Source organism: Burkholderia sp. Bp8991 (assembly GCF_003853795.1).
In the GTDB taxonomy this organism is placed as follows: domain Bacteria; phylum Pseudomonadota; class Gammaproteobacteria; order Burkholderiales; family Burkholderiaceae; genus Burkholderia.
In genome coordinates this window covers 112,804-159,588 of record NZ_QTQJ01000019.1, presented here as the reverse complement: position 1 = coordinate 159,588, position 46,785 = coordinate 112,804, and the positions used below count along the sequence as shown (strand labels likewise).

The 46,785-nt window shown below is 66.5% G+C and carries 47 protein-coding genes and 1 tRNA gene (1 of these 48 only partly in view); 30 read left to right on the top strand and 18 right to left on the bottom strand.

Annotated elements, in window-relative coordinates:
• Positions 1-360 precede the first annotated feature (360 nt).
• Together phaP and DIE02_RS22150 are read right to left on the bottom strand one after the other, a co-directional pair.
• Positions 361-942 carry a TIGR01841 family phasin gene (gene phaP, locus DIE02_RS22155; protein WP_124486497.1) on the bottom strand — a complete coding sequence of 194 codons (582 nt, stop codon included), beginning with the start codon at positions 940-942 and terminating at the stop codon, positions 361-363.
• 460 nt (positions 943-1,402) lie between these two features.
• The gene (locus DIE02_RS22150) at positions 1,403-2,167 is read right to left on the bottom strand and encodes a ParA family protein (RefSeq protein WP_044847448.1); all 765 of its coding nucleotides are present in this window, start codon (positions 2,165-2,167) and stop codon (positions 1,403-1,405) included.
• Between the two features lie 240 nt (positions 2,168-2,407).
• On the opposite strand from DIE02_RS22150, the gene DIE02_RS22145 reads away from it, so the two are divergent.
• Positions 2,408-2,632, top strand: coding sequence for a hypothetical protein (locus DIE02_RS22145; RefSeq protein WP_044847449.1), 225 nt, complete (start codon positions 2,408-2,410; stop codon positions 2,630-2,632).
• A 459-nt stretch (positions 2,633-3,091) separates the two neighbouring features.
• Here the strand turns inward: DIE02_RS22145 and DIE02_RS22140 are convergent, their stop codons facing one another.
• Positions 3,092-3,640, bottom strand: a complete 549-nt coding sequence (locus DIE02_RS22140; RefSeq protein ID WP_124486498.1) for a single-stranded DNA-binding protein — start codon at positions 3,638-3,640, stop codon at positions 3,092-3,094.
• 103 nt (positions 3,641-3,743) lie between these two features.
• A complete protein-coding gene (locus tag DIE02_RS22135; RefSeq protein ID WP_044847451.1) occupies positions 3,744-4,931 on the bottom strand; it encodes an MFS transporter in 1,188 nt (395 codons plus the stop codon).
• A 278-nt stretch (positions 4,932-5,209) separates the two neighbouring features.
• Between DIE02_RS22135 and uvrA the strand changes: the two genes are divergently transcribed.
• Entirely contained in the window at positions 5,210-8,095 is a 2,886-nt protein-coding gene (gene uvrA, locus DIE02_RS22125; protein WP_044847452.1) for an excinuclease ABC subunit UvrA, read from the top strand.
• Between the two features lie 255 nt (positions 8,096-8,350).
• On the top strand, positions 8,351-9,433 hold the full coding sequence (locus DIE02_RS22120; RefSeq protein WP_044847453.1) for an AI-2E family transporter: 1,083 nt from the start codon (positions 8,351-8,353) through the stop codon (positions 9,431-9,433).
• A 138-nt stretch (positions 9,434-9,571) separates the two neighbouring features.
• Here DIE02_RS22120 and purU read toward each other — a convergent pair whose 3' ends face one another.
• From purU to DIE02_RS22095, 5 genes are all read right to left on the bottom strand, one after another.
• Positions 9,572-10,456, bottom strand: a complete 885-nt coding sequence (gene purU / locus DIE02_RS22115) for a formyltetrahydrofolate deformylase (protein WP_124486499.1) — start codon at positions 10,454-10,456, stop codon at positions 9,572-9,574.
• 115 nt (positions 10,457-10,571) lie between these two features.
• Positions 10,572-11,429 carry an NUDIX hydrolase family protein gene (locus DIE02_RS22110; RefSeq protein WP_124486500.1) on the bottom strand — a complete coding sequence of 286 codons (858 nt, stop codon included), beginning with the start codon at positions 11,427-11,429 and terminating at the stop codon, positions 10,572-10,574.
• 5 nt (positions 11,430-11,434) lie between these two features.
• Positions 11,435-12,049 (bottom strand): LysE family translocator, encoded by a 615-nt coding sequence (locus tag DIE02_RS22105; protein WP_124486501.1) that lies wholly within the window; start codon positions 12,047-12,049, stop codon positions 11,435-11,437.
• A gap of 33 nt (positions 12,050-12,082) precedes the next feature.
• Positions 12,083-12,649 carry an adenine phosphoribosyltransferase gene (locus DIE02_RS22100; protein WP_124486502.1) on the bottom strand — a complete coding sequence of 189 codons (567 nt, stop codon included), beginning with the start codon at positions 12,647-12,649 and terminating at the stop codon, positions 12,083-12,085.
• A gap of 78 nt (positions 12,650-12,727) precedes the next feature.
• Positions 12,728-14,734 (bottom strand): monovalent cation:proton antiporter family protein, encoded by a 2,007-nt coding sequence (locus DIE02_RS22095; protein ID WP_044847457.1) that lies wholly within the window; start codon positions 14,732-14,734, stop codon positions 12,728-12,730.
• Between the two features lie 125 nt (positions 14,735-14,859).
• On the opposite strand from DIE02_RS22095, the gene kdsD reads away from it, so the two are divergent.
• From kdsD to DIE02_RS22040, 11 genes are all read left to right on the top strand, one after another.
• Positions 14,860-15,843, top strand: a complete 984-nt coding sequence (gene kdsD, locus DIE02_RS22090) for an arabinose 5-phosphate isomerase KdsD (protein ID WP_124486503.1) — start codon at positions 14,860-14,862, stop codon at positions 15,841-15,843.
• Positions 15,843-16,379 carry an HAD family hydrolase gene (locus tag DIE02_RS22085; RefSeq protein WP_124486504.1) on the top strand — a complete coding sequence of 179 codons (537 nt, stop codon included), beginning with the start codon at positions 15,843-15,845 and terminating at the stop codon, positions 16,377-16,379. The genes kdsD and DIE02_RS22085 overlap by 1 nt, the downstream gene beginning before the upstream one ends.
• Before the next feature lie 3 nt (positions 16,380-16,382).
• The gene (gene lptC, locus DIE02_RS22080) at positions 16,383-16,997 is read left to right on the top strand and encodes an LPS export ABC transporter periplasmic protein LptC (protein ID WP_044847460.1); all 615 of its coding nucleotides are present in this window, start codon (positions 16,383-16,385) and stop codon (positions 16,995-16,997) included.
• A 20-nt stretch (positions 16,998-17,017) separates the two neighbouring features.
• Positions 17,018-17,683 (top strand): lipopolysaccharide transport periplasmic protein LptA, encoded by a 666-nt coding sequence (gene lptA, locus DIE02_RS22075; RefSeq protein ID WP_044847461.1) that lies wholly within the window; start codon positions 17,018-17,020, stop codon positions 17,681-17,683.
• Entirely contained in the window at positions 17,680-18,456 is a 777-nt protein-coding gene (lptB, locus tag DIE02_RS22070; RefSeq protein ID WP_124486505.1) for an LPS export ABC transporter ATP-binding protein, read from the top strand. The genes lptA and lptB overlap by 4 nt, the downstream gene beginning before the upstream one ends.
• Before the next feature lie 157 nt (positions 18,457-18,613).
• Entirely contained in the window at positions 18,614-20,119 is a 1,506-nt protein-coding gene (locus tag DIE02_RS22065) for an RNA polymerase factor sigma-54 (protein WP_044847463.1), read from the top strand.
• A 159-nt stretch (positions 20,120-20,278) separates the two neighbouring features.
• Positions 20,279-20,638 carry a ribosome hibernation-promoting factor, HPF/YfiA family gene (gene hpf / locus DIE02_RS22060; RefSeq protein ID WP_006477786.1) on the top strand — a complete coding sequence of 120 codons (360 nt, stop codon included), beginning with the start codon at positions 20,279-20,281 and terminating at the stop codon, positions 20,636-20,638.
• A 169-nt stretch (positions 20,639-20,807) separates the two neighbouring features.
• Entirely contained in the window at positions 20,808-21,347 is a 540-nt protein-coding gene (locus DIE02_RS22055) for a PTS sugar transporter subunit IIA (protein WP_044847464.1), read from the top strand.
• A 129-nt stretch (positions 21,348-21,476) separates the two neighbouring features.
• Positions 21,477-22,445, top strand: coding sequence for an HPr(Ser) kinase/phosphatase (hprK, locus tag DIE02_RS22050; protein ID WP_006483133.1), 969 nt, complete (start codon positions 21,477-21,479; stop codon positions 22,443-22,445).
• 75 nt (positions 22,446-22,520) lie between these two features.
• Positions 22,521-23,429, top strand: a complete 909-nt coding sequence (gene rapZ / locus DIE02_RS22045) for an RNase adapter RapZ (RefSeq protein WP_044847465.1) — start codon at positions 22,521-22,523, stop codon at positions 23,427-23,429.
• A gap of 26 nt (positions 23,430-23,455) precedes the next feature.
• Positions 23,456-24,091 (top strand): LON peptidase substrate-binding domain-containing protein, encoded by a 636-nt coding sequence (locus DIE02_RS22040; protein ID WP_124486506.1) that lies wholly within the window; start codon positions 23,456-23,458, stop codon positions 24,089-24,091.
• A gap of 120 nt (positions 24,092-24,211) precedes the next feature.
• Here the strand turns inward: DIE02_RS22040 and mutY are convergent, their stop codons facing one another.
• Both mutY and mutM read right to left on the bottom strand, forming a co-directional pair.
• Positions 24,212-25,318 carry an A/G-specific adenine glycosylase gene (gene mutY / locus DIE02_RS22035; protein WP_124486507.1) on the bottom strand — a complete coding sequence of 369 codons (1,107 nt, stop codon included), beginning with the start codon at positions 25,316-25,318 and terminating at the stop codon, positions 24,212-24,214.
• 37 nt (positions 25,319-25,355) lie between these two features.
• On the bottom strand, positions 25,356-26,183 hold the full coding sequence (mutM, locus tag DIE02_RS22030; RefSeq protein ID WP_044847468.1) for a bifunctional DNA-formamidopyrimidine glycosylase/DNA-(apurinic or apyrimidinic site) lyase: 828 nt from the start codon (positions 26,181-26,183) through the stop codon (positions 25,356-25,358).
• An 86-nt stretch (positions 26,184-26,269) separates the two neighbouring features.
• Here mutM and DIE02_RS22025 point away from each other — a divergent pair, with 86 nt between their 5' ends.
• The 8 genes from DIE02_RS22025 to hisC all read left to right on the top strand — a co-directional run bounded on the left by DIE02_RS22025 (position 26,270) and on the right by hisC (position 33,447).
• Positions 26,270-28,093 carry a tetratricopeptide repeat protein gene (locus DIE02_RS22025; RefSeq protein ID WP_124486508.1) on the top strand — a complete coding sequence of 608 codons (1,824 nt, stop codon included), beginning with the start codon at positions 26,270-26,272 and terminating at the stop codon, positions 28,091-28,093.
• On the top strand, positions 28,093-28,713 hold the full coding sequence (gene lolB, locus DIE02_RS22020) for a lipoprotein insertase outer membrane protein LolB (RefSeq protein ID WP_124486509.1): 621 nt from the start codon (positions 28,093-28,095) through the stop codon (positions 28,711-28,713). Before DIE02_RS22025 ends, lolB begins: the two co-directional genes overlap by 1 nt.
• Positions 28,714-28,740: 27 nt before the next feature.
• On the top strand, positions 28,741-29,622 hold the full coding sequence (gene ispE / locus DIE02_RS22015; RefSeq protein ID WP_124486510.1) for a 4-(cytidine 5'-diphospho)-2-C-methyl-D-erythritol kinase: 882 nt from the start codon (positions 28,741-28,743) through the stop codon (positions 29,620-29,622).
• Positions 29,623-29,675: 53 nt separating this feature from the next.
• Positions 29,676-29,752: transfer RNA gene (locus DIE02_RS22010), tRNA-Gln, on the top strand.
• A gap of 44 nt (positions 29,753-29,796) precedes the next feature.
• Positions 29,797-30,759 carry a ribose-phosphate pyrophosphokinase gene (locus DIE02_RS22005; protein ID WP_044847472.1) on the top strand — a complete coding sequence of 321 codons (963 nt, stop codon included), beginning with the start codon at positions 29,797-29,799 and terminating at the stop codon, positions 30,757-30,759.
• Positions 30,760-30,921: 162 nt separating this feature from the next.
• Positions 30,922-31,530: a 50S ribosomal protein L25/general stress protein Ctc gene (locus DIE02_RS22000; protein ID WP_044847489.1), complete on the top strand. Its 609-nt coding sequence runs from the start codon at positions 30,922-30,924 to the stop codon at positions 31,528-31,530.
• 119 nt (positions 31,531-31,649) lie between these two features.
• Positions 31,650-32,249 carry an aminoacyl-tRNA hydrolase gene (gene pth / locus DIE02_RS21995; protein WP_124486511.1) on the top strand — a complete coding sequence of 200 codons (600 nt, stop codon included), beginning with the start codon at positions 31,650-31,652 and terminating at the stop codon, positions 32,247-32,249.
• Between the two features lie 130 nt (positions 32,250-32,379).
• The gene (hisC, locus tag DIE02_RS21990) at positions 32,380-33,447 is read left to right on the top strand and encodes a histidinol-phosphate transaminase (protein WP_124486512.1); all 1,068 of its coding nucleotides are present in this window, start codon (positions 32,380-32,382) and stop codon (positions 33,445-33,447) included.
• Positions 33,448-33,547: 100 nt separating this feature from the next.
• Here the strand turns inward: hisC and DIE02_RS21985 are convergent, their stop codons facing one another.
• The 3 genes from DIE02_RS21985 to rsmD all read right to left on the bottom strand — a co-directional run bounded on the left by DIE02_RS21985 (position 33,548) and on the right by rsmD (position 35,097).
• Positions 33,548-33,814 carry a YfhL family 4Fe-4S dicluster ferredoxin gene (locus DIE02_RS21985; RefSeq protein ID WP_124486513.1) on the bottom strand — a complete coding sequence of 89 codons (267 nt, stop codon included), beginning with the start codon at positions 33,812-33,814 and terminating at the stop codon, positions 33,548-33,550.
• Positions 33,815-33,873: 59 nt separating this feature from the next.
• Positions 33,874-34,371, bottom strand: coding sequence for a pantetheine-phosphate adenylyltransferase (coaD, locus tag DIE02_RS21980; RefSeq protein ID WP_044847476.1), 498 nt, complete (start codon positions 34,369-34,371; stop codon positions 33,874-33,876).
• A 111-nt stretch (positions 34,372-34,482) separates the two neighbouring features.
• On the bottom strand, positions 34,483-35,097 hold the full coding sequence (gene rsmD / locus DIE02_RS21975) for a 16S rRNA (guanine(966)-N(2))-methyltransferase RsmD (RefSeq protein ID WP_044847477.1): 615 nt from the start codon (positions 35,095-35,097) through the stop codon (positions 34,483-34,485).
• 202 nt (positions 35,098-35,299) lie between these two features.
• Between rsmD and ftsY the strand changes: the two genes are divergently transcribed.
• Entirely contained in the window at positions 35,300-36,466 is a 1,167-nt protein-coding gene (gene ftsY / locus DIE02_RS21970; protein ID WP_124486514.1) for a signal recognition particle-docking protein FtsY, read from the top strand.
• 104 nt (positions 36,467-36,570) lie between these two features.
• On the opposite strand, the gene maiA is transcribed toward ftsY, so the two are convergent.
• Entirely contained in the window at positions 36,571-37,215 is a 645-nt protein-coding gene (maiA, locus tag DIE02_RS21965; RefSeq protein ID WP_044847479.1) for a maleylacetoacetate isomerase, read from the bottom strand.
• A 197-nt stretch (positions 37,216-37,412) separates the two neighbouring features.
• Here maiA and ybiB point away from each other — a divergent pair, with 197 nt between their 5' ends.
• Both ybiB and leuA read left to right on the top strand, forming a co-directional pair.
• Positions 37,413-38,387: a DNA-binding protein YbiB gene (gene ybiB / locus DIE02_RS21960; protein WP_124486515.1), complete on the top strand. Its 975-nt coding sequence runs from the start codon at positions 37,413-37,415 to the stop codon at positions 38,385-38,387.
• Positions 38,388-38,782: 395 nt separating this feature from the next.
• Positions 38,783-40,429, top strand: a complete 1,647-nt coding sequence (gene leuA / locus DIE02_RS21955) for a 2-isopropylmalate synthase (protein ID WP_124486516.1) — start codon at positions 38,783-38,785, stop codon at positions 40,427-40,429.
• A 142-nt stretch (positions 40,430-40,571) separates the two neighbouring features.
• Here the strand turns inward: leuA and DIE02_RS21950 are convergent, their stop codons facing one another.
• Positions 40,572-40,955 (bottom strand): nuclear transport factor 2 family protein, encoded by a 384-nt coding sequence (locus tag DIE02_RS21950; RefSeq protein WP_057926513.1) that lies wholly within the window; start codon positions 40,953-40,955, stop codon positions 40,572-40,574.
• Positions 40,956-41,000: 45 nt separating this feature from the next.
• Positions 41,001-41,570 (bottom strand): acyloxyacyl hydrolase, encoded by a 570-nt coding sequence (locus DIE02_RS21945; protein ID WP_124486517.1) that lies wholly within the window; start codon positions 41,568-41,570, stop codon positions 41,001-41,003.
• Positions 41,571-41,931: 361 nt separating this feature from the next.
• Between DIE02_RS21945 and rpoH the strand changes: the two genes are divergently transcribed.
• The 5 genes from rpoH (at position 41,932) to cydX (ending at position 46,388) form a co-directional block, all read left to right on the top strand.
• On the top strand, positions 41,932-42,867 hold the full coding sequence (gene rpoH / locus DIE02_RS21940) for an RNA polymerase sigma factor RpoH (protein ID WP_044847484.1): 936 nt from the start codon (positions 41,932-41,934) through the stop codon (positions 42,865-42,867).
• A gap of 330 nt (positions 42,868-43,197) precedes the next feature.
• On the top strand, positions 43,198-43,473 hold the full coding sequence (cydP, locus tag DIE02_RS21935; protein WP_124486518.1) for a cytochrome oxidase putative small subunit CydP: 276 nt from the start codon (positions 43,198-43,200) through the stop codon (positions 43,471-43,473).
• Positions 43,463-45,043 (top strand): cytochrome ubiquinol oxidase subunit I, encoded by a 1,581-nt coding sequence (locus DIE02_RS21930; protein ID WP_124486519.1) that lies wholly within the window; start codon positions 43,463-43,465, stop codon positions 45,041-45,043. The genes cydP and DIE02_RS21930 overlap by 11 nt, the downstream gene beginning before the upstream one ends.
• 31 nt (positions 45,044-45,074) lie before the next feature.
• A complete protein-coding gene (gene cydB, locus DIE02_RS21925; protein ID WP_044847487.1) occupies positions 45,075-46,211 on the top strand; it encodes a cytochrome d ubiquinol oxidase subunit II in 1,137 nt (378 codons plus the stop codon).
• 54 nt (positions 46,212-46,265) lie between these two features.
• Positions 46,266-46,388 (top strand): cytochrome bd-I oxidase subunit CydX, encoded by a 123-nt coding sequence (cydX, locus tag DIE02_RS21920; protein ID WP_006483737.1) that lies wholly within the window; start codon positions 46,266-46,268, stop codon positions 46,386-46,388.
• A 259-nt stretch (positions 46,389-46,647) separates the two neighbouring features.
• On the opposite strand, the gene nagE is transcribed toward cydX, so the two are convergent.
• Positions 46,648-46,785, bottom strand: partial view of an N-acetylglucosamine-specific PTS transporter subunit IIBC gene (nagE, locus tag DIE02_RS21915; RefSeq protein WP_124486520.1) — the 3' portion only. It continues 1,626 nt past the right edge of the window; only the last 138 of its 1,764 coding nucleotides appear in the window; its start codon lies off the right edge, out of view; its stop codon occupies positions 46,648-46,650.

The window sequence follows — 46,785 nt, the reverse complement described above, 5'->3', positions numbered from 1 at the left end:
GCCGCGATCTTCGCGAGCGAGCCGCCGAATTTGCCGACCGCGGTCCGCGCGGCCGATACGATCACTACGTCCGTCATGTTTTGTTCCTGCATCGAAATCAGTGGGTCGATCCGTGTTGCATGCTGTATCGCGTGCCGGGGCCGGGCGGCACGGCGACCGACGTCGGCGCTTGAGCGCCATACGACCCGCGATGCGGCTCAGGGCTCGCGCTTTCATGCGCGCCGCCCATTCGCCCGCTCCAGCCGGGCCCGGACACGTTGCGGCGAGCCGGACGCCGCCGGCCACCACGCGGCACACGCGGCGGCCGGCGCCCGCCGGCGCCGTTCGATCAATGGTGTCGCGCCTGCGCGCGACACGCGCTCATGCAGCCGATTCGCGCGAAGCGGCTTCCTTGCGTGCGGCAGCCGCCGTCTGCTTGGCACCGCGCGTCGCCGTTTCGCTGACCGCGTCGAAACCGCTTTGTGCGGCTTCGATTGCCTGCCCCGTCGCTGCGCGCACGGAGTCTGCCGCGGCAGTCGCCGCGGACAGCGCCGAATTCAGCGCGGCGACCACCGCGCCCGAACCGGCCGGCGCATGCTTCGTCAGCTCGCCGACCACCTCCTTCACGCGCTTGTCGGTCTGCTCGTATTGCGCCTGCGCGACCTTCGCCCACTCGGCCTGCGTCGACACCGCGATGTCGAACAGATGGCGACCGTACGCGACGGCCTTGCCGGCAGCTTCCTGCGGTGCGGCGACTTGCTGCGCGAAGCCCGCAGCCGGGTTGCTCGCGTTGAACGCGTTCTTCAGCTTGTCCTCGTATTCGTCGAGCGCCGTCTTGGCCGCTTGCAGGTTGAGTTCGACGACGGCCTCGAAACCATTGATTGCCGGACGCGCAATCGCGAACCAGGCGGCAATTCCGGACTGATAATCGGCGGCGAATTTTTCGGGGGCAAATACGGACATCGGGCACGCTCCTGTTAGCAATGCGAGAGACGAACGAAAAAAATGGAAGCCAGATCGAGGTCCGCTTCCTTATTCACAACCCGCAGGCACGATTGACTGCGGGGAGTTGAAGATTGCCATTCTAGATGGATTAATTGTCAATTAAATGGCATTAATAGTAGGTAAAAACCCTTATCGATCGGGTTGATCTCCTCGCATCTGCGCCCGCACACAATGGGGCCACGTCGCAACGCCTTGTCCCGAAATGATTTTTACTTTTTTACGGCATGGCGCACCGCGACGTCCGTAACATTTACCCCGTCATTATTCCGGTTATTTGAAAAACAGGTGCGCATTGGAAAATAGGGCAGATTCCCCTGTAATCGTTTTTCCAGATTTATTTTGAAATCGTTACCGGGATTATTAATGACGAATTCAATGATCGTATATAAACCGCCGGGCCGGGCCAGCGCCGACACTCTCACCCGACCAGTTCGCGATGCAGCGCGCGAAACTCCTGCGCGAGCTTGTGTGCCGGCTCGAGATGGATCACCGGCGTCGACTGCTGATGCGATTCGCGGATCTTCACCGATGCCGAGAGCCGCGACGCCAGCACCGGCAGCCCTTCCTCGACGAGTTCGTCGACCAGCCGCTGCGGCAGGCTCGCGCGCGGCTGGAACTGGTTGATGACGATCCCTTCGACCTCGAGCGCCGCGTTGTGGTCCTGCTGGATTTCCTTCACGTTCTCGAGCAGCGTGTACAGCGCGCGGCGCGAGAAGTCGTCGCAATCGAACGGAATCAGGCAGCGCTCGACCGCGATCAGCGCCGAGCGCGTGTAGAAGTTCAGTGCGGGCGGCGTGTCGATGTAGACGGCATCGTAGGTGTCGAGCTCGTTGAGCGCGTCGCGCAGCTTGTAGATCTTGTAGCGCGACTCGAGCTTGCCGTGCAGCGTGTCGAGGTCCGGATGCGCGGGCATCACGTCGAGCCCGTCGAACGGCGTCGGATGGATGAACGATGCGACGTCGACCGGCCGGAAGTTGAAGGTCAGCGCGGTCTCGAAGAATTCGGCGACGCCGGGATGCGCGTCGGTGGCCCGGTCGCCGAGCAGGTAGTGCGTGGAATTCGCCTGCGCGTCGAGGTCGATGACGAGCGTGCGCAGCCCTTCGCTCGCGCTGATCGCCGCCAGGTTGCAGACGATCGTCGACTTGCCCACCCCGCCCTTCTGGTTGAATACGACCCGCCGCATTGTGTCTCCTTCGATCGAAACGTCGAAAAATCGAGCTTAGCCGGTCAATCGTGGCGGCCGCGTGACATCGATCAGATACACGAACCGCCCGGGAGATTTGCTGAGCGGCGCGACGAACGACTGGAAATCACCACGGAAGACGCGCGCACGAGGAACGGGCACAAGGGCTAATGTTGCGACGCAACATCCGAACTGTTAAACTAGGGAAAACCCGTAGTTCAAGCTTGCGAAGGAGCAGTCGTGTACCCTGTATTTTCGTTCCTGATGGATCTGCTGCCGGGCCGCAGCGCGGCTTCGTTTTCGCCGTCGGCAAAAGTAAACCGTGTCACGTTCACGGGTGCCGTGGACCGCAGCGATGGCGTGATCCTGTCGATCAACGGTAGCGACGCGCTGGTCCGCTGGCCGAAGGGTGGAAAATCCGTCGAGCGCGTCAGCAATCTGGTCGCGATCGTCACGGAAGCGTAAGCGGTTCTGTTCTGCGGCGGCCACGGCGCCGCTCTTGTCATGGTTCGCACCGTCCGAAGCAGGCGACTCGGGTGTGAATGCCACGGCCCCCATGTCGGGAATGGGCCGTTGCAGGGCTTCAGGAAACCTGCTCACCGGCGCGGTTGCGTCGGTTGAAGTTTGCGGTCGGCATGCTCGCCACGTAAGCACAACAGACGTCAGGGCCATCGCGCCCGCGACGACGAACGTCCGCTGACGGGGGAGTCCATTCTCAAGTCGCGCCCATCCGACGCGGCCGGCGCCTGCGGCTTCTCCCCGCCTTGCACGACGCCACCACGACGCTCCTCACGCCCGATCGGGCACGTTCCGCCCAAAGCCCAAAAAACGCGTAAACGAAAAAAGGACCCGAAGATCCAGGCTGAACCAGTGATTCAGCGTGGAGATTCGGGCCCCTCTTTACATCGGGAACCGGCGTTCCGCTTAGAACGGAATATCGTCGTCCATCTCGTCGAAGCCGCCGCCTGCCGGCGCGCTCGGACGGCTCTGGCCGCCGCCTGCACCGCCGCGCGGCGCGCCGCCGGCACGACCGCCGCCGCCGCGTTCCATCTGTTCGCCGCCGCGGCCGCCGCCACCACCACCGTAGCCGCCGCCGTAACCGCCTTCGTCACCGCCGCCACCGCCGCCGCCCGAACCGCCGCGGCCGCCGAGCATCTGCATCTGGTCGGCGACGATTTCGGTCGAGTAGCGATCCTGGCCGTCCTGGCCCTGCCACTTGCGCGTGCGGATGCGGCCTTCGATATAGACCGACGAACCCTTCTTCAGGTACTCGCTGACGATTTCGGCGAGACGGCCGAAGAACGCGACGCGGTGCCACTCGGTCATTTCCTTGAAATCGCCGCTTGCCTTGTCCTTGTAGCGATCGGTCGTCGCGAGACGGATGTTCGCAACCGCGTCGCCGCTCGGCAGGTAACGGACTTCAGGATCGGCGCCGAGATTGCCGACGAGGATGACCTTGTTGACGGATGCCATGTGTTTCTCCAGTAAATTCGATGCCGGGCCGCCCGCGAATGTCGTCGGAGCGGCCCGCCGGGCAAGCCGGCGAGCGCCGCCGGTGCCTGCCCGAAAAGAAGGTTCAGGCCTTGCGCGGCGGCGCTTTCATGCTGGCCGCGATTATAAGCCACGCCGCCACGAGCCCCGAGCACGCGTAGAAGACGGTGTTCGCGCCGCCGTGCTTCAGCAGCCAGCCGCCCACGATGCCGCCGAGCGCGAGCCCGATCGATTGCGTGGTGTTGTAGACGCCCGTGGCCGCGCCCTTGCGCGAACCGGGCGCGAGCTTCGACACGAGCGACGGCTGCGACGCTTCCAGGATGTTGAAACCCAGGAAGTACACGAACAGGATCGCCGCCACAATCAGGATGGTATGCGGAGCGCTGCCGAGCAACAATTGGCCGATCAGGATAGCCAGAATCCCACCGAGCAGCACCGGCTTCATCTTGCCCCGTTTTTCCGCGACGATGATCGCCGGGACCATCATCACGAACGCGAGCCCCATCACCGGCAGGTAGACCTTCCAGTGCGCGGCGACCGGCAGCCCGCCGTCGACCAAGAGGCGCGGCACGACGAGGAACAGCGCCGTCTGCGTCGCGTGCAGCACGAGCACGCCGAAGTTCAGGCGCAGCAGCTCGCCGTTGTGCAGCACCTCGCCGAACGGCGCCGGCACGTGCACGGGCTTCGCCGCGTCGGGCACGATCCACACCACGACCCCGATCGCGAGGATCGACAGCACGCCGACGATCGCGAACAGCCCGCTCATCCCGACCCAGTGGAACACGATCGGCGCGCCGACGATCGCGACCGCGAACGACACGCCGATCGAGCCGCCGACCATCGCCATCGCCTTCGTGCGGTTCTGCTCGGAGGTCAGGTCGGCGATGAACGCGAGCACCGCGGACGACACGGCGCCCATCCCCTGGATCACGCGGCCGACGATGATCCACGTGATGTCGTGCGCGAACGCGGCGACGAAGCTGCCGAGCGCGAAGATCAGCAGGCCGGTGGCGATCACGGGCTTGCGGCCGAACTTGTCCGACGCCCACCCGTAGAAGATGTACAGCAGCGACTGCGTGACGCCGTACGCCCCGAGCGCGATGCCGACGAGCAGCACGTTGTCGCCGCCCGGGATGGTTTTCGCGTAGACCGAGAACACCGGCATGATCATGAACAGGCCGAGCATGCGCAGCGCGAAGATCGCCGCGAGCGACGTGGTCGCGCGCAGTTCGGGCGCACTCATGCGGGAAGACGTGGCGGACGGATTGGACATCGGGAATGAATTTCGAATGATCGGAATGTCCGCCCGGCGGCGGGCGGCGGAAGATCAGGGCCACCGGCCCGGCAGGCCTGGCAGGCGCGCTTTCCGGGGCCGCTTTCCGGGACGTCGGGCAGGCAGCCTGCGGGCCGCCTCGCGCCGTGCGGCGCGGCCGCCTTCCCGGCGTGGACACCGCCTTGCTGCCAGCTGCTGCAAAGGCTGGGGGCCCCCAACGACGGCCTCGAAAAGCCGTTATAGTAGCAGGTTTGGTTCCCTCCATTTTCGCCAGGTTCATGGAACAGATCCGTATCCGTGGGGCACGCACCCACAACCTGAAAAACGTCAATCTCGACCTGCCGCGCCACAAGCTGATCGTGATTACCGGGTTGTCCGGGTCGGGCAAGTCGTCGCTCGCGTTCGACACCCTTTATGCCGAAGGCCAGCGCCGCTACGTCGAGAGCCTGTCCGCGTACGCCCGCCAGTTCCTGCAGCTGATGGAGAAACCCGACGTCGACCTGATCGAGGGCCTGTCGCCCGCGATCTCGATCGAGCAGAAGGCGACGTCCCACAACCCGCGTTCGACCGTCGGCACGGTCACCGAAATCCACGACTACCTGCGACTTTTGTTCGCACGGGTCGGCACGCCGTACTGCCCCGACCACGACATCCCGCTCGAGGCGCAGAGCGTGTCGCAGATGGTCGACGCGGCGCTCGCGCTGCCCGAGGAAACCAAGCTGATGATCCTCGCGCCGGTCGTCGCGAACCGCAAGGGCGAGCACGCCGAGCTGTTCGAGGACATGCAGGCGCAGGGCTTCGTGCGCTTTCGCGTGCGCTCGGGCGGCGGCACCGCGAACGAAGGCGTCGCGAAGATCTACGAGGTCGAGTCGCTGCCGAAGCTCAAGAAGAACGACAAGCACACGATCGACGTCGTCGTCGATCGTCTCAAGGTGCGGCCGGACATGAAGCAGCGCCTCGCGGAATCGTTCGAGACCGCGCTGCGCCTCGCCGACGGCCGCGCGATCGCGCTGGAGATGGATACCGACCACGAACACCTGTTCAGCTCGAAGTTCGCGTGCCCGATCTGCTCGTACTCGCTGCAGGAGCTCGAGCCGCGCCTGTTCTCGTTCAACAACCCGATGGGCGCGTGCCCGGAATGCGACGGCCTCGGCCAGATCACGTTCTTCGACCCGAAGCGGGTCGTCGCGCACCCGTCGCTGTCGCTCGCCGCGGGCGCCGTGAAGGGCTGGGATCGCCGCAACCAGTTCTACTTCCAGATGCTGCAGAGCCTCGCGGCGTTCTACGAATTCGACATCGACGCCGCGTTCGAGGACCTGCCGGAAAAGATCCGCAAGGTGCTGCTGTTCGGCTCGGGCAAGCAGACGATCCCGTTCTCGTACATCAACGAGCGTGGCCGCACGACGATCCGCGAGCACGTGTTCGAAGGGATCATCCCGAACCTCGAGCGCCGCTACCGCGAGACCGATTCGGTCGCGGTGCGCGAAGAGCTCGCGAAATACCAGAACAACCAGCCGTGCCCGTCGTGCGACGGCACGCGGCTGCGCCGCGAGGCGCGCCACGTGCGGGTCGGCACCGGCGACTACGCGCGCGGCATCTATGAAATCAGCGGCTGGCCGCTGCGCGACGCGCTCGGCTATTTCGACGGCCTGTCGCTCGACGGCGCGAAGCGCGAGATCGCCGACAAGGTGATCAAGGAAATCGTCGCGCGCCTGACCTTCCTGAACAACGTCGGCCTCGACTACCTGTCGCTCGAGCGCAGCGCTGAAACGCTGTCCGGCGGCGAGGCGCAGCGGATCCGGCTCGCATCGCAGATCGGCTCGGGCCTGACCGGCGTGATGTACGTGCTCGACGAGCCGTCGATCGGCCTGCACCAGCGCGACAACGACCGCCTGATCGCGACGCTCAAGCACCTGCGCGACCTCGGCAACTCGGTGATCGTCGTCGAGCACGACGAGGACATGATCCGCACGGCCGACTACGTCGTCGACATGGGCCCGGGCGCCGGCGAGCACGGCGGCGTGATCGTGGCTGAAGGCACGCCGAAGCAGGTGCAGTCGAACCCGCAGTCGCTGACGGGCCAGTATCTGGTCGGCAAGCGCACGATCGAATACCCGGACGAGCGGCTCGCGCCCGATCCCGAGCGGATGCTGCGCATCGTCGACGCGCACGGCAACAACCTGAAGCACGTCGATCTCGAACTGCCGGTTGGCCTGCTGACCTGCATCACCGGCGTGTCGGGCTCCGGCAAGTCGACGCTGATCAACGACACGCTGTATCACGCGGTCGCGCGCCACCTGTACGGCTCGTCGGCCGAGCCGGCGCCGCACGAGGCGATCGAGGGCCTCGAGCACTTCGACAAGGTGATCAACGTCGACCAGTCGCCGATCGGCCGCACGCCGCGCTCGAACCCGGCCACCTACACGGGCCTGTTCACGCCGATCCGCGAGTTGTTCTCGGGCGTGCCGACCGCGAAGGAGCGCGGCTACGATCCGGGCCGCTTCTCGTTCAACGTGAAGGGCGGCCGCTGCGAGTCGTGCCAGGGCGACGGCGTGCTGAAGGTCGAGATGCACTTCCTGCCGGACGTCTACGTGCCGTGCGACGTGTGCCACGGCAAGCGCTACAACCGCGAAACGCTCGAAGTGCAGTACAAGGGCAAGAACATCAGCGAAGTGCTCGACATGACGGTGGAGCACGCGTACGAGTTCTTCAGCGCGGTGCCGGTGATCGCCCGCAAGCTGAAGACGCTGCTCGACGTCGGCCTCGGCTACATCCGCCTCGGCCAGTCGGCCACGACGCTGTCGGGCGGCGAGGCGCAGCGCGTGAAGCTGTCGCTGGAACTGTCGAAGCGCGACACGGGCCGCACGCTGTACATCCTCGACGAGCCGACCACCGGCCTGCACTTCCACGACATCGCGCTGCTGCTCGAGGTGATCCACCGGCTGCGCGACCAGGGCAATACGGTCGTGATCATCGAGCACAACCTCGATGTGATCAAGACGGCCGACTGGGTGATCGACCTCGGCCCCGAAGGCGGGGCCGGCGGCGGCCAGATCATCGCGCAGGGCACGCCCGAGCAGGTCGCGAAGACCAAGGCGAGCTTCACCGGCAAGTACCTCGCGCCGCTGCTCAAGCGCCCGGCCCGCAAGGCGGCGGCCGGCTGACACTTTCCGTTCCCGCGCGCGGCTGCCCGGCCGCGCGCGCCCGGCAGCGGGGCGGCGCCGGCCTCCTCGTTTTCCCTTCTGCGGTTTTCCCCTCTGCGTTTACACCACGAGCCAAACAGCCCCGTGGCAGACCATAATGGAAGCTATACTTTACGGTCGTAAGGTTCGCCATCCGCACCAATCCGGTGCGGCGCCGGGCGATCGCCGCCGTGTCGCCCACCGCGCGGCACGGCACACGAACGACAGGAATCCATGATGGAGAAGCAACAAGAGTCGCGCGACGCGCAGAACCGCGAGCCGCACCTGCGCAGCGTGCGGCTGACGAGCGACTTCAGCCTGCCGAAGCTGTCGGCGATCGAGATCGGCAGCTACCTGTTCGCCCTCGTCGCGATGGTGCTCGTCATCGAACTCAAGCTGCTGGGCGGGCTGCTGGCCGGCATGCTGGTCTATCAGCTGATCCATACGATCGCCCCGGTGATCGAACGCCACACCACGAGCATGCGCGCGCGCTGGGTCGCCGTCGTGCTGCTGTCGATCGCGATCGTCGGCGGGCTCACGGGCCTGACGATCGGCATCATCGACCACTTCGAGCACACGGTGCCGAACCTGCAGAGTCTCCTTGGCCAGCTGATGCAGATCGTCGAGCAGACGCGCGCCCGCACGCCGGCCTGGATCGCGAACCTGCTGCCGGTCGACGTCGAACAGATGAAGACCAAGGCGGCGCTGCTGATGCACTCGCACATGGACCAGCTCCAGCAAGGCGGCAAGAGCGTCGCGCGCGGCTTCGGCCACGTGGTGTTCGGGATGATCATCGGCGCGATGATCGCGATCGGCGTCGAGCACGGCAAGGTGCGTCGGCCGCTGTCGACCGCGCTCGTCACGCGCGTGTCGCGCTTCGCCGAATCGTTCCGCCGGATCGTGTTCGCGCAGATCAAGATCTCGGCGATCAACGCGACCTTTACCGGCATCTACCTGCTCGTCGCGCTGCCGATCTTCCACCAGCGGCTGCCGCTGTCGAAAACACTGGTGCTCGTCACGTTCATCGTCGGCCTGCTGCCGGTGATCGGCAACCTGATCTCGAACACGCTGATCGTCGCGGTGTCGCTGTCGGTCAGCATGGGCACCGCGATCGCGTCGCTCGCGTTCCTCGTCGTGATCCACAAGCTCGAGTACTTCCTGAACGCGAAGATCATCGGCGGCCAGATCGAGTCGCGCGCGTGGGAGCTGCTGCTCGCGATGCTGATCATGGAAGCCGCGTTCGGGCTGCCGGGCGTGATCGCCGCGCCGATCTTCTATGCGTACATGAAGCGCGAGCTGTACATGCTGCGGCTGATCTGACGCGCCGTACCCGACGCAACCCGATCCCCGCGCATCACGCGATAAAAAAACGCCGCTCCCCGTCAAGGGCGCGGCGTTCTTGTTTGCGGCAACCGACGGCCTGCGCAGGCCGGCCGGCGCGCATCACCGATCAGCCGATCAGCGGAACACGACGGTCTTCGTCCCGTTCAGCACGATCCGGTGCTCGACGTGCCACTTCACCGCACGCGCGAGCGTCACGCACTCGACGTCGCGGCCGATCGCGGTGAGCTGGTCGGGCGTCATGCTGTGGTCGACGCGCTCGACTTCCTGCTCGATGATCGGGCCTTCGTCGAGGTCGGTCGTCACGTAGTGCGCGGTCGCGCCGATCAGCTTCACGCCGCGGTCGAACGCCTGGTAGTACGGCTTCGCGCCCTTGAAGCTCGGCAGGAACGAATGGTGGATGTTGATCGCGCGGCCGGCGAGCTGCTGGCACATGTTCGGCGACAGGATCTGCATGTAGCGCGCGAGCACGACGAGATCGGCCTGGTGTTCGTCGATCACTTCCAGCACCCGCGCTTCCTGCGCGGCCTTCGCCGCATCGGACGAACCGCCGACGAGCGGGAAATGATGGAACGGGATGTTGTAGCTCGCGGCGAGCTGGTAGAACTCCTTGTGGTTCGACACGATCGCCGGAATCTCGATCGGCAGCTGGCCGGTGCGGTAGCGGAACAGCAGGTCGTTCAGACAGTGGCCGATCTTCGACACCATGATCACGACGCGCGGCTTCACGGCCGCGTCGTGCATTTCCCAGCGCATCCCGAACTGCTCGGCGAGCGGCGCGAATTCCTCGCGCAGCGTGTCGAGCGCCGACGCGGCATCCGCGCCCTCGCCGTCCTGCACGAAGTGCACGCGCATGAAGAACTCGCCGGTGCGGCTGTCGCCGAACTGCGCCGAATCGAGGATGTTGTTGGCGCGCTCGAACAGGAAGCCCGAGACCGCGTGGACGATGCCATGCCGGTCGGGGCACGACAGTTTCAAGATAAAGCTGTGATCGGTCGACATGACCGCTACTCCCTTCGTTTCGGTATTCGTCAAATAGGCCGTTCGTCCGGCCTCACCCTGGGGCCCAAGCCCGGGCAGGCAGGCGGCGCCTTCAGGTGGGTCGCCAGGTGGTGCGTCAGGCGGCCGGCGCGAACAGCGCGTCGATGCCCGCGGCGTCCGCCGCCGATAGCCAGCGGTGGCGCAGCAGCGTGTCGAGCATCGCGAGGCTCGCATCCATCGTCGCGCGGCCTTCGCGCAGCCAGCCGATCACCTCGGGCACGCCGGCCAGCAGGTGCTCGGCCACTTCGCCGTCCTGGTTGTGCGGCGCGAAGTCGCGCGGCAGCGGCAGGTCGTACACGAAGATCAGTTCGGACTGCGTGCCTTCCGGCAGCGAACACAGTACCTGCACGGCGCGGCCCGCGATCGCACGCGCCGCCAGTTCGGCCGGCATGCCGGCCTCTTCCCAGCATTCCTTCGTGAGCGTCTCGTGAACGCCCAGGCCCCAGCCGATGCCGCCCGCGACGACGTTGTCGAGCATGCCTGGGTCGGTGGCCTTGGTCGCGCTGCGGCGGCCGAGCCACATCTGCGGCGCGGCGGACGAACCCGGCGCAGCCGCATATTCTACGATGCCGTTCAGGTGCACCGCATAAGTCTGCGTGCCGAAGAAGCGCGACGCGGCGCGCTCGATGTACGCGAGCGGCGGATCGCCGAAGCGGTTGCGGATCGCATAGATCTCGTCGCGCCAGCCGGGAATCGCGCCTTCGGCCGCCAGCGCGCCGATCGCGCTCGCGAGCGCCATGCTGCGCGCGTCCACCGTGTCATAGCGCGCCGACAGCACGACGCGCGCGTCCGTCAGCTCGAACACGTCGGGCCAGCGCGCGAGCTTCGCGACGTCCTGGCGGCGCACCCAGCCCACGGCCACGCCGGCGATCTCGAAACGCAGGTGCGCGGCCGGATCGAAGCGGCGCGCGGCCGCAATGCACGGAAACGTCATCGGGCTCAGTCCTTCAGCGCGACGCGGATGCCGATCGCGATGAAGGTCGCGCCGGCGATCCGGTCGAGCCACACACCGGCCTTCGGGCGGCGCTTCAGCCACGTGCCGATCGCGCCCGCGCCGACGCCGAACAGCGAGAAGATCGCGGCCGTCTGCAGCATGAACAACGCGCCGAGCTCGAACATCTGCAGCGTCACGCCCTGCACGCCGTGCGGATCGACGAACTGCGGCAGGAACACGACGAAGAACAACGTGACCTTCGGGTTCATCAGGTTGCCGATCACGCTCTGCCGGAAGATCGCGCCAAGCGGCTGCGGCGGGCGCGCGTGCGCGTTCGCGAGGCCCTGGCTGCGCAGCGCCTTGATGCCGATCCACACGAGGTACGCGGCGCCCGCGAGCTTCAGCGTCTGGAACGCCACCGGCGACGAGCGCAGCACCGCCGCGACGCCGAGCGCCGCGAGCGTCGTATGGAACAGGATTCCGGCCGTGAAGCCGAGCGCGGCGACGAAGCCGGCCGCGCGGCCCTGCGAGATGCCGCGCGCGAGCACCTGCAGGTTGTCGGGACCCGGTGCGAACGTGATCGCAATCGACGTGGCGAGAAACAGCATGAAGTTGGGCATCGTGACCTCGCGGCGTGGGCCGGCTCCAGTGGTTCAGTGGCCGGCGAATTCGGTGACGGTATAGACGGGCAGCCCCGCGTTGCGCAGCAGCGTCGAGCCGCCGAGATCGGGCAGGTCGATGATCGCCGCGCCTTCGACGACGACCGCGCCGAGCCGCTGCAGCAGGTTGCGCCCCGCCATCATCGTGCCCCCGGTCGCGATCAGGTCGTCCATGATGATCACGCGGTCGCCGGGGCGGCACGCGTCTTCATGGATCTCGACGGTCGCGCTGCCGTATTCGAGGTCGTACGATTCCGAGCGCGTCTTGTACGGCAGCTTGCCGAGCTTGCGGATCGGCACGAAGCCGACGCTCAGCTCGTACGCGACGATCGGCGCGATGATGAAGCCGCGCGCGTCGAGCCCCGCGACGTAGTCGAGCTTCGCATCGACATAGCGTTCGACGAACAGGTCGACGAGGATGCGCAGCGCCTTCGGGCTCTGCAGCAGCGTCGTGATGTCGCGGAACTGCACGCCCGGCTGCGGCCAGTCGGGCACGGTGCGGATCTGGCTGTGGATGAAGGCGACCGGATCGAGCGGTGCGCCCGGCGACGAATGCGGCATGAAACTCTCCGAAAAAAACGGTGCGCGAAGATCGGGCACCGTTTCGAATAAATACGGGTCAGGTTATCGAAGCGCGACTCAGGCGAGCGCGGCCGGCGGCTCGCGCCGATGCCGCGACAGCCGCTCCTCCGCGAGCGCGAGCGCTTCGGGCAGCCCGCGCAGCACGACGATGTCGCTCGCGCGCAGCTTGGTCTGCGGGTCGGGTTCGACGCCGCGGATGCCGTGCCGGCGGATCGCCGTGACTTCCAGCCCGAGCGCATACAGCCCGAGCTCCTCCAGCGAGCGCCCGACCGCATCCGCGCGCGCGTCGACCGGCACCGATTGTAGCCGCACCTGCTCGTGATCGTCGTCGTCCGTGTCGTCCGCGCCGCGGAAATAGCCGCGCAGCAGGCTGTAGCGCTCGTCGCGCATCTCCTCGACGCGCCGCACGACCTTGCGCATCGGCACGCCGACCAGCACCAGCGTGTGCGACGCGAGCATCAGGCTGCCCTCGACGATCTCCGGAATCACCTCGGTCGCGCCCGCCGCGAGCAGCTTCTCGAGATCGGCATCGTCGACCGTGCGCACGATCGCCGGCAGCGTCGGCTCCAGCTCGTGAACGTGGTGCAGCACGCGCAGCGCCGACGGCGTATTCGCATACGTGATCGCGACGGCCGCCGCGCGATGGATACCGGCCGCGAGCAGCGACTCGCGGCGCGCCGCGTCGCCGAACACGACCGATTCGCCGGCCGTCGCGGCCGCGCTCACGCGATCGGGGTCGAGGTCGAGCGCGACGTACGAAATGCCTTCCTGCTCGAGCATGCGCGCGAGGTTCTGCCCCGCGCGGCCGTAGCCGCAGATGATCACGTGGCCGCGCTGCTTGAGGCTTTGCGTCGCGATCCGCGTCATCTGCAACGACTGCTGCATCCATTCCGTCGACGACAGCCGCATCACGATCCGGTCGGCGTTCTGGATCAGGAACGGCGCGGCGAGCATCGACAGCAGCATCGACGCGAGGATCGCCTGCAGCAGCGTCGAATCGACGAGATGCCGGTCGAGGATCAGGTTCAGCAGCACGAAGCCGAATTCGCCGGCCTGCGCGAGGCCGATGCCGGTGCGCATCGCGACGCCCGGCGTCGCGCCGAACAGCCGCGCGAGCCCGGCGATCATCGTCCCCTTGAACAGGATCTGCCCGACGAAGAAGCCGAGCACCAGCAACGGATGCTCCCAGATCACGCGCGGATCGAGCAGCATCCCGGTCGTCACGAAGAACAGGCCGAGCAGCACGTCGCGGAACGGCTTGATGTCCTCTTCCACCTGATGCCGGAACGGCGTCTCGGAAATCAGCATCCCCGCGATGAACGCGCCGAGCGCGAGCGACAGGCCGAAGCGGTCGGTGATGAACGCGGCGCCAAGCGTGACGAGCAGCAGGTTCAGCACGAACAGTTCCTGCGAGCGGCGCCGCGCGACGACGTTGAGCCAGCGCGTCATGAAACGCTGGCCGACGATCAGCAGCAGCGCGAGCGCGATCACAATCTTGACGGCCGCGAACCCGAGCGTGAGCGCGAGATCCTTCGACGACTCGGCGCCGAACGCGGCGATCACGATCAGCAGCGGCACCACCGCGAGATCCTGGAACAGCAGCACGCCGAAGATGTTGCGGCCGTGCGCGGTCTCGATCTCGAGCCGCTCGGCGAGCATCTTCGACACGATCGCCGTCGACGACATCGCGAGCGCGCCGCCGAGCGCGACGCTGCCCTGCCACGTGATGTGCACCCAGCGCTCGAACAACGCGCCGAGCACGACCGCGAGCGCGAGGGTCGCGACCACCTGCAGCAGCCCGAGCCCGAACACGAGCCGCTGCATCGCCCGCAGCTTCGCGAGCGAGAATTCGAGGCCGATCGAGAACATCAGGAACACCACGCCGAATTCCGCGAGATGCTCGGCCCGTTCGAGGTCCGCGGCGATGCCGAACGCGTGCGGGCCGACCAGGATGCCGACGGTCAGGTAGCCGAGCATCGGCGGCAGGTTCAGTGAGCGAAATACGACGACGCCCACTACCGAGGCCAGCAGCAGCAGCAGGGTCATTTCGAGCGGGGAAATCACGGGCGAAGCGTCCTCGTTCGTCGGGGCCACGGCAAGGCGGGCGCGGGTGGTGGCGGTAGGCAAGCGGCATCGGACGAGTCCGAAGGCGCGGCGCGGCGAACAAACGCCTTTGCTATACTCCGCGCATGATAGCGAAAATCAATGATGATCGGGCGCTCGCGCTCGCCCGCGACGTGCTCGACATCGAGGCGGACGCCGTGCGCGCGCTGCGCGACCAGCTCGACGGCGACTTCGTCCAGGCCGTCGCGCTGCTGCTCGGCTGCCGCGGCCGCGTCGTGGTATCCGGCATCGGCAAATCGGGGCATATCGCCCGCAAGATCGCGGCCACGCTCGCCAGCACCGGCACGCCGGCCTTCTTCGTCCACCCGGCCGAGGCCAGCCACGGCGACCTCGGCATGGTCACGTCGGACGACGTCTTCATCGGCATCTCCTATTCCGGCGAATCGGAAGAACTCGTCGCGATCCTGCCGCTCGTGAAGCGGATCGGCGCGAAGCTGATCGCGATCACGGGTCGTGCGGAATCGAGCCTCGGCACGCTCGCCGACGTGAACCTGAACGCCGCGGTGTCGAAGGAAGCCTGCCCGCTGAACCTCGCCCCCACCGCGAGCACGACTGCCGCGCTCGCGCTCGGCGACGCGCTCGCCGTCGCGGTGCTCGACGCGCGCGGCTTCGGTTCCGAGGATTTCGCGCGCTCGCATCCGGGCGGCGCGCTCGGCCGGCGCCTGCTCACCCACGTGCGCGACGTGATGCGCTCGGGCGACGACGTGCCGCGCGTCGGGCTCGACGCGACGCTGTCGGACGCCCTGTTCCAGATCACCGCGAAGCGGCTGGGCATGACCGCCGTGGTCGGGCCCGACGGCCGCGTGGCCGGCATCTTCACCGACGGCGACCTGCGCCGTGTGCTCGCGCGCGACGGCGATTTCCGCACGCTGCCGATCGTCGACGTGATGACGCGCGAGCCGCGCACGATCGGCCCCGACCATCTCGCGGTCGAGGCCGTGGAACTGATGGAGCGCCACCGGATCAACCAGATGCTGGTGGTCGATGCCGACGGCGCGCTGATCGGCGCGCTGAACATGCACGACCTGTTTTCGAAGAAGGTGATCTGATGAGCGCAGCGCTGACTGCGGCCGAACGCGCGAGCCGCGTGAAGCTGATGATTTTCGACGTCGACGGCGTGCTGACCGACGGCGGCCTGCTGTTTACCGCGGCCGGCGACGCGATGAAGTCGTTCAATTCGCTCGACGGCCACGGCGTGAAGCTGCTCGGCGAAGCCGGCATCGCAACCGCGATCATCACCGGCCGCCGCTCGGAAATCGTCGCGGCACGCGCGAAGGAAATGAAGATCGCGCACCTGTTCCAGGGCGTCGAGAACAAGCTCGCCGTGTTCGCCGACCTGATCGCATCGCTCGGCATCACCGCCGACGCCTGCGGCTACATGGGCGACGACTGGCCCGACCTGCCGGTGATGCTGCGCTGCGGCTTCGCGACGGCACCGGCCAACGCGCACCCCGAGGTGATCGCGCGTGCGCACTGGGTGGCCGAGGCCCGCGGCGGCCACGGCGCGGTGCGCGAGGTCTGCGACACGATCCTGCGCGCGCAGCGCCGCTACGACGCGCTGCTCGCGGCTGCCTGTGGAGCCTGACGGATGAACACGCATTTCCGCTGGACCCAGCTGCTGCCGCTCGTCGCGGTCGCCGCGCTCGCGGGCATCACGTGGTGGCTGCTGCAGGCGACGCTGCCGCCGCCCGGCGAGGGTGCCGTGCGGCCGAAGCGCCACACGCCCGATTATTTCGCGGACAACTTTTCCGTCACCGAGCTCGACCAGTCCGGCTCGACGCAATACCGGCTGACGGCCGCGAAGCTGATCCATTACGAAGACACCGACAACAGCGACCTGACCGATCCGGCCATGCGCGCGTTCCAGCCCGGCAAGCCGGTCGTGACGACCACCGCGAAGCGCGGCACCGTCAACGGCGACGTGTCGATCGTCGACTTGTACGACGATGCGCGCATCCTGCGCGTGGCCGGCGGCGGCGATCCGCAGATGCAGGCCGATTCCCAGCATTTCCGGATCTTCGTCAATGACGATGTGATCCAGACCGAAAAGCCGGTTAAACTTCAGCGCGGCCTGTCGCTCGTCAATGCGACCGACGGCATGAAGTACAACAACGTCACCCGGGTCATCGAGCTTTACGGCAACGTGCGCGGCACGATCGCCGCGGCGGACACGTCCGGCGGCTCGAAAGGTCAATCCAGGTGACGCATCCCTCACGTGACTGCATGAACGAACCGTTCCCTCGACAGAATTCCGGCGGCGCTGCGCGCGCCGTCCGCGCCGCGCTCGCCGCGACGCTCGTGGCGCTCCCGCTCGTCGGGCTGGCGCCGCTCGCCCATGCCGAGAAGGCCGACCAGAACAAGCCGATCAACGTCGAGGCGGACAACCTGACCTATGACGACCTGAAGCAGGTGACGGTCGCGACCGGCAACGTCGTGATCACGAAGGGCACGATCATCATCAAGGGCGACCGCGTCGAAGTGCGCCAGGATCCGGAAGGCTATCAGTACGCGACGTCGTTCGGCAGCGGCAAGAAGCACGCGACGTTCCGCCAGAAGCGCGAAGGCCTCGACGAATACATCGACGGCGACGCCGAGCGCATCGACTACGACGGCAAGCAGGACCTGACGACGCTGACGACCGCCGCGACCGTGCGCCGCCTGCAGGGCACGTCGACGATCGCCGACACCGTGCACGGCAGCGTGATCACGTACGACGGCCAGCGCGACTTCTACACCGCGAAGGGCGGCAAGGACGTCGCGGCGCCGGGCAACCCGAACGGCCGCGTGCGCGCGATGCTGTCGCCGAAGAACGGCGGCCCCGGGCAGCTGAACGGTGCGCCGGCGAAGCTGTCGCCGTCGACCACGATCCAGGGAGCGCCGGCCCAATGAACGCGCTTCCGAACCGCCAGCCGGCCGGCACGACGAGCTCGCTCGTCGTGCGCAACCTGAAGAAACGCTACGGCTCGCGCACCGTCGTCAAGGACGTGTCGCTCGACGTGAAGAGCGGCGAGGTCGTCGGCCTGCTCGGCCCGAACGGCGCCGGCAAGACGACGTCGTTCTACATGATCGTCGGCCTCGTGCCGACGGATGCGGGCGAAATCTCGCTGAACGGCAGCTCGATCGGCCTGCTGCCGATCCACAAGCGCGCGTCGCTCGGCCTGTCGTACCTGCCGCAGGAAGCGTCGGTGTTCCGCAAGCTGACCGTCGAGGAAAACATCCGCGCGGTGCTCGAGCTGCAGCACGGCGAAGACGGCAAGCGGCTGTCGAAGGACGCGATCGCGTCGCGCACCGAGGCGCTGCTCGACGAATTGCAGATCGGCCACCTGCGCGAGAACCCGGCGCTGTCGCTGTCGGGCGGCGAACGCCGTCGCGTCGAGATCGCGCGCGCGCTCGCGACCAATCCGAACTTCATCCTGCTCGACGAGCCGTTCGCCGGCGTCGACCCGATCGCGGTGCTCGAGATCCAGAAGATCGTCAAGTTCCTGAAGCAGCGCAACATCGGCGTGTTGATTACCGATCACAACGTCCGCGAAACGCTCGGCATCTGCGACCACGCTTACATCATCAGCGACGGTTCGGTGCTCGCCGCCGGCGCGCCGAGCGAAATCATCGAAAACGAAAGCGTGCGCCGCGTGTACCTCGGCGAACACTTCCGCATGTAAATCCCCCGTGGCTGGCCGCCCCCGCCCGGCATCGCCGCGCGGGGCGCGCCCGCGTGTCCTGCGGCCCCGCCGCGGCCGGGCGCCGCGCCGCGCGTAATCGCGGATGGCTCAAGGCGCCTGGGTCGTGGCAAACTGCCGGTATGACTCCCTCTCTGCCATGAAAGCCAGCCTTCAACTCCGCCTGTCGCAACACCTGGCGCTGACACCGCAACTGCAGCAGTCGATCCGGCTCCTGCAGCTGTCGACGCTCGAACTGCAGCAGGAAGTCGCGATGGCCGTCGCGCAGAATCCGCTGCTCGAGAACGACGACGAATGGATCGCGAGCCCGCTGCGCGTCGCGGCGGACGGATCGCTGATCGCGCAGACGCCGCCCGGACAGAACACCGAACCGGGCATCACGAACGGCAGCAGCCAGTCGAGCGAACGCGCCGAGCGCGACGAGCCGGCCGGCGCCGACGAATACGACGGATACGCATCGGGCGACGCCGGCGACGGCCCGCAGTGGAATCTCGACGAGTTCGGCCGCTCGAGCGGCGCCTCGGACGATGACGATCTCCCGCCGCTGCAGGTGCAGGAAGCCGCGACGTCGCTGCGCGACCACCTGTCCGCGCAATTGCGCGTCACGCAGGCCGGGCCGCGCGACCGCGCGCTCGTGATGTTCCTGATCGAATCGCTCGACGACGACGGCTACCTGACCGCCACGCTCGACGAAGTGCTCGCCGACCTGCCGCCCGAACTGGAAATCGACTGCGACGAACTGAATGCGGCGCTCGCGCTGCTGCACAGTTTCGATCCTGCCGGGGTCGGGGCCCGCTCGGCGTCCGAATGCCTGAAGCTGCAGTTGCTGCGCCTCGATCCGTCCCCCACCCGCACGCTCGCGCTGGAGATCGTGTCGCAGCACCTCGAACTGCTCGCCGCGCGCGACTTCACGCGGCTGCGCAAGCAGCTGAAGGCGAGCGACGACGCGCTACGCGACGCGCACGCGCTGATCCGCTCGCTGGAGCCGTTCCCCGGCGCTGCCTACGGCAAGGCCGAGGCCGACTACGTCGTGCCCGACATCATCGTGAAGAAGGCCGGCCAGGGCTGGCTCGCGGAACTCAATCCGGAAGTGATGCCGCGCCTGCGGATCAACAACCTGTACGCGAACATCCTGCGCAACAGCCGCGGCGACCCGTCGGCCGGATCGTTGAAACAACAGCTCCAGGAAGCACGCTGGCTGATCAAGAACATCCAGCAGCGATTCGACACGATCCTGCGTGTCGCGCAGGCTATTGTCGAACGTCAGAAGAACTTCTTTGCGCATGGCGAAATTGCCATGCGCCCCTTGGTTTTGCGGGAAATAGCTGATACGCTGGGCCTACACGAGTCGACTGTCAGCCGTGTGACAACCGGGAAGTACATGCTGACCCCGTTCGGGACGCTGGAATTCAAGTACTTCTTCGGATCACACGTTTCGACCGACACCGGAGGCGCCGCATCGTCGACCGCCATCCGAGCCCTGATCAAGCAACTGATAGGAGCTGAAGACCCCAAATCGCCACTTTCGGACAGCCGCATTGCCGAGCTGCTGGCAGAACAGGGATTCGTGGTTGCGCGCCGCACGGTTGCCAAGTACCGCGAAGCCCTCAAGATCCCGGCAGTGAATCTGCGCAAGTCTCTTTAAGCCTGCTGCCTGCCCGGCGGCAGGCGTGTTCCGGCCACCGCGCACTCGGGGAACAGGCCGGGCGACTTGTCCGCGAATTTGCCGCGCCATGCGGCAGGGGCAAGTCGACCGGAGCGCCGCCTCGATGCGGCCGGGTGGTCACTCGCTTGGAGAAGCACTATGAACCTGAAGATCAGTGGACATCATCTCGAAGTCACGCCTGCAATTCGCGAATACGTGATCACCAAGCTGGACCGGGTGCTACGGCATAGCGATCAGGTGATCGATGGCACTGTGATCCTCTCGGTCGACAATCACAAGGAAAAGGACAAGCAGCAGCGCGCGGAAATCAACCTGCATCTGAAGGGCAAGGACATCTTCGTCGAAAGCGCAAACGGCAACCTGTACGCTGCGATCGATCTGCTGATCGACAAGCTGGATCGCCAGGTCGTCAAGCACATGGAGCGTCTGCAGACCCATGCGCACGACCCGATCAAGCTGCAGCCGTCGATCGACCAGATCGAACTGCCGCCGCAATAACGTTCACCGCAACACACACGCCGCCCGGTTCGCCGGGCGTTTTTTTTGCGTCCACGCGGCAGTGGTGCGACCGGTCCGTCCATGCCGCGCCACGCACGCGGCTGTGCTCTATAATGTTCCGGTTATCGCCGGGGGGCGTTGGGTGCGGTAGCTGTCGTGCAGGTTTCCGATGCCGAACGCCTTGATATCGCCGAACATGGAAAATCAGTCTGCCGCCGCAAGGAGACCCCAGGCCGCCCAATCGCCTGCCAACATGAATCGCCTAGCCAAAATCCTGCCCATAGAGAACGTCGTCATCGACCTCTCCGTCACCAGCAAGAAACGCGTCTTCGAACAAGCCGGGCTGATGTTCGAGAATCAGAACGGCATCGCCCGCAGCACCGTCACGGACAACCTGTTCGCGCGCGAGCGCCTCGGCTCGACCGGGCTCGGCGAAGGCGTCGCGATTCCGCACGGGCGCATCAAGGGGCTCAAGCATCCGCTCGCCGCCTTCGTGCGGCTCGCCGACGCGATCCCGTTCGAAGCGCCCGACGGCCAGCCGGTCGGTCTCCTGATTTTCCTGCTCGTCCCCGAGCAAGCCACCCAGCAGCACCTCGAGATCCTGTCGGAAATCGCGCAACTGCTGTCCGATCGCGACGCGCGAGAGCGTCTGCACAACGAAACGGATCTCGCCGAGTTGCATCGCCTGCTCACTCAGTGGCAACCTTGAGTTGATCCGGGCGGATTATTTTCCCGAACGAGGCGGCACACGCCGCCGACCAGGGCCGCCCGGCGCCGGTCCGGCATGGCGACGCCCGTCGCCGCGCGCATGCACCGGCTCATTGGAGTGACGAGAGTCATGGATACGTCCAGCATCAACGCCCAGAGCATCTTCGACGACAACGCGGCCACGCTGAAACTGAGCTGGCTGACGGGGCATGAAGGCTGGGAGCGCGGTTTTTCGGCCGACACCGTCGGCAACGCGACGTCGAGCGCCGACCTCGTCGGCCACCTGAACCTGATCCACCCGAACCGGATCCAGGTGCTCGGCGAAGCCGAAATCGACTACTACCAGCGGCAGACCGACGAAGACCGTTCGCGCCACATGGCCGAGCTGATCGCGCTCGAACCGCCGTTCCTCGTCGTCGCCGGCGGCGCCGCCGCGCCGCCCGAGCTCGTGCTGCGCTGCACGCGCTCATCCACGCCGCTGTTCACGACGCCGATGTCGGCGGCCGCCGTGATCGACAGCCTGCGGCTCTACATGTCGCGCATCCTCGCGCCGCGCGCGACACTGCACGGCGTGTTCCTCGACATCCTCGGGATGGGCGTGCTGCTCACCGGCGACTCCGGGCTCGGCAAGAGCGAACTCGGCCTCGAACTCATCAGCCGCGGCCACGGCCTCGTCGCCGACGACGCGGTCGACTTCGTCCGACTTGGCCCCGATTTCGTCGAAGGCCGCTGCCCGCCGCTGCTGCAGAACCTGCTCGAAGTGCGCGGCCTCGGCCTGCTCGACATCAAGACGATCTTCGGCGAAACCGCGGTGCGCCGGAAAATGAAGCTGAAGCTGATCGTCCAGCTCGTGCGCCGCCCGGACGGCGAATTCCAGCGGCTGCCGCTGGAAAGCCAGACGGTCGACGTGCTCGGTCTGCCGATCAGCAAGGTCACGATCCAGGTCGCGGCCGGCCGCAACCTCGCGGTGCTGGTCGAGGCGGCCGTGCGGAACACGATCCTGCAGTTGCGCGGCATCGACACGTTGCGCGATTTCATGGATCGGCAACGACTCGCGATGCAGGATCCCGACAGCCAGTTCCCCGGCAAGCTCGTGTAACCGCCCCGCGCCGGCCTCGCAGCGCCGACGCGTCGAGCCGGTGCTATGATGAAACGTCAGGATTCTCTGCTTCCCATGCGCATCGTCCTCATCACCGGCATCTCCGGCTCAGGCAAGTCCGTCGCGCTGAACGCGCTCGAAGACGCAGGCTACTACTGCGTCGACAACCTGCCGCCGCACGTGCTCCCCGAACTCGCCCGCTACCTGGCCGACGGCGGCCAGCACCGGCTCGCGGTCGCGATCGATGCGCGTTCGAGCGCATCGCTGGACGAAATGCCCGGCCTGATCCGCTCGCTGTCGCTCGAGCACGATGTCCGCGTGCTGTTCCTCAACGCAAGCACGCAGGCGCTGATCCAGCGCTTCTCCGAAACGCGCCGGCGCCACCCGCTGTCCGGCTCGCCGTCGCACGACGCGAACGTCGGGCTGCTGTCGTCGCTCGAGGAAGCGATCGAGCGCGAACGCGAGCTGGTCGCGCCGCTCGCCGAATTCGGCCACCAGATCGATACGAGCACGCTGCGCGCGAACGTGCTGCGCACGTGGGTCAAGCGCTTCATCGAGCAGAAGAACAACGACTTGATGGTGATGTTCGAGTCATTCGGCTTCAAGCGCGGCGTGCCGCTCGATGCCGACCTGATGTTCGATGTGCGCGCGCTGCCGAACCCGTACTACGACCATGAGCTGCGCCCGCTCACCGGGCTGGACCAGCCGGTCATCGCCTTTCTCGACGCACTGCCGATCGTCCACCAGATGATCGACGACATCCATGCGTTCCTGATGAAATGGCTGCCGCACTTTCGTGAAGACAACCGCAGCTACCTGACCGTCGCCATCGGCTGCACGGGCGGTCAGCATCGCTCGGTGTTCATCGCGGAAACGCTCGCCGCGCGCCTCGTGCACGATGCGAACGTGATCGTGCGGCATCGTGACGCGCCGGTGGATGTCGACGCGTCGTCGCGGCTCGTCACCGAGGTCGAACGACCTTAGCGACACCGCCCTCTCGCCGGCGCGCCATGTCCACCCTATCGACCACCCTGATCGACCTGCCGCTGTTTCCGCTGCATACGGTGCTGTTCCCCGGTGGCTTGCTGCCGCTCAAGGTATTCGAGGCGCGCTATCTCGACATGTCGCGCGCGTGCCTGCGCGACGACGCGCCGTTCGGCGTGTGCCTCCTGAAGAGCGGGCCCGAAGTCGCGCAGGACGGCGCCGTGTCGGTGCCCGAGACGATCGGCTGCATGGCGCGCATCACCGAGTGCGACACCGGCGAATTCGGGATGCTGTACCTGCAGGCGATCGGCACGCAGCGATTCGAGTTGCTGTCGTATCGCGTCGAAAGCAACGGGCTGCTGGTCGGGATCGCGGAGCCGCTGCCCGACGACATCCCGCTCGAAGGCGAACAGGCGCTCGCACAATTCGGCTCGTGCGCCGAGGTGCTCGAGCGCATCATCGAAGCGCTGAAGAAGTCCGAACCGGACAAGATGCCGTTCGGCGAACCGTTCCGCCTCGACGACCCGAGCTGGGTGTCGAACCGACTCGCGGAACTGCTGCCGCTCGACCTGCGCGCACGGCAGAAGCTGATGGAGTTTCCGGATGTCGGCGCGCGGATCGACGCCGTGCACCACGTGCTCGACCGGCACGGCTGGCTGTAAGGCGCGGCCGGCCAGCCGCGTCGCACCGGCGTCGCCGGGCGGATCATCCTGACGGGCGAGCCGACCGCGTCGGCGCGGCACTTCCGTAAGCACGGCCCGCGCCGCGCCCTTTCCCCATCGTTACAGCAACGACCCGCTCAGCGCATCGAGCAGCTTGCGCACGGGCGCCGGCACGCCGTACGCATCGAGCCCGGCGAGCGGCACCCACGCCGTCTCGGCATCCCGTGCATGCGCAAGCGGAAGGCCGCCGTTCGTCATGTCGCTCAGCCGCGGCTCGATCTCGAGCCGGAAATGCGTGAACGTGTGCGTGAACGGCGCGAGCGGCACCGGGCCGCCGCCGCCGAAGCCACGCGCGAGTTCCGCGAGCGCCGCGTCGCCGTCCGCCTGCGGCAGGCACCACAGGCCGCCCCAGATGCCGGCCGGCGGACGCCGTTCGAGCAGCACGGCGTCGCCGTCGCGCAGCACGAGCATCCAGGTCTTGCGCGTCGGTACGGCCTTCTTCGGCCGCGCGGCCGGCAGTTCGCGCTGGCGGCCCGTGGATTGCGCGACGCAGTCGCCCGCGAACGGGCAGCGCGCGCAATCCGGCTTGCCGCGCACGCACAGCGTCGCGCCGAGATCCATCAGCCCCTGCGTATAGGCGCTCACGTCGGCCGCGTTCGCGGCATCCGGCAGCAGCGATTCGGCCAGCGCCCACATGTCGTTCTCGACGCGCTTCTCGCCCGGAAAGCCCTCGACGCCGAACACGCGCGCCAGCACGCGCTTCACGTTGCCGTCGAGGATCGTCGCGCGTGCACCGTATGCGAACGACGCGATCGCCGCGGCCGTCGAACGGCCGATGCCGGGCAGTTCGGCGAGCGCTTCCGGCGTCGACGGGAATACGCCGCCATGCTCGGCGACGACGACCTGCGCGCAGCGGTGCAGATTGCGCGCGCGCGAGTAGTAGCCGAGCCCGGCCCACAGCGCCATCACGTCGTCGGACGGCGCGGCCGCGAGCGCAGCGACGTCGGGAAAGCGCTCGAGAAAGCGCGTGTAATACGGGACGACGGTCGAGACCTGCGTCTGCTGCAGCATGATTTCCGACAGCCAGATCCAGTAGGGATCGCGGGTGTTCTGCCACGGCAGGTCGTGGCGGCCGTGCTCGCGCTGCCAGGCGATCAGTCGCGTGGCGAACGTGCGATGCAGCGGCGTGACGGGGAACGGAGCGGGGGCGATGCGGGGCGGCTTCAAGTGTTCGAATCTTCGGAAAAAGGTTGCAACGCGGGGCTCAACGCTGGCAGGTCGGGCAGTAATAAGTCGAACGCTGACCCTGCACGATCTGGCGGATCGGCGTGCCGCAGACGCGGCAAGGCAGCCCCGCACGGTCGTAGACGAAGCAGTCGAGCTGGAAATAGCCGCTTTCGCCGTTGCTGCCGACGAAATCGCGCAGCGTACTGCCGCCGCGCTCGATCGCGTCGGCGAGCGTCGCGCGCACCGCGTCGGCCAGCCGCTCATAGCGCGGCAGCGACACCTTGCCGGCCGCGGTCGTCGGCCGGATGCCCGCGCGAAACAGGCTCTCCGACGCATAGATGTTGCCGACGCCGACGACCATGTCGCCCGCGAGCAGCGCCTGTTTGACCGACACCGTGCGGCCGCGCGTGCGTGCGTGCAGCAGCGCGCCGGTGAACGCCGGCGAGAACGGCTCGACACCGAGGCTCGCGAGCAGCGGATGCGCATGCACGTCGCCGGCTTCGCGCGGGTGCCACAGCACGGCGCCGAAACGGCGCGGATCGCGGAACCGCAGCACGAATTCGTCGAAGATCCAGTCGATGTGGTCGTGTTTCGCAGCCACCGGCACGCCGGCCGCGGGCAGCACGCGCAGCGTGCCCGTCATCCCGAGATGGACGATGAACCAGCCTGCGTCGACCTCGAACAGCAGATACTTGCCGCGACGCTCGACGGCGAGCACCTCGCGCGCGCGCAACTGCTCGGCGAGCCCCGCCGGCACGGGCCAGCGCAGCATCGCAGTACGGACGTCGACACGCTCGACGCGGCGGCCCGCGACAAAGGGCTCGATGCCCCGGCGCGTGACTTCGACTTCTGGCAACTCTGGCATGTTCTACGGGTCTGAAACTCGATTCACGATCGTGCGTGTATTGTAGCGAGCGCGTTACAATCGGTTGAAACATCGAACGGATTTCCATGACCCTGCCCTCGAAGCTGCTTCTGAAGCGCCCCGCCGCCGAGCGCGGCGTGCGTGCCTTCCCGGTCCGCCGTGCGCTCGGCGCCGCGCTGTTCGCCGCCTGGACCCTCACCGCCATCCCGGCTCACGCGCAGGATCCGGCATCGGACGACGCGGAGCCGCAGGGCGCGTTCGAGCACGTGATGCCGGACGAGCAGAAGAATCTCCCGGGCGTCCCGCTGACGAGCCAGATCGTCTACCAGGTACTGGCCGCCGAAGTCGCGCTTCAGCGCAACCAGCCGGCGCCGGCCTACCAGACCTACCTCGCGCTCGCCCGCGACACGCGCGATCCGCGCATGGCGCAGCGTGCGACCGAGATCGCGCTCGGCGCGCAAAGCCCGGCCGACGCGCTGTCCGCGGCCAATCTCTGGCGCCAGTACGCACCGGATTCGAACCGCGCATCGCAAGTCGACGCCGCGCTGCTGGTGCTCGCCGGCAAGCCGGCCGACGCGCAGCCGATGCTCGCGCGCGAACTGGCCCGCGCGACCGGCGAAACGCGCGGCCCCGCGATCCTCGCACTGCAGGCGCTGCTGGTGCGCGGCGCGGACCGCGTCGGCGGCCTCGCGGTGCTGAAGGACATGCTGAAGAACGACATGAACCGTCCCGAGGCGCAGCTCGCGATCGCGCGGCAGCAGCTCGCGGTCGACGACAAGGAAGGCGCCGCGCAGTCGCTGAAGCAGGCGCTGCAGATCCGCCCCGACTATCTGCCGGCGGCGCTGATGCTGTCGCAGATGGGGCCTGCCGAGCGCGCAGCCGGCATCACGTCGTTCGAGAAATATGTTCAGCAGAATCCGAAGTCGCGCGATGCGCGCCTCGCACTGTCGCAGCTCTACCTCGCCGACGACCGCCTCGACGACGCGCAGAAGCAGTTCGAGACGATGCGCAAGCTCGACGCGAAGGACCCGACGCCGCTGATGGCGCTCGCGCTGATCAAGATCCAGCAGAAGAAACTCGACGACGCGAACGCATACCTGAAGCAGTACGTGCAGCTCGGCAACAAGCAGCCGAACCTCGACGTCGGCCAGGGCTACATCTACCTCGCGCAGATCTCGATCGAACAGGGCAATGACGCGCAGGCGTCGCAATGGCTCGACAAGGTCGACCAGACGAGCCAGCACTACCTGCCCGCGCAGATCACGCGCGCGCAGCTCCTGCAGAAACAGGGCAAGACCGACGAGGCCCGCAAGGTGCTCGACGACCTGCCGATCAGCGATCCGCGCGATGCGGCCGTGGTCGCACGCACCGACGCGTCGATCCTGTTTACCGCGAAGCGCTATCCGGAAGCCGAGGCGCGACTCGCGCAAGCAGTCCAGGACTTCCCGGACGATCCCGACCTGCGCTACGACTACGCGATGGCCGCCGAGAAGACGGGCCACTACGCGGCAATGGAAAAGCAGCTGCGCGAGCTGATGCGCACGCAGCCCGACAACCCGCAGGCGTACAACGCGCTCGGCTATTCGCTGGCCGATCGCAACCAGCGCCTGCCCGAAGCCAGCAAGCTGATCGACAAGGCGCTGTCGCTCGCGCCGAACGACGCGTACATCATGGACAGCCTCGGCTGGGTGAAGTACCGGATGGGCGACGCGGCCGGCGCGGCGAAGGTGCTGCGGCGCGCGTACGAGCTGCAGCCGAACGCCGAGATCGGCGCGCACCTCGGCGAAGTGCTGTGGAAGAGCGGCGCGCAGGACGACGCGCGCACCGCGTGGCGTGCCGCGCAGAAGCTCGAGCCCGACAACGACACGCTCGTGCAGACGCTCAAGCGCCTGCAGATCAACGGCCTCTGATGCGGATGTTCCCGATGCTTTCCCTGTCTTCCCGCGCGCTGCGCACGCTGGCCGCGGCCGGCGCCGCGCTCGCGCTCGCCGGCTGCGCGAGCACGCCGCCGGCGGCGAATGCGCCGGCGGGCGCCGTGCTGCAAACGGCCGCGACGCACGCGTACCACGGCCGTTTCGCGGTGCAGTACAACGATCGCCTCGGCCGACCGCAGAACGTGTACGGCAACTTCGACTGGCAGGAGTACGGCGACGACGTGTCGCTGGAGCTGCGCAGCCCGCTCGGCCAGACGCTCGCGGTCGTGAAATCGACACCGCAGGCCGCGTCGCTCGAACTGCCGAACCGCCAGCCGCAATACGCGACGGACGTCGGCGAGCTGATGCAGAACACGCTCGGCTTCTCGCTGCCGCTGGCGGGCCTGCGCTACTGGCTGCTGCCGACGCCCGCGCCCGCGACGCCCGCGCAGACGGTGCGCGACCCGGCCGACACGACGCACGTCAAGCAGATCCGCCAGGACGGCTGGACGATCGACTATCTCGCCTACGCGGACGCACCGGCCACGGGCGTCAAACGCGTCAACCTCGTGCGCGCGACGCCGCCGCTCGACATCAAGCTCGTGCTCGACCAGTAAGCACGTGAACCTAGCCCCGACATACGCATGACCGATTCGATCCGCTCGCTGCGCAACTGCCTTGCGCCCGCGAAACTCAACCTGTTCCTGCACATCACCGGCCGCCGCCCGAACGGCTATCACGATCTGCAGAGCGTGTTCCAGCTGCTGAACTGGGGCGACACGCTGCATTTCACGCTGCGCGACGACGGTCGCGTCGCACGCGTCACCGACGTGCCGGGCGTGCCCGAGGAAAGCGATCTCGTCGTGCGCGCGGCCAACCTGCTGAAAACGCACACGGGCACCGCGGCCGGCGTCGACATCGAGATCGACAAGCGCCTGCCGATGGGCGCGGGCCTCGGCGGCGGCAGCTCCGATGCGGCAACGACGCTGCTCGCGCTGAACCGTCTGTGGCAACTGAACCTGCCGCGCGCGGAACTCCAGTCGCTCGCGGTGAAACTCGGTGCCGACGTTCCGTTTTTTGTTTTTGGAAAAAATGCGTTTGCAGAGGGTATCGGAGAAGAATTAGCTGAGGTAGAATTGCCGACTCGCTGGTTTTTGGTTGTGACGCCGCGAGTTCATGTCCCCACCGCTGAAATTTTTTCAGACGAGTTGTTGACAAGAGATACAAAGCGAGTCACAATTACAGACTTTCTTGCACAGCAAAACAGCGATGCGGGATGGCCAGATAGCTTCGGCCGGAACGATATGCAGCAAGTTGTGACAAGTAAGTACGCGGAAGTTGCGCAGGTGGTCAAATGGTTGTATAATGTGACCCCCGCGAGGATGACCGGCTCCGGAGCAAGCGTGTTTGCAGCGTTTCATAGCAGGCACGAGGCAGAAGCGGCGCAAGCCAAGCTGCCCACCGGTTGGAACGGTGCAGTTGCCGAGAGCCTGAACGAGCATCCGCTCTTCGCTTTCGCGTCATGAAGTTTTGCTTTGCCGGATGGCCTACAAGTCCGGTGAAGTTATCAGTTGAGTGTAGGGGAGTCGCCAAGTTGGTCAAGGCACCGGATTTTGATTCCGGCATGCGAGGGTTCGAGTCCTTCCTCCCCTGCCAAAAATTTTCCCGCATTTCCCGCCTAAGCCTGAAGCAGGTGCACGATGAGCAGCCACAGCCATGATGGCTTGATGGTCTTTACTGGCAACGCGAATCCCGCGCTCGCCCAGGAAGTCGTCAATATCCTTGGAATCCCCCTCGGCAAAGCAATGGTCAGCCGTTTCTCCGACGGTGAGATCCAGGTCGAGATCCAGGAAAACGTGCGCGGCAAGGACGTCTTCGTCCTGCAATCCACGTGCGCGCCGGCCAACGACAACCTGATGGAACTGATGATCATGGTCGATGCGCTCAAGCGCGCATCCGCCGGCCGGATCACCGCTGCCATCCCCTACTTCGGCTATGCCCGCCAGGACCGACGCCCGCGTTCGGCGCGCGTCGCGATCTCGGCGAAGATCGTCGCGAACATGCTGGAAATCGCCGGCGTCGAGCGGATCATCACGATGGATCTGCACGCCGACCAGATTCAAGGCTTCTTCGACATCCCGGTCGACAACATCTACGCAACGCCGATCCTGCTGGGTGACCTGCGCAAGCAGAACTACTCGGATCTGCTCGTCGTGTCGCCGGACGTCGGCGGCGTGGTCCGCGCCCGGGCACTCGCGAAGCAACTCAACTGCGATCTCGCGATCATCGACAAGCGTCGCCCGAAGGCGAACGTCGCCGAAGTGATGAACATCATCGGTGAAGTCGAAGGCCGCACCTGCGTGATCATGGACGACATGGTCGATACGGCCGGCACGCTCTGCAAGGCCGCGCAAGTGCTGAAGGATCGCGGTGCGAAGCAGGTGTTCGCGTACGCGACGCACCCGGTTCTGTCGGGTGGCGCCGCCGAGCGTATCGCCGCATCGGCACTCGACGAGCTGGTCGTCACCGATACGATCCCGCTGTCGGCCGAGTCGCTGTCCTGCTCGAAGATCCGCTCGCTGACGAGCGCGAGCCTGCTGGCAGAAACGTTCTCGCGGATTCGCCGCGGCGACTCGGTGATGTCGCTGTTCGCGGAATCCTGATCGCGGAACGACACGATATAGCATGCGCAGAAAGCGAAGCGGCAACGCTTCGCTTTTTGCACAATCGGACGGGATAGACGAAACCCCGTCCGTTTCATCGGGGGCCGCCATTTCGCCGGCCCCGTTTTACTGCCTGGTCGCGGGCAGCAAATGGAGAATCACATGAAAGTCGTCGCTTTCGAGCGCCAACAGCAAGGTACGGGTGCGAGCCGCCGCCTGCGCAACGCCGGTAAGACCACGGGTATCGTCTACGGTGGCGAAGCAGCCCCGCAAAAGATCGAACTGGATCACAACGCGCTGTGGCACGCCCTGAAGAAGGAAGCCTTCCACTCGTCGATCCTCGACCTGGAAGTCGCTGGCCAGTCGCAACAGGTTCTGCTGCGCGACGTGCAATACCACCCGTTCAAGCAACTCGTGCTGCACGTGGACTTCCAGCGCGTCGACGCGAAGAAGAAGCTGCACACGAAGGTGCCGCTGCACTTCCTGAACGCTGAAGTCAGCCCGGCAGTGAAGCTGTCGAGCGCAATCGTCTCGCACGTCGCGACGGAAATCGAAGTCGAGTGCCTGCCGTCGGCCCTGCCGGAATTCCTCGAAGTCGATCTGTCGAAGATCGAAGCAGGTCAGTCGCTGCACGCGAAGGACATCGCACTGCCGAAGGGCGTGACGCTGGTCGCGCACGTCGACGCGGAAAACCCGGTTGTCGCATCGGCGACGGTCCCGGCTGGTGCCGTGTCGGACGCAGCAGGCGAAGGCGAAACGCCGGCTGCCTAAGCGGCTGCCCACGCGCCATTCGATCCGTTTCACGAAACGGTCGACGCAACCCGCCGCGGCTTGCCCGGCGGGTTTTTCTTTTTCTGCGCCCAGGCGGGCGCTGCCGCCTACGAAACGTCATGATCAAACTGATCGTCGGCCTCGGCAATCCCGGGGCGGAATACACCGCGACGCGCCATAACGCCGGCTTCTGGCTGATCGACCAGCTCGCCCGCGAAGCCGGCGCGACGCTGCGCGACGAGCGCCGCTTTCACGGCTTCTACGCAAAAGCGCGCCTGCACGGCGAGGAAGTCCACCTGCTCGAGCCGCAAACCTACATGAACCGCTCCGGCCAGTCGGTCGTCGCACTCGCGAATTTCTTCAAGATCCTGCCCGACCAGATCCTCGTCGCCCACGACGAACTCGATCTGCCGCCCGGCACCGTGAAGCTGAAGCTCGGCGGCGGCAGCGGCGGCCACAACGGCCTGAAGGACATCTCCGCGCATCTGTCGTCGCAACAGTACTGGCGCCTGCGCATCGGCATCGGCCATCCGCGCGACCTGATCCCGGAAGGCTCGCGCGCCGGCGCGAAACCCGACGTCGCGAACTTCGTGCTGAAGCCGCCGCGCCGCGAGGAGCAGGACGTGATCGACGCATCGATCGAACGCGCGCTCGCCGTGATGCCGATGGTCGTCAAGGGCGAACTCGACCGCGCGACGATGCAGCTGCATCGCAATTGAACCCGCGCTGCACCGGTGCGGTGCAATGTGCCGCCCGGTTGCGCCGGGCAGCCCCGCCCTGCCGCGCAATTGCGCACTGCAACGCCCACATGCGGTAATCTGGTCGCTTTTGCCCGTCAGGAGCCAAGCGGTGAGCCGTTACTGGAGCGACGTCGTTCAGCAACTCGTGCCTTACGTGCCGGGCGAACAGCCCGCGCTCGCACACCCCGTCAAGCTGAACACCAACGAGAATCCCTATCCGCCTTCGCCGCGCGTCGTCGCGGCGATCGCACGCGAACTCGGCGATACCGGCGACACGCTGCGCCGCTATCCCGATCCGCTCGCGCGCGCACTGCGCGAGACGGTCGCGGCCCATCACCGCATCAAGCCCGAACAGGTCTTCGTCGGCAACGGCTCCGACGAAGTCCTCGCGCACGCATTCCAGGCCCTGCTCAAGCATGACCGGCCGCTGCGCTTTCCCGACATCTCGTACAGCTTCTACCCGACCTACGCGCGCCTGTATGGCGTAGAGACTGCGATCGTGCCGCTCGCGGACGACTTCTCGATCCGGGTCGAAGACTATCTCGACGACGCGGGCGGCGTGCTGTTCCCGAACCCGAACGCGCCGACCGGGCGCGCGCTGCCGCTCGCGGACATCGAGCGGATCGCGGCCGCGAACCCGTCGTCGGTCGTGCTGATCGACGAGGCGTATGTCGATTTCGGCGCGCAATCCGCGATCGCGCTGATCGACCGCCATCCGAACCTGCTCGTCGTGCACACGACGTCGAAGGCGCGCTCGCTCGCGGGCATGCGCGTCGGCTTCGCGTTTGGCGATGCCGCGTTGATCGACGCACTGAACCGCGTGAAGGACAGCTTCAATTCCTATCCGCTCGACCGGCTCGCGCAGGCCGCGGCGCAGGCGGCATACGAAGATACCGACTATTTCGGCGCGACCTGCCGGCGCGTGATCGACAGCCGCACGCGGCTCACGCACGCGCTCGAGGCGCTCGGTTTCGACGTCGTGCCGTCGGCCGCGAACTTCGTGTTCGCGCGCCATCCCGCGCACGATGCGGGCACGATCGCGGCACAGCTAAAGGATCGGGAAATTTTCGTGCGGCACTTCAGGGCGCCGCGCATCGACCAGCACTTGCGCATCACCGTCGGTACCGACGCCGAATGCGACGCGCTCGTCGCGGCATTGCGCGAGCTGATCGGCTGAAACGGTAGCGGAAGCTGAAACGGAAACGGAAACGGAACCGGCGCCGAACGGCGCCGGCCGAGGAAATCGTGACGTCGAGACGCGCGACGTCAGCAGGGCGTCACTGCACGTCGTCGCCCTTCGCGGCGGTCAACGCGTGATACTTCGCCATCAACTGCGCGTGCGATTCGTCGTGCTGCGGATCGCGCGGAATGCATTCGACCGGACACACCTGCTGGCACTGCGGCTCGTCGAAATGGCCGACGCACTCGGTGCACTTGTTCGGGTCGATCACGTAGATATCCGGGCCCATCGAAATCGCGCCGTTCGGGCACTCGGGCTCGCACACGTCGCAATTGATGCACTCGTCGGTAATCATCAAAGACATACTGATCTCACTTCTTCAGGCCGGCGGCCGGCTTCACGACGAAACCGGCCGGCCCCGCGTCACGCGGCCGGGCCTCCCATCGCAGTGACTTTCTCGGTCAGCCACTTCTCGACGGACGGGAACACGAACTTGCTGACATCGCCGCCCAACTGCGCGATTTCGCGCACGATCGTCCCCGAGATGAACTGGTACTGATCGGACGGCGTCATGAACATCGTCTCGACGTCGGGCAACAGATAGCGGTTCATCCCCGCCATCTGGAACTCGTATTCGAAATCGGACACGGCACGCAGGCCGCGCACGATCACGCGCGCGTTGTTGATGCGGACGAAATCCTTCAGGAGGCCCGTGAAACTCATGACCTTCACGTTCGGATAATGACCGAGCACCTCGTTCGCAATCGTCAGACGTTCTTCCAGCGAGAAGAACGGCTTCTTCGCGCGGCTGTCGGCGACACCCACCACCAGCGTATCAAAAATGCTCGACGCACGCCGCACGAGGTCTTCGTGCCCGCGCGTCAGCGGATCGAACGTACCGGGATACACGGCGACTACCATGTCGCTCCTCCTGTCATCACGCAAACGGGGTGGCAGCCGTGCGACGCGCACGCCACTGCCGAGATGGGCATGCGTCGCCTTTGCCGCGCGCCGCCTCGTATGGAACGCGCATTATTCATCATTTTCGCGCCGCAGCAAATGATAGTGAACCGCACCGGCCTTGCCGTGCTTCACCACCTGCCAGCCGGCCAGTGCGTCGTGCGCGGCCGGGTCGAGCTCCGCCCCCGTTTCGACATACAGCGCGCCATCCGGCGAGACGAGCGGCGCCGCCAGCGCGATCGCGCGATCGAGCACGGCCGGCTCGCCGAACGGCGGATCGAGGAACACGACGTCGAACGCGCCCGGGGTCAGCCCGGCCGCGAGCCGCAGCGCGTCGGCTTCCGCGACCTCGACCGAGCGTGCGCCGAGCTTGTCCTTGATCGTGCGCAGCTGCTGCGCCGCGCGCGGGTGGCGCTCGACCATCACGACACTCGTCGCGCCGCGCGACGCGGCCTCGAAGCCGAGCGCGCCGGTGCCCGCGAACAGGTCGAGGCAGCGCCGGCCTTCGAGATCCTGGCCGAGCCAGTTGAACAGGGTCTCGCGCACGCGATCGGGCGTCGGCCGCAGGCCGTCGAGATCGAGCACGGCGAGCGGCGTGCGTTTCCAGTCACCGCCGATGATGCGGATCGTGTGCGGCTTGCCGCGGCCGGCGGGGGCCGCCGGGCGGCCGGAAGAGGAACGGGACATACGGAATATCGACAACGGAGGGAACGGGTGCGCACGCGGGCGCACCGCCAAACAGGCGCACGTTACCACAGCGGCGGCACCGACTGACGCGAGTGCCTCGCCGCACTGATAAAATGCACGGTTTCGGCCGTCGTGCGCACGCGCGCCGGCCTCTCCGGCGCTCCGCCCTGGCGGCGCCCCGCCCTCTTCCCGACGTCAGACCATGTTCAGCTTCTTCAAACGATTCAAGAAAACGCAGGAGCCCGACTCCGCGGAATCGCAATCAGCCGACGCGCCGCAACCGGACGAGCCGTCCGACGCGCCCGCGCCCGCCCCCGAGCCCCGCCGGGCGGTCGAAGCACCGCAAGCGCCCGCGCAACCGCGACAGGCCGCGCCGGCCGTCGTGATGACGGTCACGCCGACCAACGACGGCAGCGACGAAGTCGTCGAAGCGGTCGAGATCGTGCCGCCGCCGACGCAGGACGCGTCCGCGAAGAAGTCGTGGCTCGCGCGCCTGAAGTCGGGGCTCGCGAAGACGGGCTCGAGCATCACCGGCGTGTTCGTCAACACGAAGATCGACGAGGATCTGTACGAGGAGCTCGAAGCCGCGCTGCTGATGTCCGACGCCGGCGTCGACGCGACCGAGTACCTGCTCGGCGCGCTGCGCGAGAAGGTGCGCGCGGGCCGGCTCACCGATCCGCAGCAGGTGAAGGGCGCGCTGCACGACCTGCTCGTCGAACTGCTGACGCCGCTCGAGAAGTCGCTGATGCTCGGTCGCGCGCAACCGCTCGTGATGATGATCACGGGCGTGAACGGCGCGGGCAAGACCACCAGCATCGGCAAGCTCGCGAAGCACCTGCAGAGCTTCGACCAGTCGGTGCTGCTGGCCGCGGGCGACACGTTCCGCGCGGCCGCGCGCGAACAGCTGGCGGTCTGGGGCGAGCGCAACAACGTGACGGTCGTCCAGCAGGAAAGCGGCGATCCGGCCGCAGTGATCTTCGACGCGGTCAGCGCCGCGCGCGCACGCAAGATCGACGTAATGATGGCCGACACGGCCGGCCGCCTGCCGACGCAGCTGCACCTGATGGAAGAGCTGAAGAAGGTGAAGCGCGTGATCTCGAAGGCGCACGACGGCGCGCCGCACGAGGTGCTGCTCGTGATCGACGCGAACACGGGCCAGAACGCGCTCACGCAGGTGAAGGCCTTCGACGATGCGCTCGGCCTCACGGGCCTGATCGTCACGAAGCTCGACGGCACCGCCAAGGGCGGGATCCTCGCCGCGATCGCGCGGCAGCGCCCGGTGCCCGTCTACTTCATCGGCGTCGGCGAGAAGGTCGAGGACCTGCAGCCGTTCAACGCAGTGGAATTCGCGGACGCGCTGCTCGGCTGAACGCCGCCGGCCCGCATCGCACGGGGCGCCTTCGGGCGCCCTTTTTACATGCGCGGCCGGAAGCCGTCAGCCGGAAGCCGGCGGCCCCGCGACGTTATTCGATGTCATTCGGCGTCGGGCTGCACGCCAGGCTCGGCGGCCTTGAACGCATCGAGCGTCGACGCATGATCGGCGATCCGCTGGATCGTCGGAAAGCGCGTCGTGTCGATCGAGAAACGGTTCGCGTTGAACACCTGCGGCACGATGCAGATATCGGCGAGCGTCGGCGTGTCGCCGAAGCACAGCTTGCCGGTGCGCGGATCGCTCGCGAGGCGCGTCTCGAGCGACGCGAAACCCGCCTCGATCCAGTGCCGGTACCATTCGTTCTTCGCTTCCTCCGGCACCTTCAGCGTGTGCTTCAGGTATTTCAGCACGCGCAGGTTGTTCAGCGGATGGATCTCGCACGCGACCTGCAGCGCGATCGCCCGCACATACGCGCGGTCGACCGGCGCCTTCGGCAGCAGCGCGGGTTCGGGATGCGTTTCCTCGAGATATTCGATGATCGCGAGCGATTGCTGCAGCGTGGCATCGCCGTCGATCAGCGTCGGCACGACGGCATCCGGATTCACCGCGCGATACGCGTCCTTCAGTTGCTCGCCGCCGTCGCGCAGCATGTGCACGGGGACCGTGTCGAACGGCAGCTGCTTCAGGTTCAGGGCGATCCGCACGCGGTACGACGCGGAACTGCGGAAATAGCTGTAAAGCTTCATGGGTGTCTCTCTGTTGGTCGTATTCGGCCGGTAACGGCGCCTGCAGCGCACGCACGGCACCGCCGGGAACCCGAGTTTAGCGCGCCGCGCGGCGGTGGCGCGCAGCCGCGCTTGGGCGAGCCGCGCCCATGCGATACTCGGGGCATTCCTTACCGCTCACCGCGCGGCCCGATGCCGGCCGCCCGCCCCACGCCCCGATGACCGCTCCCCACGACTCCGCCGCCTCGCCGCTCCCCTGCGCCCGCTTCATCAAGGAAATCGGCCGCGGCCCGAACGGCGCACGCGCGCTGTCCGCCGAAGACACGTTCGAGCTCTATCGCGCGATGCTCGAAGCGCGCGTGTCGGACGTCGAACTCGGCGCGATCCTGATCGCGTATCGCCTGAAGGGCGAAAGCGCCGACGAACTGTCCGCGATGCTCGCCGCCGCGCAGGCGTCGTTCGAACCGGTGCACGTGCAGGATGCCGCCTTCCGCCCGGTGTCGATCCCGAGCTACAACGGCGCGCGCAAGCAGCCGAACCTGGTGCCGCTGCTCGCGCTGCTGCTCGCGCGCGAAGGCGTGCCGGTGCTCGTGCACGGCGTCGAACGCGATCCGGGCCGCGTGACGAGCGCGGAGATCTTCTCGGCGCTGTCGATCGCGCCGTCGAAGTCGCACGACGCGATCGAGGACATGCTCGCGGAGCGCCGCGTCGCGTTCGCGCCGATCGACGCGCTGGCGCCGCGCATCGCGCGTCTGCTGGCGCTGCGCGGCGTGCTCGGCGTGCGCAACTCCACGCACACGCTCGTGAAGATCCTGCAGCCGTTCGCGCCGGCCGGGCTGCGGCTCGTCAACTACACGCATCCGCCGTACCGCGACAGCCTCGCGCAACTGTTCCGCGATCATCCGGACGCCGCGCGCGGCGGTGCGCTGCTCGCGCGCGGCACCGAAGGCGAAGCGGTGGCCGACACGCGGCGCCAGGTGCAGGTCGACTGGCTGCACGACGGCATGTGCGACACGCTGATCGAGCCCGAGCGCTCGTCGAGCGACGCACCGCCCGTCGCGCTGCCCGAATCGCGCGACGCGGCGACCACGGCCGCGTGGACGGACGCCGTGCTGCGCGGCGAAGTTCCGGTGCCGGACGCGCTTGCGCGGCAGGTCGACACGATCGTGCGGATCGCCCGGATCGCACCCTGACCGGCATCCCGGGCCGGCGTGCTGTCGCGCCGGCCTTTTCAACCGACCATTTGACACGCACCCGCATCCTGGCATAGAGTTGTCGCCATGCGTTCCTTTCCGAACACCCTCCGAATTACCTCCGGCCGCCTAGCGCGGTCGCTATCGCTACGACTAGCCTAAGGCTGTCTTAGCGCCGTGTGCTGTCCGCACGGTCCCTCCCTGCAGTTCCTCGCAGCACCCTTCTCGCAGTTTTTACAACCCGAAGTCGTCAGCATTCGTCCGTCTATCCGTCGGTCGATTCGCGAAGATCATCCGCATCCGCAGCGCGTTTCCGGCGCCACGGTGCGAGGCAGCGCCTACCGTCGCCCATGCCGCCCGTCTTCGCTCGCGACTTGAGACCCGAGGTCCAGAAGATGAAGCGCAACCCGCAAGACAAGTATCGTCCGTTCGAACCCGTCCGCATCAATGGCCGCCGCTGGCCGACCCGCACCATCGAGCGTGCGCCGGTCTGGATGAGCACCGACCTGCGCGACGGCAACCAGTCGCTGATCGAGCCGATGAGCATCGAACAGAAGCTGGAGTTCTTCGACATGCTGGTCGCGATCGGTTTCAAGGAGATCGAAGTCGGGTTTCCGTCGGCGTCGCAGACCGACTTCGATTTCGTCCGCAAGCTGATCGACGAGAAGCGGATCCCCGACGACGTGACGATCGAAGTGCTCGTGCAGTCGCGCGAAGACCTGATCGCGCGCACCTTCGACGCGCTCGACGGCGTGCCGCGCGCGATCGTGCACCTGTACAACGCGATCTGCCCGTCGTTCCGGCGCATCGTGTTCGGGATGTCGAAGGACGACGTGAAGGCGCTCGCGGTCGAGGGCACGCGACTCATCAAGGAACACGCGGCGGCCCGCCGGGACACGCACTGGACCTATCAGTACTCTCCTGAAACCTTCAGCATGACCGAGCTGACGTTCGCGCGCGAAGTATGCGACGCGGTCGCGCAGGCGTGGCGTCCGACCCGCGATCACAAGATGATCGTCAACCTGCCGGCGACCGTCGAAGCCGCGAGCCCGAACGTGTTCGCCGACCAGATCGAGTGGATGGACCGCAACCTCGCGTATCGCGACAGCATCGTGCTGTCCGTGCATCCGCACAACGATCGCGGCACCGCGGTCGCCGCCGCCGAACTCGCGCTGCTCGCGGGCGCCGACCGCATCGAGGGCTGCCTGTTCGGCAACGGCGAGCGCACCGGCAACGTCGACCTCGTCACGCTCGCGCTGAACCTCTATACGCAGGGTATCGACCCGGGCCTCGATTTCTCCGACATCGACGCGGTGCGCCGCGTGGTCGAGCGCTGCAACCAGATTCCGGTGCATCCGCGCCATCCGTACGCGGGCGACCTCGTGTTCACCGCGTTCTCCGGCTCGCACCAGGACGCGATCCGCAAGGGCTTCGCGCAGCAGCGCCCGGACGCGGTGTGGGAAGTGCCGTACCTGCCGATCGACCCGGCCGACCTCGGCCGCAGCTATGACGCGGTGATCCGCGTGAACAGCCAGTCCGGCAAGGGCGGCGCGACGTTCCTGCTCGAACGCGGGATGGGCTTCACGCCGACGCGCCGCGTGCAGATCGAATTCAGCCACGCGGTGCAGACGCTCGCCGACGCATCCGGCGAGGAAGTGACCGGCGACGCGATCTGTGCGCTGTTCGCGCGCGAATTCTTCGAGACCGACGGCCCGGCCGCGCGCCACGGCAACGGGGCGCGCTGGCAGAACCGCGACATCGCGAGCGCGCCGCCGGCCGATGCGACGCCCGAAGACGCCGTGCAGCGCATGGCCGCGGCCTTCGCGACGGCAGCCGGCGCGACGATCGACGTCGCCTCGTGCGAGCACGCGCGCACGACGGACGGCCGGATCGCGGTATCGGTCGGCTGCCGGGTCGGCGACGCGCCGCTGCGGCATGGTGTCGGGGTGCACGACGACGCCGCGAGCGCCGCGCTCGATGCGGTCGTCAGCGCGATCAACCGCTCGGCCTGGCATTGCGCCGACCGCCGTGCGGCGGCCTGACGGCAGGTTTCGCTTCAGGGTTCGAACGTCAGCGAGCGGTGCGTGACCGCCCGTGCGCCGCGCGATCCGCGCCGCACGGGCCAATGAAAAGCGGCCCAGAAGGCCGCTTCGGTCGGGACATGAAAAGGAGCGCCAGGCGCGCTCATGTCTCGGTCGCGCACCGCGTGGCCTGCCACGCGAGCAGGCGCCAGTGGCCCTGCTCATGCGTGTGGACGGCCGTATAGGCGATCGGAAACACCAGCCCGCCGTTGTTCGTTTCCATCTCGATCAACGCGCGCCCGGTGACGACGCAGGTCGCGTCGCCGACGGGCAGCAGGTCCTGCGACTGGATTTCGATCTGGCGATAGCGGCGGCGGCCGGCGACGATGGCGTCGATGAACTGCTGCTTGGTTTCGCGTTTGCCGTTGGTGTGCACGAAGAACACCTTGTCCGACAATTGCGCGTCGAGCGCCTCGCCGTCTCCGTCGACCATCGCCCGGAACCGATCGCGCTCGAGCGCGCGAATCGCATCGACCACCTTCGCCATCGCCTGACTCCTCGGCAACGCGCCCGCCGTGCGCCGGCGTGCGGATCAGAAGTTGTACTGCACGTAGAACTGGTGGAAATTTATACCAGGATTCGGCTCTTTGATACCCGCGTTAGACACATGTTGAAAACGGTAACCGACCTGATACTGTTGCCGTTCTCCGAACTGGGCGCCAACGCCGGCGACGTCCACGAACTGGAACGACGTCGCCAGCGACAGATTGTTGGAGATCGTCGGGGAGGTCAGGAAGCGGATGCCGGCACCGGCCTCGATGAACGGACGCACCTGGCCCGCGCTCTTGATGAAGCGGAACATCGGCTGCGCGCCGAATTCGCCGATGCTGCCATGAACATTGCCGCCCGTATGCCAGTAGCCGGCGTGCCCTTCCATCACGAACGCGAAGTGCCAGCCGCCGATTTCCCACCAGTTCCAGCCCGGATCCCACACGACGCCGAGATCGCCCTTGTCGATCCCGTGGCGATCGGAAAACCCGCCGCCGGCCTGGATTCCCCATCGATCCGCGAACGCGGCGCCCGATCCGCCCAGCAGCGACGCCGCCAGCAGCGCGTGCAGCGCAAGCCGACTATGGGGCCGGCGATTCTTCTTATTGTTCATCTGACACTCCAACTTTGTGGGTTGAATGGAGCCTTGCCGCAGCGGCCGGGCCCGAGCGAACTGAATGGTATGGTAAAGGACTTTTCGGATCGGCATCGCGAAGCGAAATTGTTTGCTTCCAAAACTACAAAAATCGAAACCGTCTACTGATTACCATCAGAAACAATGGCTTACGGAACTTCGCACCGCCAGCCAGGTCGCAAATTAGACTATCGACTCGACAAGTTCGATAGAAAACCGGGAACTCGGATGCCCCCGTGCCCTCTAAGGAATTAGCACTCGGATTACGGGAGTGCTAAGATGGGCCCCGGAATCTCATCCGAGACCAGGGGTTTGTCCCTGATTCCAAAGGAGTTTTTTAGTGAGCCACGCCCTGACCCTTCCGAATACCCTGAGCCCGACGCCGGCCAAGGCCGAATCGGCAGGCTCGCTGGCGCTCGCGACTCAATCGATGTTGCCGGGCCAGCTTGGCAACATCGACGCGTATATCCAGGCCGTCAACCGGATCCCGCTGCTGAGCGCCGAAGAGGAACGCCAGTACGCGACCGAATTCCGCGAAGACAACAACCTCGACTCGGCACGCCGCCTCGTGCTGTCGCACCTGCGGCTCGTCGTGTCGATCGCGCGCAACTATCTCGGCTACGGCCTGCCGCACGGCGACCTGATCCAGGAAGGCAACATCGGCCTGATGAAGGCGGTGAAGCGTTTCGACCCGGCGCAAAACGTGCGTCTGGTGTCGTACGCGATCCACTGGATCAAGGCCGAGATCCACGAGTACATCCTGCGCAACTGGCGGATGGTGAAGGTCGCGACGACGAAGGCGCAGCGCAAGCTGTTCTTCAACCTGCGCAGCCACAAGAAGAGCATGCAGGCGATGACGCCCGAGGAAATCGACGGCCTCGCGCAGGAGCTCAACGTCAAGCGCGAAGACGTGACCGAAATGGAAACGCGCCTGTCGGGCGGCGACATCGCACTCGAGGGCCAAGTGGAAGACGGCGAGGAGTCGTACGCGCCGATCGCCTATCTGGCCGATTCGCACAACGAGCCGACCGCCGTGCTCGCCGCGCGTCAGCGCGACATGCTGCAGACGGACGGCATCGCGCAGGCGCTCGAGGCGCTCGACGCCCGCAGCCGCCGGATCATCGAGGCGCGCTGGCTGAACGTCGACGACGACGGCTCGGGCGGCTCGACGCTGCACGATCTCGCGGCCGAGTTCGGCGTATCGGCGGAACGCATCCGCCAGATCGAAGCGAGCGCCATGAAGAAGATGCGCACCGCACTTGCCGAATACGCCTGAATCCGCGATTTAGAGCGCTTCACCCAAAACCGCTGCCCGCCCGGCAGCGGTTTTTTTTCGTCTGTCGTTTTTAGCCTCGATCGTGTCTGATTAATCGACCTTGTTGATCGGGTATCGGGCGAATTCCGGCCCCTTCCGCATAACCTTGATCTGCCTCAAGTTTCGGCATGCGCTTCGCGACGGTCTGCCGCATCGCCGCACTCGGCATCGGAAAGCCGGCATTTTAAAATTGGCATGTCGGCTCAAAAGGATTAAAACAGCTTAACTGCCGTCATAAATCCGACGTAAAGTCGCCCCAAAACCGATGTAAATCGATTCAGGATAATCACCTTGATCTCGATCAATAAAGCGCCTGCGCCGCGTCCCCCGCAGGCCACAGGCAGCGGCTGGCGCGCACGCATCGCCGCGTGGGCGCGCGGGCCGACCCTCATGCGCGACATCACGCTGGTGCTGATCGTCAAGCTGATCCTCCTGATGTCGCTCAAATACGCATTCTTCAATCATCCGCAGGCCGAGCACATGTCGCTGCCGCCTGCCGTCGTCGCCGAGAAGCTGCTCTCGGTGCCGGCGCCTGCATCTACCGAGGGAGACCACCATGATAAGTAGCGAAGTCGTCGATCTGTCGCGTCTGCAGTTCGGCATCACGGCGCTCTACCACTTCCTGTTCGTGCCGCTGACGCTCGGCCTGTCCTGGCTGCTCGTCATCATGGAAGCCGTCTACGTGATGACCGGCAAACAGGTCTACAAGGACATGACGCAGTTCTGGGGCAAGTTGTTCGGGATCAACTTCGCGATGGGCGTGACGACCGGCATCACGCTCGAATTCCAGTTCGGCACGAACTGGTCGTACTACTCGCACTATGTCGGCGACATCTTCGGCGTGCCGCTCGCGGTCGAGGGCCTGATGGCGTTCTTCCTCGAATCGACGTTCGTCGGCCTGTTCTTCTTCGGCTGGAACCGCCTGTCGAAGGTCAAGCACCTGATGGTCACGTTCCTCGTCGCACTGGGCTCGAACCTGTCCGCGCTGTGGATCCTCGTCGCGAACGGCTGGATGAACAACCCGGTCGGCGCCGAGTTCAACTACCAGACGATGCGCATGGAGTTGACGAACCTGTTCGACGTGCTGTTCAACCCGGTCGCGCAGGTGAAGTTCGTGCACACCGTGTCGGCCGGCTACGTGACGGCCGCGATGTTCGTGCTCGGCATCTCGTCGTGGTATCTGCTGAAGAAGCGCGACACCGACTTCGCGCTGCGCTCGTTCGCGGTCGCGGCCGGCTTCGGTCTCGCGTCGACGCTTTGCGTGATCGTGCTCGGCGACGAGTCGGGCTATACGACCGGCGAAGTGCAGAAGATGAAGCTCGCCGCGATCGAATCGGAATGGGAAACCCAGCCGGCGCCGGCGTCGTTCACGCTGATCGGCATTCCGAACCAGAAGGAAGAGCGCACCGACTACGCGATCAAGATCCCGTACGCGCTCGGCCTGATCGCGACGCGCTCGATCGACGAGCCGGTGATCGGCCTGCGCGAGCTCGCGAAGCGCAGCGAGGAGCACATCCAGAGCGGGATGGTCGCGTACGGCGCATTGCAGAAGATCAAGCAGGGCGACACGAGCGACGCGACCCGCGCATTGTTCGACCAGCACAAGCAGTATCTCGGCTACGGGTTGATGCTCAAGCAGTTCACGCCGAACGTGACCGATGCGACGCCGGATCAGATCAAGGCCGCCGCGAAGAAGACCATTCCGCCGGTCGCGCCCGTGTTCTTCTCGTTCCGGATCATGGTGTTCCTCGGCTTCCTGTTCCTCGCGACCTTCGTCGCCGCGTTCTGGTTCTGCGCGCGCCGGCAGCTGCTGCAGGACAACCGCCGCTGGTTCCTGCGCTATGCGGTGTGGGCGATCCCGCTGCCGTGGCTCGCCGCGGAATTCGGCTGGGTCGTCGCCGAGCTCGGTCGCCAGCCGTGGACGATCGCGGGCATCCTGCCGACGCACCTGTCCGCGTCGAGCCTGACGTCGACGGACCTGTACCTGAGCCTCGCCGGTTTCATCGCGTTCTACACGGCACTGTTCGTCATCGAGATCAAGCTGATGTTCAAGTACGCGCGGCTCGGCCCGTCGTCGCTGCATACCGGCCGCTATCACCACGAACTCGCCGCAGCCGGCGAGCGTGCCGCGGTTTGAGCACGCCCCCGCAACGGAACAAGGAATCGCTATGGACTATGCAACTCTCAAGCTGATCTGGTGGCTGCTCGTCGGCGTGCTGCTGATCGGCTTCGCCGTCACCGACGGCTTCGACATGGGCGCGACCGCGCTGCTGCCGTTCCTCGGCAAGACCGACGAGGAGCGCCGCATCATCGTCAACACGGTCGGTGCGACGTGGGAAGGCAACCAGGTGTGGCTGATCACGGCCGGCGGCGCGATGTTCGCCGCCTGGCCGCTCGTCTATGCCGCGTCGTTCTCCGGCTTCTACTTCGCGATGCTGCTCGTGCTGTTCGCGCTGTTCTTCCGGCCGGTCGGCTTCGACTATCGCAGCAAGCGGCCCGACCCGCGCTGGCGCGCGGGCTGGGACTGGGGCCTGTTCGTCGGCGGTTTCGTGCCCGCGCTGGTGTTCGGCGTCGCGTTCGGCAACCTGCTGCAGGGCGTGCCGTTCAAGTTCGACAGCGACCTGCGCGTCACCTACTACGGCGGCTTCTGGGCGCTGCTGAACCCGTTCGCGCTGCTCTGCGGGCTCGTCAGCCTCACGATGCTGGTCGCGCACGGCGCGGCATTCATCAAGATGAAGACCGACGGCGTGATCGCACGCCGCGCGTCGATCGCGCTGCGGGTGTCGGCGCTCGTCGCGGTCGTGCTGTTCGTGCTGGCCGGCGTGCTGATCGCGTCGACCATCGGCGGCTTCCACATCACGCACGCCGCGCCGACCGACACGGTCGCGAACCCGCTGCTGAAGGACGTGGCGGCCGGCTCGGGCCTGTGGCTCGCGAATTACGGCGAGTATCCGTGGATGATCGCGGCGCCGGTCGTCGGGATCGCGGGCGGCCTGCTCGCACTGCTGCTCGCCGGCTCGAAGCAGGAAAAGACGGCGTTCTTCTGCACCGGCCTGATGATCGCCGGCGTGATCCTGACCGCGGGTTTCTCGATGTTCCCGTTCATCATGCCGTCGTCGCTCGACCCGCGCAGCAGCCTGACCGTGTGGGATTCGACGTCGAGCCACATGACGCTGCAGGTGATGCTGTTCGCGGTGATCGTGTTCCTGCCGATCGTCCTGCTCTATACGAGCTGGGTGTACCGCGTGATGCGCGGCAAGGTCACGCACCAGTCGCTCGAAGAGAACAAGCACTCGATGTATTGAACCCGGCCGGGGCGCGCACGCGCCCTCGCCCACCGTTTCGCAAGGAGTCGGATCATGTGGTACTTCAGCTGGATTCTCGGTATCGGCGTCGCGCTGTCGTTCGGCATCGTCAACGCGATGTGGCTCGAAGCGCGGCAGAAGCCGCAGGAAGCGCCGGTGCGCGCACGCCGCGACTGACCGCTCCGGCGCGGCGGCGGCTGATCGCCCCGCCGCCCGCCGTCGGGAACGAACCTCGCTACGTGCGAGGTTTTTTTTCGTCCGGACATTCGTTCGGCACGCGCGGCACGTCGAAGCCAATTGAGCGCGATGCCGATGCACGCATCGCGCCCGCGCGCCGACAAAGAAAAACGGCTTGCGACACACGCGTCGCAAGCCGTTTTCGTTTTACCGACCGGCGGCCCGCATCCGCGAGGCGGATCGGGCCGGTCTCGTCAGATCATGCCGGTTGCACGGCCGCACCACCGCCCGTCGACGGCAGGCGCGCGCCGAGCTGTTCCGCATAGCGCGCCGCCGCGTTGCCGCAGACGATGTGGAACGTGTCCGGCGCCACCCATGCGACATCGAGCGCGCCGAG

Coding starts and splice junctions, on each gene's coding strand:
- DIE02_RS22040 (WP_124486506.1), top strand. CDS start 23,456: ATGTCCACCCTATCGACCACCCTGATCGACCTGCCGCTGTTTCCGCTG.
- rapZ (WP_044847465.1), top strand. CDS start 22,521: ATGCGCATCGTCCTCATCACCGGCATCTCCGGCTCAGGCAAGTCCGTC.
- pth (WP_124486511.1), top strand. CDS start 31,650: ATGATCAAACTGATCGTCGGCCTCGGCAATCCCGGGGCGGAATACACC.
- DIE02_RS22100 (WP_124486502.1), bottom strand. CDS start 12,649: ATGCCGCATTCGTCGCCGGGCGCACCGCTCGATCCGGTCGCCTTCATC.
- DIE02_RS21950 (WP_057926513.1), bottom strand. CDS start 40,955: ATGGCGAAGGTGGTCGATGCGATTCGCGCGCTCGAGCGCGATCGGTTC.
- ftsY (WP_124486514.1), top strand. CDS start 35,300: ATGTTCAGCTTCTTCAAACGATTCAAGAAAACGCAGGAGCCCGACTCC.
- phaP (WP_124486497.1), bottom strand. CDS start 942: ATGTCCGTATTTGCCCCCGAAAAATTCGCCGCCGATTATCAGTCCGGA.
- DIE02_RS22065 (WP_044847463.1), top strand. CDS start 18,614: ATGAAAGCCAGCCTTCAACTCCGCCTGTCGCAACACCTGGCGCTGACA.
- DIE02_RS22085 (WP_124486504.1), top strand. CDS start 15,843: ATGAGCGCAGCGCTGACTGCGGCCGAACGCGCGAGCCGCGTGAAGCTG.
- leuA (WP_124486516.1), top strand. CDS start 38,783: ATGAAGCGCAACCCGCAAGACAAGTATCGTCCGTTCGAACCCGTCCGC.
- DIE02_RS21985 (WP_124486513.1), bottom strand. CDS start 33,814: ATGTCTTTGATGATTACCGACGAGTGCATCAATTGCGACGTGTGCGAG.
- maiA (WP_044847479.1), bottom strand. CDS start 37,215: ATGAAGCTTTACAGCTATTTCCGCAGTTCCGCGTCGTACCGCGTGCGG.
- DIE02_RS22120 (WP_044847453.1), top strand. CDS start 8,351: ATGGAGAAGCAACAAGAGTCGCGCGACGCGCAGAACCGCGAGCCGCAC.
- DIE02_RS22150 (WP_044847448.1), bottom strand. CDS start 2,167: ATGCGGCGGGTCGTATTCAACCAGAAGGGCGGGGTGGGCAAGTCGACG.
- hpf (WP_006477786.1), top strand. CDS start 20,279: ATGAACCTGAAGATCAGTGGACATCATCTCGAAGTCACGCCTGCAATT.
- coaD (WP_044847476.1), bottom strand. CDS start 34,371: ATGGTAGTCGCCGTGTATCCCGGTACGTTCGATCCGCTGACGCGCGGG.
- ybiB (WP_124486515.1), top strand. CDS start 37,413: ATGACCGCTCCCCACGACTCCGCCGCCTCGCCGCTCCCCTGCGCCCGC.
- lolB (WP_124486509.1), top strand. CDS start 28,093: ATGCGGATGTTCCCGATGCTTTCCCTGTCTTCCCGCGCGCTGCGCACG.
- kdsD (WP_124486503.1), top strand. CDS start 14,860: ATGATAGCGAAAATCAATGATGATCGGGCGCTCGCGCTCGCCCGCGAC.
- DIE02_RS22025 (WP_124486508.1), top strand. CDS start 26,270: ATGACCCTGCCCTCGAAGCTGCTTCTGAAGCGCCCCGCCGCCGAGCGC.
- DIE02_RS22110 (WP_124486500.1), bottom strand. CDS start 11,429: ATGACGTTTCCGTGCATTGCGGCCGCGCGCCGCTTCGATCCGGCCGCG.
- ispE (WP_124486510.1), top strand. CDS start 28,741: ATGACCGATTCGATCCGCTCGCTGCGCAACTGCCTTGCGCCCGCGAAA.
- mutM (WP_044847468.1), bottom strand. CDS start 26,183: ATGCCAGAGTTGCCAGAAGTCGAAGTCACGCGCCGGGGCATCGAGCCC.
- DIE02_RS22000 (WP_044847489.1), top strand. CDS start 30,922: ATGAAAGTCGTCGCTTTCGAGCGCCAACAGCAAGGTACGGGTGCGAGC.
- DIE02_RS22055 (WP_044847464.1), top strand. CDS start 20,808: ATGCCGAACGCCTTGATATCGCCGAACATGGAAAATCAGTCTGCCGCC.
- lptC (WP_044847460.1), top strand. CDS start 16,383: ATGAACACGCATTTCCGCTGGACCCAGCTGCTGCCGCTCGTCGCGGTC.
- cydB (WP_044847487.1), top strand. CDS start 45,075: ATGGACTATGCAACTCTCAAGCTGATCTGGTGGCTGCTCGTCGGCGTG.
- rsmD (WP_044847477.1), bottom strand. CDS start 35,097: ATGTCCCGTTCCTCTTCCGGCCGCCCGGCGGCCCCCGCCGGCCGCGGC.
- purU (WP_124486499.1), bottom strand. CDS start 10,456: ATGTCGACCGATCACAGCTTTATCTTGAAACTGTCGTGCCCCGACCGG.
- DIE02_RS22005 (WP_044847472.1), top strand. CDS start 29,797: ATGAGCAGCCACAGCCATGATGGCTTGATGGTCTTTACTGGCAACGCG.
- uvrA (WP_044847452.1), top strand. CDS start 5,210: ATGGAACAGATCCGTATCCGTGGGGCACGCACCCACAACCTGAAAAAC.
- DIE02_RS22105 (WP_124486501.1), bottom strand. CDS start 12,049: ATGCCCAACTTCATGCTGTTTCTCGCCACGTCGATTGCGATCACGTTC.
- hprK (WP_006483133.1), top strand. CDS start 21,477: ATGGATACGTCCAGCATCAACGCCCAGAGCATCTTCGACGACAACGCG.
- cydX (WP_006483737.1), top strand. CDS start 46,266: ATGTGGTACTTCAGCTGGATTCTCGGTATCGGCGTCGCGCTGTCGTTC.
- DIE02_RS21930 (WP_124486519.1), top strand. CDS start 43,463: ATGATAAGTAGCGAAGTCGTCGATCTGTCGCGTCTGCAGTTCGGCATC.
- DIE02_RS22135 (WP_044847451.1), bottom strand. CDS start 4,931: ATGTCCAATCCGTCCGCCACGTCTTCCCGCATGAGTGCGCCCGAACTG.
- DIE02_RS21945 (WP_124486517.1), bottom strand. CDS start 41,570: ATGAACAATAAGAAGAATCGCCGGCCCCATAGTCGGCTTGCGCTGCAC.
- lptA (WP_044847461.1), top strand. CDS start 17,018: ATGAACGAACCGTTCCCTCGACAGAATTCCGGCGGCGCTGCGCGCGCC.
- lptB (WP_124486505.1), top strand. CDS start 17,680: ATGAACGCGCTTCCGAACCGCCAGCCGGCCGGCACGACGAGCTCGCTC.
- DIE02_RS22140 (WP_124486498.1), bottom strand. CDS start 3,640: ATGGCATCCGTCAACAAGGTCATCCTCGTCGGCAATCTCGGCGCCGAT.